This window comes from Cupriavidus sp. 01L43 (assembly GCF_056399925.1).
In genome coordinates, this window is the sequence record NZ_JBFTSH010000016.1 from 56,379 (window position 1) to 113,153 (window position 56,775).

Here is a 56,775-nt window from a genome sequence, read left to right on the forward strand (position 1 = left end):
GGGGTGAAGGACGGATGCATGGCAGCCTCTTGCAAGGGGTTGGGCCAGCGGCGGCCCGGTGCGCAGCGTCACGCGCCGGGCCGTGGCGGCTCAGGCAGCGGAGAGCGCGTTCTTGATGTCGGTCCAGATCGTGGTCACGGACGACTTGACCGTCGGACCGGCCGCGACCATGCAGAGGGCCACGAAGGCCAGCAGCAGGGCGTACTCGATGCCGGCAGCGCCGTCTTCTTCCTGGGCAAAACGCTTGATGCCATCGAACATGGTGGTCATGTCTTTCTCCTTCACTTCACGGTGGATGGGAAAAAAGCGCCCGCTGGAGATCGGGCACAAGGTTTCGGCCGAACTTCCGACCGAGGCCAAACCGAAAAGCCGACACTGACGTGGCATCTTTCCGATTCCACCTGGCTCAGGCTCGCGTCGCCCCGGCAAAACCGGTCCGGCGCCAGTCACCCGATGCATGGCGACTCCCTGCGCATGCATCCTGGTTGGGTGCCGCGGACCGGTCCGATGCTTCTCCAGGAACCCGTCCGCGCCTGACAGTGCTGCAAAACTGCTTCACGTCGCGGCGGCGGCGCTGCCGACTTACCGCCTGACCGTTCTGCCGGACCGGCCATGCAGCTGGCCGATCGCTTTTCCTCCCCGGGCGCTGACGCTGTTGTCACCGCCTTTCCCCGTCCCACTTGTTATCTCGAATCGTCCTGGCACCTGTCTTTGCGGGTGACCCGGCGTTCCGTGGTTGTGACAGCTTCAGCGACGAACGTGCCACGACGCGTAAGTCGTTGATTTGTATAGGAGTGGGGTTTGGCCACTGCGTCATTCGCGAAACGATGTAACTAAATGTTTCTGGATGGTTACGTGTCGGGTTTGATACGCCGCTACGGGTTTTTCCGGCGAATGGGCAGTATTCGATGCATACAGGCGTCGATAAATGGTGAATACGATCCATGGCCTGCCTTACACCCCACTCAATGGGAGCAGGGGGCAAAGCGGTCAAAATGGTTGCAATCATGAAGCGCCGATTACGCCATTTCGCAGGACCCTCATCCTTCCGGCTCGGGTGCGCCGGGGCTGTGCTTACCTGAAACGCGGTAGGTCGAGATCGGCGGGGATGCGTTGGGACCCCTTATGGGCATGCTGTGAAGCCGATGTGCCGGTCGGTCGTTTGGACGAGGCCGAGAGGAGAAGGATTGCGTACGGCACGCGGTCTCATCCTGGTGGTGGAGGCGAGAGCCGAAAATCGGCAAATCGGGTCGTGAGGCAGAAACGTTCCAATATTGAAACTAGGCCACGAAACGCCCCTTTCGCGTTTCGAATTTGATGCGGCGTTATCACCGCTTTTTGCGATGGTGGACCGTGCTCTGTTACAACTCGGAAACAGACATCGCCAATGTTCTGCAAGGCTGACACGGGTCAACCCGCATTGCCGCCGCGTGGTATCTTTCGCAGGTTTTGCACCACGATGGTGAAGATCATGCCAGGCGCCTCCCCGACAACCCCCTCCGATTCCCTCGCTTCCCAACCGAACCAGGCCGCCAACCCCCGCTGGCGCGTGCTCGCGGTGTTTTCGCTTGGGTTTCTGGTCTCATATATCTTCCGGGGCGTGAATCTCGGCTTCGCGCCGTTCCTGACGCGCGAGCTAGGCCTGTCGGCGGCCGATCTGGGGCTGCTCACCAGTTTCTATTTCCTCGGCTTTGCCTGCGCGCAACTGCCGGCCGGCATCCTGCTCGACCGCTACGGCCCGCGCCGTACCGAGGCCGCCTTGCTGCTGCTGGCCGTCGCCGGGTCGCTGGTGTTCGCCTTCGCCCCGGGCATGGCCGGCCTGGCCGCCGGGCGGGCGATGATCGGCGTGGGGGTGTCGGTCTGCCTCGGCGCGGCCATCCAGGCGCTGTCGATGTGGTTCCCGCTGTCACGCATGCCGTTGCTGAACGGGCTGGTGATGGCGATCGGCGGGCTGGGCGCGGTGGTGGTCGGCAGCCCGCTGTCCTGGCTGCTGGCCTGGACGGACTGGCGCACCATTAGCGTCGGGCTGGCGGCGCTGTCGTTCGCCATGGCCGTGCTGCTCTGGTTCGGCGTGCCGGACGCCCGGCGCCCGGGCAAGGAAACCTTCGCCGAGCAACTGCGCGGCACGCGGCTGATCCTGGTCAGCGAGAAGTTCTGGCGGGTGGTGCCGCTGACGCTGCTGAACCAGGGCATCTTCCTGGCCGTGCAGACGCTCTGGGTCAGCGCGTTCATGCGCGATGTGCAGGGGCTGGCGCCGTCCGAGGGCGCGCGGCTGGTGTCGGTGATCGGCTTCGCCATGATGGCCGGCTGCGTCGGCGCGGGCTGGGCCGCCCGGCACCTGGAGCGGCGCGGGGTGAGCCTCTACGCGTTCGCCGGCTTCGGGATGATCGGCTTCATCGTCGTGCAGCTACTGCTGATGGCGCGGCTGCCGTTCGTGCCGCTCGCCGTGCTGTGGGCGGCCTACGGGGTGTTCGGCTCCAGCGGGATCCTGACCTACGCACTGCTGGCGCGGCGCTTCCCCGACGCGCTGATCGGGCGGGCGACGACAGCCATGACGTTGACTGTTTTCCTCGCGACCTTTGTGTTTCAGGTGGGGATTGGGTTTGTGCTCGATTTCTGGCCGTCATCCGGGGGGCGTTATCCGGTTGTGGCGCATTGGGTGGTTTGGGGTGGGTTGGTGGGGCTGCAGGTTGTGGCGGCGGGGTGGTATTTGATGGAGAAGCGGGGAGGGAAGGTTTGAGGGGCGGTGTTGGGTTTTGAGCCCAAAAGCCAACACCCCAAACCTCAGAGCACCATCGGCCGATCGTCCAACTCATTCCGATTAAACCCATCCCCCGAAGGAAAATGCTCCATCAGCAGCGCATGGATCTCCCCCACCGCATCCAGCACTGGCCGTACCGACAGCGACTCCCGTAGCCCCACCGTCAGCCCGGCGCAAACCTTCTCCCACACCCGCGCGCTAACGCACGCGTCAATCCCCCGGTCCGCGAGGATTTCCACCGCGTGGTCAGCCAGATTGATATAGAGCAGCACGCCCGTGTGGTCCTCGGTGTTCCACACCTCCAGTGCGCCGAACAGCGCCCGGGCGCGTTCGCGTGGCGTGGTGCCGCGCCAGGCCAGTTCCCACGGCATGCTGGCCTCGATGACCACGCGGACTTCCCCGCGATGATGCTGTTCGCCGGCGTGCACGGCCACCTGCAACTGGTGCTGGGCCTCGGCGGGGAACGCCTTGCGCGCCGCCGATGATGTCGAGCCGAGGTGCCGTAGCGCCCGCTTGAGAGACTTCTCCCTGATTGCTTTCATCAGCCAGCCTCCCGATTACCAGTTACCCGAGGCGCCGCCGCCGTCGAAGCCGCCGCCGCCTCCGCCGCTGAATCCGCCGCCACCACCGCCGCCGCCGAAGCCGCCACCACCTCCACCCCAGCGGCGCCCGACCTCATACCCGCCCAGCCCGCCCAATCCACCAGCCGTGGTGGTCGGCCAGCCGCGCCGGCCGGTCACGATCTGCGGGCCGCGTCCGCGCCGCAGGATCGCTGAAAGAAAGAAAAATACGACGATGGCGAGCGGGAACAGCACGGGCAGCCAGTCGTTGAGGGCAGAGGTCGCTGCATTGCCGGCTTTCCGCTCGGGCCCAGGCAGCGCCTCCTTGTCGATGGCGGCCTGGATGGCCGAGATGCCTGCCGCGAGGCCGCCGTAGAAGTCGTTCTGGCGGAAGTGCGGGGCCATCACGTCGCGCAGGATGCGCGAGGACACCGCGTCGGTCAGCGACCCCTGCACGCCGCGCCCGGTCTCGATGCGCATCTTGCGCAAGCCGGGCGGGTTGTCTTTGGCGATCAGCAGGATCACCCCGTCGTCGATGCTCTGGCGCCCCGCCTTCCACGCGTCCGCCACGCGGATGCTGTACTGGTCGATGGTCTCGGGCTCGGTCGTCGGCACCATCAGCACGAAGATCTGGCTGCCGCGCTGTTGCTCGTACTCGGCCAGCACGTTTTCCAGCGCGGCGCGCTGTTGCGGGGCCAGCGTGCCGGTCAGGTCGGTCACGCGCTGGGTGAGCGGCGGCACCGCGACAAAGCCGTCTGCCGCCCGGGCGGGATGGGCGGCGAACATCGCCGCAAGGCATAGCCAGATGCCGAAAAAGCGGAGCAGGGCGGCGCGCATGATGGCGATGCGCCGCGTCAGAACTTGACGGCCGGCGGCGTGGAGATGGCCTTCTCGTTCTCCACCGTGAACGACGGCTTGACCGGGTAGCCGAACACCTTGGCCGTGAGATTGGTCGGGAAGCTGCGCGCCAGGACGTTGTACGACTGCACCGCCGCGATATAGCGCTGCCGCGCCACGGTGATGCGGTTCTCGGTGCCTTCGAGCTGCGATTGCAGGTCGCGGAACGCGGCGTCGGCCTTCAGTTGGGGATAGTTCTCGGAGATCGCCAGCAGGCGCGACAGCGCGCTGGTCAGCTGCCCCTGTGCCTGCTGGAAGCGGGCGAAGGCCTCGGGATCGTTGAGTGTCTCCGGCGTCACCTGAATGCTGGTGGCCTGGGCGCGGGCCTTGGTCACTGCCTCGAGCGTCTCGCGCTCATGGCTGGCGTAGCCCTTGACCGTGGCGACCAGGTTCGGGATCAGGTCCGCGCGGCGCTGGTACTGGTTGACGACTTCGCCCCATGCCGCCTTGACGGCCTCGTCCTTCGACTGGAAATCGTTGTAGCCGCAGGCGCTGAGCAGGCTGGCCAGCAGGGCCATGGCGAGCCAGCGGCCAAGGGCGGCGGGCGAGGGCAGGACGAACAGGGATGGGAGGGCAGCGCGCATCGATGACTCCTGGAATGGCCGGGATCGGCAAAATCCAAGTGTAGCGCACGGCATTGGGGCGCCGCCCTGAGTGTGAAGGAAGAGTAAGGGGAGAGCGAGGCGCGCCGGGCGCGCCTCTTGGGTCACTCGACAGCCGCTTAGCCGGCCTGGAAGGCGCGGGCGGCCGCTTCCACGGTAGTGGCGATGATCGCGTCGTCGTGCTTGGCCGAGACAAAGCCGGCTTCGAACGCCGATGGCGCCAGGTACACGCCCTCGTTAAGCATGGCGTGGAAGAAGCGGTTGAAGCGCCCGACGTCGGCCTTGGTTACCTCGGCGAAGCTGGTCGGCACCGTCTGGGTGAAATAGAGGCCGAACATGCCGCCGATGGCGTCCGCGGCGAACGGCACGTTGGCGGCACGGGCAGCGGCGGTCAGGCCATCAGTCAGCTTGCGCGTCTGCGCGGCCAGCTGGTCGTGGAAGCCCGGCGCCTGGATCAGCTTCAGCGTGGTCAGGCCGGCGGCCACGGCCAGCGGGTTGCCGGACAGCGTGCCGGCCTGATAGACACCGCCCAGCGGCGCCAGCTTGGCCATGATGTCGCGCCGGCCGCCGAACGCTGCCGCCGGCATGCCGCCGCCAATCACCTTGCCCAGGCAGGTCATGTCCGGTTTGATGCCGTAGTGGGCCTGCGCGCCGCCCAGCGCCACGCGGAAGCCGGTCATCACTTCGTCGAAGATCAGCACGGCGCCGTGCTCGCTGCACAGGTTGCGCATGGACTGGAGGAAAGCGGCCGTGGCGCGCACCAGGTTCATGTTGCCGGCTATCGGCTCCACGATCACGGCGGCGATCTCGCCCTTGTGGCGCGCGAAGGCTTCCTCGAGCTGGGTGACGTTGTTGTACTCGAGCACCATGGTGTGGCGCGTCACGTCGGCGGGCACGCCGGCCGAGGACGGCGCGTTCTGGGTGGTGTCCGCGAAGGTCAGCAGGCCCGAGCCGGCCTTGACCAGCAGGCTGTCCGCGTGGCCGTGGTAGCAGCCCTCGAACTTGATGATCAGGTCGCGCCCGGTGAAGCCGCGCGCCAGCCGCAGCGCGCTCATGGTGGCCTCCGTGCCGGACGACACCAGCCGCACCTGCTCGATCGACGGCACCAGCTTGCAGATTTCCTCGGCCATCTCGATCTCGCCCTCGGTGGGCGCGCCGAAGGAGAAGCTTCCGGCGGCGGTGTCCTGCACGGCCTTGACCACGGCCGGGTGGGCGTGGCCGAGGATCATCGGCCCCCAGGAGCCGATGTAGTCGATATAGCGCTGGCCGTCCGCATCCCACATATAGGCGCCCTCGGCGCGGGTGATGAAGCGCGGCGTGCCGCCCACGGAGCGGAAGGCGCGCACGGGCGAGTTCACGCCACCGGGAATGGTCTGCTGGGCGCGGTCGAAAAGCTGCTGGTTACGGGACATGGCAGGAGTTGTAATCCGATACAGGATGAAAATGGGCTTGCCGGGGGCCGGAGCCGGGCGGCTAGCGGTCAGATGCCGGAAAAGCAGGCAATCTGGGCGAAATACGCGCCGTTTGAACGGCATCTGCACGCTAACATGCGCAAACGCGACGATATTGGCAGGATTGCGCCGCCCCATGGGTGGCGCCGGCGGCGCGGTTTATGTACCATCTGCGCTGGAATTTTAATGGAGAGTGGCAAGAGCCTGCATATGGAATACAAGACTTGGATGTGCCTGATCTGCGGTTGGATCTACGACGAGGCCACCGGTTCGCCGGAAGACGGCATCGCGCCGGGCACCAAATGGGAAGACGTGCCGATCAACTGGACCTGTCCGGAGTGCGGCGCGCGCAAGGAAGACTTCGAGATGGTGGCGATCTGACGCCTGGCCGTCATCCACCCCGAAAACCCCGACGCGTCGCGCCAAAGCGACAGATCGGCGGGCCGCGCCGGACGAACCGGATTGACGGCCCCACCGCGAGTCGTCACACTTTGCGGCAAAACTAGCACTATCAGAGCAATAACACAGCAATACGTCGGGCGGACGCACGGGTCGCGCCGCCGGCGCCGGTCGGATTGACCGGGCTTTTTTTGATTGGGAATTTGGAAATCGGGGGCCGCCGGCGCGCCAAGCGCTGCCGTGCGGGTGTTCTCAAGTGAATACCGGCGCCTGCATTCGTGCGGGCAGCTGGTCGCGGGAACAGTATGCGGGTCGCTCAAACAGAAGAAAACACGTCCGTCGATGGGGTCAACACCGGCGACGCCGGTGCCGTCAAGGCAGCCGCGGCATTGCGCCGCAAGATCCTTGTGATCGACGATTCCAGCACCATCCGCCGGACGGCGGAGATCTTCCTGTCGCAGGCAGGCTATCAGGTCATGCTCGCCGAGGATGGCTTCGAGGCGCTCGCCAAGGTCGGCGACATGCACCCGGACGTCATCTTCTGCGACATCCTGATGCCCCGGCTGGACGGCTACCAAACCTGTTCCCTGATCAAGAAAAGCCCGAGGTTCCACGCGATCCCGGTGATCATGCTGTCGTCCCGCGACGGCGTGTTCGACCGTTCGCGCGGCAAGCTCGTCGGCGCGCACGACCATCTCGCCAAGCCCTTTTCCCGTGAAGCCCTGATGCAGGCCGTAGAGACCTGCCTTGGCGGCTGTGCGCAGGAAGAGGGTGCGGTCGTGGCGGCCTGACCCTGAACGCCGCCACGCAAAAGCATCCAGGAAACACACCAATGACCATCAGCAAAATCCTTATCGTCGACGATTCCCCCACCGAAGCGCTGTTCATGTCCGACTTGCTCGGCAAGAAGGGTTTCAAGGTCTCGGTGGCCGGCAACAGCGACCAGGCCATGGCCCGGCTCGAGGCGGAAGCCTTCGACCTGATCCTGATGGATGTGGTCATGCCCGGCCAGAACGGCTACCAGACCACCCGCGCCATCAAGCGCGACGACCGCTTCAAGGACATTCCCGTGATCATGTGCACCAGCAAGGGCCTCGACACGGACCGCATCTGGGGGATGCGCCAGGGCGCATCGGACTACATCGTCAAGCCGGTGGACAGCGACGAGCTGCTGTCGAAGATCGCCGCGCTGGCGCACTGAGCCGCACCGAACTGCCTGCCGGGCCGATGGGGCCCGGGGTTTGCCGTCACGCCGCCCGCTGCGACGCGGGCAGGGGTGACGCTGTGTCCGCCATCTGCCAGGCGGTCTCTTATCCACCGGTATGCCGACCATGAACGCGCCGCGCCAAGACATCCGTGCCCGCCAGACCCGCTTGCAGGACTATCAGGCCATGCTGGCCCGTCGCCTGCGCGACGCGCGCAACCTGCCCGCCGTGGACAGCTACCTCGGCGTGCTGGTGGGCCAGCGCCACTGGCTGCTGCCGCTGCCCGATACCGGCGAGGTGCTGGAGATGCGCCAGCCGGCCGGCGTGCCGCTGACCCAGCCGTGGTACCGCGGACTGGTCAACGCGCGGGGCAACCTGCTCGGGGTGATCGATTTCGGCCTGTTCTGCGGCGAGGGGCACACGCCCGTGCAGCCGGGCAGCAAGATCGTGGTGCTGTCGCGCCACGTGGAGCGCGCGTGCGGGATCATCGCCACGCGGGTGGTGGGGCTGCGCCATGCCGGCGACCTCTCGCTGCCGCACGGCGACGCCCCGGCGGGGCACGCGGATCTCGCCGCCGAATGGCACGGCCCGCGCTTCGCGGACCGCGACGGGCGCGACTGGCAGGTGCTGGACATTCGCCAGCTGCTGGACGCCCCGGCGTTCCTCCAGGTGGGCCGCGTGGTGGCCTGAGCCGATGGTCGAAAGCCGATAGCTGACAGTCGATAGCCGAACATCAAGACGCAGTACCAACGAATCAAAAAACAAACGGACAGAGGGTTGCTATGGGTATCAAGAAGATGAGCCTGGGACGCCGGACGGCTGCCGCGGGAGCCGCCGCCGAAGCCGTGGCGCCGCGCCGGTCGGTGTTCGCCAAGGGCAGCGCTGGCGCTGACAAGGGCGGCCTGGGCCGTACCCCGGTGGAGCAACTGTCCGGCTGGCTGTCGCGCATGCCGTTCGCGTCGCAGCAGCGTACGCTGACGGTGGGCGTGGTGGTGTCGCTGGTGGCACTGCTGGCCTCGGTGTATCTCGATAACCGCCAGGCCACCAACGGCGCGGCGCAGATCGAAATCGCCGGTAACATGCTGATGCACTCGCAGCGTCTGGGTAAGGCGGTGCCGGTGGCACTGCTGGGGAACGCACAGGCCTTCACGCAGCTGCGCCAGTCCAAGGAACAGCTCACGGCCGACCTGCTGGCGCTCCAGAACGGCAGCGACGAGAAGCACGTCAGCGCCACCACGGGCACGGCGATTCCGCTGCTCGAGACCGCCATGAACTCGTGGAAGCGCTCCGAGAAGAGCGCCGGCGACGTGCTGGCCCAGCAGCCGATTCTGACCACCATCGGCCAGACGCTCCAGATCTTCAACGCCTCGAACCCCGAACTGCTCGAGGCCGCCGAACAGGTGGCCGCGATCAAGCTCCAGGCCGGCTCCAACGCCCGCGAGGTGGCCGCCTCCGCGCAGCTCGTGATGCTGACCCAGCGCCTGGGTAAGAACCTGAACGAGTTCCTCTCCGGCGAAGGCGTCAACCCCGAAACCGCGTTCCTGCTCGGCAAGGACACCAACACCTTCCGCGAAACGCTGGACGGCCTGATGAACGGCTCGGACGCCCTGCGCCTGACCGCCTCCACCGACGCCGAGACGCGCAGCTACCTCCAGCAGCTCTCGCAGCGCTTCGAGGCCGTGCAGAAGACCACGCAGACGATTCTCCAGAACCTGCCGGGCCTGATCGCCGCCAAGCGCGCCCAGCAGCAGATCTTCAACGACAACGAGGCCCTGCGCGGCGAGCTGTCCACGCTCCAGACCGCCTACTCGGACGGCGCCCGCTACCGCCCCTGGACCCTCGGGGCGACCATCGTGTCCGCGCTGTCCACGCTGATCTTCCTGGCCGGGCTGGCCGCGCTCTACCTGCGCGACTCGCGCGTCCGGGCGCTGGAAGCCGAGGCGCGCGAACGCGAGGCCGAAGCCCGCCGCCTCGACGAAAAGCGTAACAACGACGCCACCCAGAAGGCCATTCTGCAGCTGATGAACGAGCTGCAGGACATCGCTGACGGTGACTTGACGCGTCAGGCCACCGTGACCGAGGACATCACCGGCGCCATCGCCGACTCGGTGAACTACACCGTGGAAGAACTGAAGGAACTGGTCGGCCGGGTGCAGCAGACCGCCGTGGACGTGCAGCAGGCCTCGAGCCAGGTGCAGGAAACCTCGGTGCAACTCGCCGCCACGACCGAAGAGCAATCGCGCCAGATCCGCCAGACCGGCGAGTCGGTGGTGGAGATGGCAGACCGCATCACGCAGGTGTCGCGCGGCGCGGCGGAGTCCGCCAACGTGGCCCGCGCCTCGCTGGCCGCTGCGGAGCAGGGCCAGCAGGCTGTGGAAAACGCGATTACCGGCATGAACGGCATCCGCGACCAGATTCAGGAAACGTCGAAGCGGATCAAGCGTCTGGGCGAGTCGTCGCAGGAGATTGGCGAAATCGTCGAACTGATCTCGGACATTACCGAACAGACCAACGTGCTGGCACTGAACGCCGCCATCCAGGCGGCTTCGGCCGGCGAGGCAGGCCGCGGCTTCTCGGTGGTGGCGGAAGAAGTGCAGCGTCTGGCCGAACGTTCCGGCGAGGCCACCAAGCAGATCGGCGCGCTGATCCGCACGATTCAGACCGATACCCAGGACGCCGTGCACGCCATGGAGCGCAGCACGCAGGGCGTGGTGGAAGGGGCGCGGCTGTCCGATAACGCCGGTGCCGCACTGGTCGAGATCGGCCGGGTGTCGCGCCAGCTGGCCGAGCTGATCGAACAGATCTCGCAGACCACCTCGCACGAGGCCGGGCTGGCCACCAACGTGGCGCGCCACATCGACGGCATTCTCCAGGTGACCGCCCAGACCACGTCCGGTACGCGCCAGACCGCCACCTCGGTGCGCCAGCTGACGGCACTGACCGAAGAACTGCGTAACTCGGTGTCGCGGTTCAAGATCGCCTGACTTGCATAAAACCTGCATCGAGGCCCGCGCGCGGGCGCAACGGATTGTGTCATGTCATTGAATTTTTCCGTATCGAGCGACGTGGCTGACCCGGCCGCGCCGCAACCGCCGGTGCAGGGCGAGGCCGCCACGCCGGCCGCCGTGCCGCAGCGCGACCTGTCGGTGCTGGCCTGGCTCGCGCCGAGCCTGCGTACCGCGCTGGACGATGCCGCCGCCGAGCTTGGCCACTATGTGGACGAGATCCAGCAGGCCCCCGAGGCGCTGGGCGCGCGCGACACCACGTCGCTGCGCCTGGCCGGCCAGCAGCTGCACCAGGCTGCCGGGGCGGTACACATCGTCGGCCTGCGTGGCGTGGATGCGCACTGCCAGGCCATGCGCCGCCTGCTGGAAGCCATCGACGCCGGTACCGTCGCCGCCAGCCCGGAGACGCTCGGCGTGTTCCGGCGCGGCGTGCAGGCGCTGGCCGAGTATGTCGATGACCTGATGGCCGGCGATCCCGAGGACCCGCTGCGCCTGTTCCAGCCCTACGCCGACGCCCTTGTCCTGATGAAGGAGGAGCGCGTCCATCCGGCCGACCTGTGGCTGGAGGAATTGCAGATGCTGCCCGGCATCGTGCTGCCCACGCGCTCCACGTCGTCGGTCACGCGCGCGCGCCAGCGCTTCGAGGCCGCGCTGCTCAAGGCGCTGCGCCTGCCCACGCCCTGCACGGACGGCGCGCTGCTGCGCGAAGCCTACCTGCCGCTGCAAACGGCGCTGGACGATGTTCGGAACCACGAACAGAACGCGCGCCGCACCACCGATACCCCGGACCGGGGCATCTGGCTGACGCTGTCGATGGTGTTCCGCGCGCTGGCGCACGGGCTGCTGCCGTCCGACCTGCTCGCCAAGCGCTTCGCCGCGCGCGCCCACCTGCTGCTGCGCCAGTACCTGCAAGGGCAGGTGCGCGTGCCGCAGGCGCTGCTCAACGATGCCGTGTTCCTGCTGGTCAGCACCGGCCTGACGCCCGATGGCCCTGAGGACACCACGCCGCCGGCGGTACAGGCCGCCGTGCAGGTGCTGCGCGCCGACATCGCGCGCGGCCTGCAGGCTTTCCGCGTCGATCCGGCCCACGCCGTGGCGCGTGCCGACTATCGCCGGCGCTACTACGGCTGGCTCGATCCGATCGACACGCGCAACCTCCAGAACGCCGCCGCCGCGATCGAGCGCGCGGCTGCCGACGATCAGGCCGGATGGGAACTCGCGCTGGCTTCGCTGGCCGAGGCCGCGCAGCCGCTGGCCCAGCCCGCGCTCCAGCACTGCCTGAGCGCCGCTGTTGCCCATTCCGCTGCCCATGCCGGGCAGCGCAACGTGCCCGGCGAGACCGGGGCCGCCCTGGGGCCAACCGGCGTAGCGCTGTTCCTCGCGCGCGCGCTGGCCATGCCGTGGCGCGTGCATGGCCAGTCCGGCCATGCGTCCGCCGCCGAATTCGCCGCCCGCTGCGACCAGCTCGCCGCCTGCCTGGCCGACCCCGCCGCCACCGCGCCTGACTGGCTCGCCACGATGGTCGAGACCGCCAACGCCCAGGCGCTGCGCGCCGAGGCCGTGACCCGGCTGCGCGCCCAGCTCGACAGCGGCGAGTCCTGGCTCGATACCTTCGATCGCAACGCGGCCAAGCCCGATGCCGTCAACACGCTCGGCGATGCCGCGCAGGCGTTTGGCGGGCTGCTGGCCACGCTGGAGCGTTTGATCGGTAGCGCCGCGATGCCGGAAGGCATCGACGAAGCCGCCACCGCCGCACTGGCCGCCACGCGCGCCGTGCTGGCGCGGCTGGACGTGCTGCGTGGCATCGACACCCAGCCGGCCCGCGTGGCCCAGTTGTCCGAGATTGCCGCCGAACTCGGCGCGGTGCATGCCTTTGCCGACATCCTCGAATTCGGCCGCCGTCAGGCCGATGCCACCGACGACGACGCGCTCGCGCCGCGCCGGAACGACGAGGTGCCCGCCACCGCGCTGGCTGCCGCGCGCCACGCCGCGATGGACGCCATCCGCGTAGCCGCCGGCGCCGATTCGCCCGAGATCCAGCGCCTGCGCGCCGCCTTGCAGGCTGTGAGCGACCAGGCCGCCATCGACGACGATGCCGCGCTGCGCCGCCAGGTCACCGACGCCACCACGCAGCTGCACGCGTGGCTGGCCGGCAGCGACTCCGCCGCCGAACGCATGATCGTGGCGCTGGCCGACCCGATGCCCGCCGCCGGGCTGGCCTCGTCCGCCGCGCCGTCCGCCCCGATGCCGAGCGACGCCGCCGGGGTCGACGCCGAACTGCTCGAGATCTTCCTGTCCGAAGCCGAGGAAGTGCTCGGCAACATCGCCGCCGACTTGCCCGGCGGGCTCGACGCGCTGCGCGACGCCGACGTGCTGAGCCGCACACGCCGCGCCTTCCACACGCTCAAGGGTTCCAGCCGCATGGTCGGCCTGAACCGCTACGGCGAGGCCGCGTGGGCTATCGAACAGGTGATGAACCTGTGGATTGCCGAGGCACGCGAGCCGATGCCCGCGCTGCTGGCGCTGCTGCACCACGCGCACGATCTGCTGCGCGAATGGGCCGTCGCCCTGCAGGCCGACGCCGGCACCCAGCGCGACATCGCCGCGCTTGTGGCGGAAGCCCAGGCCGTGCGCGAGCCCGGTCAGGCCGATCTGTCTGCCGATGCGCCCGCCGCGGCGCCGGAAGATGCCATCGATTCGCTCGATGCCCTGCTGGCCCACGCCCAGGCCAACGCGCCCGGGCAGGCCGCCCCGGCGCAGCCGGTCGCCCCTGAGCAGCCGGCGGCCGAGGCCGAGGACAGCAATGTGCTGCCGTTCCGCCTCTCGGGCGGGCTGGCCAGCGACGACGACCACTACAAGGTGATTGGCCCGGTGCGCATCGGGCTGGCGCTCTACAACGTCTACCTGCAGGAGGCCGACGATCTGGTGCGCCAGTTCGCCACCGACCTGTCCGAGTGGAAGCACGAGAACCATCCGTGCCCGAGCGAGCTGGCGCTGCGCGTGGCGCATACGCTGCAGGGCAGTGCCTCCACGGTGGGGCTGGAGCCGGTGCGGGACATCGCCGAGGCCCTCGAACAACTGCTGTTGCTGCTGGGCCGCCACCCCGTGGTGATGCATCCGGGCGACTTCCGCCTGCTCGAGCAGGCCGTGGAGCGGCTGCGCGCGATGCTGCACCAGTTCGCCGCCGGGGTCTGGCCCGATGCCGACCCGGCGCTGTGCCGTGACCTGAACGATTTCGGCGAACGCGCGCTGATGCGCCCGCGCGCCACCGTGACGGGCGAGCAGGCGCAGGCGGACCAGGAAGGCTCGGTCGCGCAGCTATTCGGCAATACCCAGATCCTGCAGGCCACGCCGCTGTCGCCGCTGCCGCCCGTTAGCGAGCCGGCCGCGCCGACCCCGGCACTGCCGGCCGTGACCGATGCGCCGGCCAAGCTGACGCCGATCACCTCGCTGCCGCCGGTGGCCCCGCCGACGCTAACGCCCATCAGCCCGGTCACTCCGATGCACGACGCCGTGGTCATCGCCATGCCGACGGCGCCGCGTCATGAGCAGGTGGCTGTCGCCCATGTCTCCGCGCAGTCGCCGGAGGTGCCGCAGTCGGACGAATCGCTCGACGCCTCGTCGCTGGACGCCGATCTGGTCGACATCTTCCTGGAGGAGGCGCACGGCAGCCTGCCCGAACTCGGCAAGCTGGTGCGCACCTGGGAAGCCACGCCCGAGGAGACGCAGCAGGGCGGGCTGGTGCTGCGCGCGCTGCACACGCTCAAGGGCAGCGCCCGCATGGCCGGCGCGATGGCGCTGGGGCAGGCCGCGCATGAAATGGAAACGCTGCTGGAAGCCAGCGTGCGCGGCCAGCGCGTGACGCCGGACCTGTTCGGCAAGCTCTACGCCTGGTACGACCGGATCCTCGCGCACGTGGACGCGCTCCAGAACGGCCGCCTGCTGCCGGTGGACGATGCCGATGTGGTGAACGGGCTGGTCGAGCCGGACGCAGTGCCCGCTGCCTCGGCCGATGCGCCGGCTGCCATCACGGCATCGACCGACACCCCGGGCACCGCACTGGCCACGACCGCTCCGCAACTGCCGGCCACTGCTACCAAGGCCCCGGAGGCCGACCGCCAGCGCGCGCTGGTGCGCGTGCAGGCCCGGGCGCTGGACACGCTGATCAACGACGCCGGCGAAGTCGGCGCCACGCGCGCCCGGCTGGACAGCGAGCTGGAAGCGCTGCGCGCTTACCTCGGCGAACTGAACGACAACGTGGGGCGTCTGCGCACCCAGTTGCGCGAGATCGAAATCCAGGCCGAGACGCAGATGGCGTCGCGGATTGCCGATACGCAGCAGAGCCCGGACTTCGATCCGCTCGAGTTCGACCGCTTCACGCGGTTCCAGGAACTGACGCGGATGATGGCCGAGTCCGTGAACGACGTGGCCACGGTGGAGCAGAACCTGCAGCGCGGCTTCGACCGCGCCTCGGGTGACCTCGCCGCACAGGCCCGGCTCACGCGCGGCCTGCAACGCGGGCTGATGCAGGCCCGCATGGTGCAGTTCGATGCACTGGCCGAACGGCTGTACCGCGTGGCGCGCCAGTCGGCCACCGAAACCGGCAAGGAAGTGCGCCTGCTGATCAAGGGCGGCACGGTGGAGATCGACCGCTCGGTGCTGGACCGCATGGCCGGCCCGATCGAGCACTTGATCCGCAACGCCGTGGTGCACGGCATCGAGCCGGCGGACGCGCGCCGCGCGGCGGGCAAGTCCACCACGGGTGCCCTGACGCTGGAAGTGCAGCAGGAAGGCAACGAGGTGGTGCTGACCTTCTTCGACGACGGCGGCGGGCTGGACCTCGGGCGCATCCGCGAGCGGGCCATCAGCCGTCAGTTGCTGACGCACGAGGAAGACGCCAGCGACGCGCGCCTGACCGAGATGATTTTCACGCCGGGCTTCTCGACGGCGGACGAGGTGTCCGAGCTGGCCGGGCGCGGCGTGGGCATGGACGTAGTCCGGGCCGAAACCGTGGCGCTGGGTGGGCGCATCACGCTCTCCACCGAGGCGGGCCGGGGCACCAGCTTCACGGTGCACCTGCCGCTGACCACGGCCATCACGCAGGTGCTGCTGGTCTCGCTGGGCGGCCGCCTGTATGCGATGCCGAGCGGCATGATCGACCAGGTCCACCAGCTGCGCGAAAAGCCGCTGCTGGAAGCCTACAACGCCGGCCGCTTCGGCGCGACGACGGGTCCGGGCGCCGGTGTGGAAGCGCCGTTCTACTATTTCGGCACGCTGCTCGAAGAGAGCGCGGCGATCGCCTCGGGCCGGAAGTACTCGCCCGTGGTGGTGGTGCGCTCGGGCGCGGACCGCGTGGCGGTGCACGTGGACGAGGTGATCGGCAACCGCGAAGTGGTGGTGAAGCACATCGGCCCCCACCTCGCGCGTCTGGAAGGCATTGCCGGCGCCACCACGCTCGGCGATGGCGAGATCGTGCTGATCTACAACCCGGTGGTGCTGGCGCAGCGGTTCGTGCGCGAGCGCGGCGAGGTGACGCCGACGGCGCTTCTGGCATCGACCGACAACACCGGCGCGGTGGCCGAGTTCGTCGGGGCAGGGGATGCCCGGCCGGTCTCGGGCCTGATGACGCAGCCTACCGTGATGGTGGTCGACGATTCGCTGACGGTGCGCAAGGCCAGCCAGCGGCTGCTGACGCGCGCGGGCTACCAGGTGGTGCTGGCGCGCGATGGCGTGGACGCGCTGCGGCAGTTGCAGGAGGTGATGCCGGACGCGATGCTCGTGGATATCGAGATGCCGAACATGGACGGCTTCGACCTCACGCGCAACGTCCGCGCCGATAGCCGCACCACGCACATGCCGGTGGTGATGATTACGTCACGTACGGCCGAGAAGCACCGCCGCTACGCGGCCGAGATCGGCGTGAACGTCTATCTGGGCAAGCCGTTCAATGAGGATGAACTGCTGCGTACGCTGCGCCAGTTGATCGGCGAGAAGGCCGGCAACGCTGCCGGCTCGGTGGCTCAGATGCTGGGCGACGCCTGACGCATCTGACGTAGTCAGAAAAAAAGGCCGGCGCTTCGTCAAGCGCCGGCCCTTTTTCTTTGTGTTGCCTTGATAGCGATCGGCTACCTCAGCCAGCCTTGCGATTCACCATCGTCGCCGGCACCGACAGCGTCAGCGCCGCGCCCGCCACCAGGCAGATCGCCAGCAGATACATGCCCGAGTCGGTGCTCTGGGTCAGGTCCTTGAGCCAGCCCACCGCGTAGGGGCTGATAAAGCCGGCCAGGTTGCCGAGCGAGTTGATCAGCGCGATACCAGCCGCTGCGCCCGTGCCGGCCAGGAAGGCCGTGGGCAGGCTCCAGAACAGCGGCAGCGTGGTCAGGATGCCGATGGTGGCCAGCGTCAGCGCCACCATGGCCAGCGTGGTGTCGCCATGCCACTGCACCGACAGCACCAGCCCCACCGCCCCGGCCAGCGCCGGCAGCGCGATATGCCAGCGCCGCTCGCCCCGCTTGTCGGCGCTATACGCCACCAGGATCATGCCGATCACGGCGCAGCCGTAGGGAATCGCCGTCAGCAGGCCGATGTCCAGCGCGCCCTTCACGCCGGTCTGCTTGATGATCGTCGGCAGCCAGAAACTCACGCCGTAGAGGCCCATCACGAAGCAGAAGTAGATCGCGCTCATCAGCCAGACGCGCGGGCTGGACAGCACCTTGCGGATCGGCGGGTCTTCCTTGTGCTGCTCCTCGTTGGCGATATTGCGCTCGAGCAGCGCCTTCTCGTCCTCGGTCAGCCACTTGGCGTGGCGGATGCGGTCATCGAGGTAGGCGAGCACCCACAGGCCGACCAGGATCGACGGAATGCCTTCGAGCAGGAACATCCACTGCCAGCCGGACCAGCCGTTGTGGCCATCGAACGCCTGCATGACCCAGCCGGACAGCGGCCCGCCGATCACGCCCGAGAGCGCGATAGCCGTCATGAAAAACGTGGTGGTGCGCCCGCGCCGCTCCGCCGGGTACCAGTAGGTCAGGTACAGGATGATGCCGGGGAAGAATCCCGCTTCGGCCACGCCAAGCAGGAAACGCAGCACGTAGAACATCGTCGGCGTGGTCACGAACATCATCGACGCCGAGATCAAGCCCCAGGTGATCATGATCCGGGCGATCCAGATGCGCGCGCCCACGCGATGCAGGATCACGTTGCTGGGGACCTCGAACAGGAAGTAGCCGATGAAGAAGATGCCGGCACCCAGCCCGTAGATGGTCTCGCTGAACTTGAGGTCGTTGAGCATCTGGAGCTTGGCGAAGCCCACGTTCACGCGGTCCAGGTAGGCCACCACGTAGCACAGCAACAGAAAGGGCACGAGGCGCCAGCTCACCTTGCGGTAGGTGGCGTCTTCGAAACCGGCGTCGCGCACGCCGGGGTTCACTGCGGTCGTTGTCATGAATGTCTCCTCATTGGGTTCTTATAAGACGTTGCCGCGGGTTGTGAAGGGGGCGGGCGCTACACGCAGCGCCCGCCGTCCACTTCGATACAGGTGCCGGTGATGAACGCCGCCTCGTCCGAGGCGAGGTAGAGGCAGGCATTGGCCACGTCCTGCGGGGTGGACATGCGCCCCATGGGGATCGTGGCGAGGAATTTGGCGCGGTTCTCGGGGGTGTCCGGCAGGCCCATGAACTGTTCGAGCAGGCCGGTGGCCCCGATCACCGGGTTGACGCAGTTCACGCGGATGTTGTCCGGGCCGAGTTCGGCCGCCATGGCCTTGCTGGCCGTGATGACGGCGCCCTTGCTGCCGTTGTACCAGACCAGCCCCGGGCGGGGCCGGATGCCGGCGGTGGAAGCCACGTTGACGAAGTTGCCGCCGCCGCGCTGGCGGAAGTGGGGGATGAAGTGCCGGGCCGACCAGTAGATGCTCTTGACGTTGACCGCGTAGACGCGGTCGAACTCGTCCTCGGTGATCTCCAGGATCGGCTTGTTGCGATGGGTGGTGCCGGCGTTGTTGACCACGATGTGCACGTCGCCGAAGGCGGCCAGCGTGGCGTCGCGCATGGCGGCCACGTCGTCGCCCTGGGCTACGTCGGCCCGGACGGCGCGGGCGTTGCCACCGGTCTCGCCATATTGTTCGCGGATCGCGGCGGCGACGCGCTCGGCCGCCTCCAGGTTCAGGTCGGCCACCATCACGGCGGCGCCTTCGCGCGCGAACGTATGGGCGATGCCTTCGCCGAAGCCCGAGCCACCGCCCGTGACCACGGCCACCTTGCCAGCCAGTCTTGCCATGTTGCTGTCTCCTATATCGATAGGCCCGTCGCGGTCTTGGCGCCGCTGGCGGGCATGCTGCTAGTTAACTAGTGCGAGAACGGCCCCCGTCCGCGCAGGGCGTTGGCCACCATCATCACGGCCAGCAGGAAGGGCAGGGCCACGTAGAGGCACCAGTGGACGCGGTCGCCCACGGTGTCGCCCCATTTGCGCTTGAACACCTGCAGGCGGGGCATGCCGGACGGGTTGGTGGCACGCTTGTTCCGGACATGCCAGGCCATCCAGAAAAAGAAGATGGCGAACGCGATCGACAGAAAATTGATGTTACCCATGTTGAATGGCGATGGTTTTCAGAGTGGTGAATCCGTACAGGGCCTCGAAGCCCTTCTCGCGGCCATAGCCCGACTGGCCGGTGCCGCCGAACGGCAGCTCCACGCCGCCGCCGGCGCCGTAGTTGTTGATGAAGACCTGCCCGGCGCGCAGCTTGCGGGCCAGCCGTAGCTGGCGGGCGCCGTCGCGCGTCCACAGCCCGGCCACCAGCCCGTAGGCGGTGCCGTTGGCGAGGCGCAGCGCTTCTTCCTCGCTATCGAAGGGCATCGCCGCCAGCAGCGGGCCGAAGACTTCCTCCTGGGCCAGCCGGTGCGTGGGCGGCACGTCGCGGAACAGCATCGGCACCTGGTAGTAGCCAGACTCCGGGGCCTCGCCGACGATCTGGCCCTGCGCCATCACCGCAATACCGGCGTGCTGGGCATCGGAAACGAAGTCCCAGACGCGTTGCTGCTGCTTGCGGCTGATCAGCGGGCCGCATTCGAGGTCGAGTTGGGACGGCCCCACGCGCAGCGACTCGAACACGCCCGAGAGCCGGTCCAGCAGGGTCTCGTAGACAGAGCGCTCCACCAGCAGCCGGCTGCCGGCCGAGCAGGTCTGGCCGGCGTTCTGGACGATGCCGTTGACGATGACGGGCAGCAGCACGTCCAGGTCGGCATCGGCAAACACGATCTGCGGGGACTTGCCGCCCAGTTCCAGCGTCACCGGCACATGGTTTTCGGCCGCCAGCTGGGCGACGATCTTGCCGGTCTCGGGCGAGCCCGTGAAGGAGATATGGTTGATGCCCGGATGGCGGGCCAGCGCGGCGCCGGCCTCGTGGCCATAGCCAGTGACGATATTGAGCGCGCCTTCCGGCAGGCCGGCCTCGGCAGCCAGTTCGGCCACGCGCAGCAGGGACAGGCAGGCATCCTCCGCAGGCTTGACCACGCAGGCGTTGCCGGTGGCCAGGGCCGCGCCGACGCTGCGGCCGAAGATCTGGAGCGGGTAGTTCCAGGGGATGATGTGGCCCGTCACGCCGTGCGGCTCGCGCACGGTCAGCACCGTGTAGCCGGGCTGGTAGGGGATGGTCTGGCCGTGCAGCTTGTCCGCCGCGCCGGCGTAGAACTCGAAATAGCGGGCCACGGCGCGGGCGTCCGCGCGGGCCTGGCGCAGCGGCTTGCCGGTGTCGCGGGCCTCCAGCGCGGCCAGTTCATCCTCGTGGTCCATCAGCTTGACGGCCACGCGGTTCAACAGGCGGACACGCTCTGCAGGTGCCATGGCACCCCAGGCGCCCTCGGCGGCCTGGCGGGCGGCCAGCACGGCCACGCTGATGTCCGTGCTGTTGCCACGGGCAATCTCGGCGAACGGCTCGCCGTTGGAGGGATCGAAAACCTTGATGCGCAGGCCGGAATCGGGGGCGATCAGGCGGTTGGCGACGAAGTGCTGGGCGTGCATGCTTATCTCCGTGCTCGGGTATGGAGCGACTGCTGAATCGGGAATGCCGCATTATCGCGCACCGTGCGCGCCGCGCAAGGCACTTGGTACTTCGGGCGCGGCGCGGCTGCGGCGCTTGTCAGCGTGGGGTCAGGAGCGACCCGCTATAATGCCCGCCATCCCACAACACTGGCATTCGGAGAACTCGCATGAGCTTCAACCTCGTCTCCCCGGGCAAGGACCTTCCCAACGATTTCAACGTCATCATCGAGATTTCGGCTCAGAGCGATCCGGTGAAGTACGAGGCCGACAAGGAAACCGGCCTGCTGTTCGTCGACCGTTTCATCGGCACGGGTATGCGCTACCCGGCCAACTACGGCTTCATTCCGAAAACGCTGTCCGGTGATGGCGACCCGGTGGACGTGCTGGTGCTGACGCCGTTCCCGATCCTGGCCGGCGCGGTGGTGCGCTGCCGTGCGCTCGGCATGCTGAAGATGACCGACGAGTCCGGCGTGGACGCCAAGCTGGTGGCCGTGCCCGTGGACAAGCTGAGCCCGGCTACCGCCTTCATGAAGGGCCTGTCCGACGTGCCGCAAAACACGCTCGACCAGATCAAGCACTTCTTTGAGCACTACAAGGCACTTGAGGCCGGCAAGTGGGTCAAGGTGGACGGCTGGGCCGGCATCGAGGAAGCCCACAAGGAAATCACCGACGGCGTGGCGAACTTCAAGAAGTAAGCTGGTTCGCACCAGATCGATGATCGATAAAAAACCCGCCAGTTGGCGGGTTTTTTTATTCGCCCCGGGCAAAGGGGCTGTGATCGTTCAACTCGTCGAGATAGGCGTCGATGCCCTGGCGCTCGCGGGCCAGGAAGCGCTCCACTGCATCGGCGAAGGACGGGTGCGCCAGCCAGTGCGCGGACCGCGTGGCCACCGGCAGGAAGCCGCGCGCCATCTTGTGCTCGCCCTGCGCGCCGCCTTCGAAGGTGCGCAGGCCCTCGGCGATGCAGAATTCGAGCGGCTGGTAGTACGCAGTCTCGAAGTGGAGGCACGGGTGGTGCTCCAGCGCGCCCCAGTAGCGGCCATAGAGCGTGCTGACGCGTGGATCGGTATCGAACACGACCAGCGAACTGGCGATGTCGCGGCCTTCCCGGGTGGCTATCACCAGCAGCAGGTTCTCGGGCATGGTCTCGCCGATGCGCCGGAAAAAGTCCAGATTCAGGTAGGGCGACGAATGGTGCTCGCGGTAGGTCTGGCGATAGCAGCGGTTGAAGAAGTTCCACGCCTCGTCGTCGATCTCCGCCCCGCGCAGCTGCCGGAAGGTGATGCCGGCGTCCGCCACGCGCCGGCGCTCCGCGCGGATATTCTTGCGCTTCTTCTGGGAAAGCGTGGCCAAAAAGGCGTCAAAGTCGGCGTAGCCGGGGTTGGTCCAGTGGAACTGCACGCCATGCCGCATCATCATGCCGGCTTCGTCCATCAAATCGGCCTCATGGTCGGACGGAAACAGCACGTGCAGCGAGGACATGCCCGATTCCTCGGCCAAGGCCAGCGCAAAGCGCAGCAGCAGGCGGCGGGCGATGTCGTTCTCGGCCAGCAGCCGGGCGCCGCGCACCGGCGTGAACGGGACGGCGGACAGCCACTTGGGGTAGTAGGGCACGTCGTGCTGGCGATAGGCGTCGGCCCAGGCCCAGTCGAACACATACTCGCCGTAGGAATGCGATTTCGCGTAGAGCGGCATCGCGGCGGCCAGCCGGTCGCGGCCCGTGCCGTGGCCGCCTTGCACCCCGTCTTGTACCCACAGCGTCAGGAAGCGTGGCGACCAGCCGGTGTCGTCGGTGGCGCTGCCGCTGGTGTGCATCGCGTGCAGGAAGGCGTGGCGCAGGAAGGGCGTGGCGTCGGGCTGGGCGGCCACGAGGGCGTCCCAGTCGGCGGCTGGCACCTCGGCCAGGTCCAGGACGATCTCCGTCCGGTAGTTAGCCACCGGGGTGTCCGGCTGTGCACTCACCGGCTGACACGATTCCGACTGCATTCCGCCCGATCCCACTCAAGAATTGAAGATTATTTGATCCGTCTGACGTCCGTCAGGTGCCGGACGAGTCTACCGGAAGACGTGCGGCGGCGCAGCCATGGGCCGCCAGGTGGCGTGCACGACGGTTGCGCGGTGCGCATCGTAGAATGACAGGCATCACGCCGATTGCCGCGCCGGCATGCGGGCGTCCCGAATCCGAAGGCCAGACATGACTCATCCGTTCTTCAACCTGTATTCCCACGGCTTTGCGCGCGTGGCCGTGGGCGTGCCCGAGTGCCGCGTGGCGGATCCGGCCTATAACGCCGACCAGACCCTGGAGCTGGCCCGCCAGGCCGTGCAAGGCGGCGCGGCGCTGGTCGCGTTCCCGGAACTGGGCCTGTCGGCCTACACCTGCGACGACCTGTTCCATCAGCGCGCGCTGCTGCGCGAGTGCGAACTGGCGCTCCAGCGCATCGTGGAAGCCTCGGTGTCGCTGCCGGCCGCGCTGGTGGTCGGGATGCCGCTGGTGGTGGAACATCAGCTATTCAACTGCGCCGTGGTGGTGGCCAACGGCGCCATCCAGGGCGTGGTGCCAAAGAGTTACCTGCCGAATTATTGGGAATTCTACGAGGCGCGCCAGTTCAGCGCAGCGGACTGCGCCCCCACCGAGGGCCGTATCTCGCTGCTCGGTGCCACGGTGCCGTTCGGCGCTGGGCTGCTGTTCGAGATCGAGAACATCCCGTTCTTCCGTTTCCACGTGGAAATCTGCGAGGACGTCTGGGTGCCGGTGCCGCCGTCGTCGTTCGCCGCGCTGGCCGGGGCCACGGTGCTGGTGAACCTGTCGGCGTCGAATATCGTCATCGGCAAGTCCGGCTACCGGCACCAGCTGGTGTCGCAGCAGTCGGCACGCTGCCTGGCGGCCTACCTGTACACCTCGGCGGGCAAGGGGGAGTCCTCCACCGACCTGGCCTGGGACGGCCAGGCGCTGATCTACGAGAACGGGGAACTTCTGGGCGAATCGGAGCGGTTTTCGGACCGTTCCCACCTGTTGACGGCCGATGTGGACCTGGAGCGGCTCTCGCGCGAGCGCATGCACCAGACCACCTTCGGCCATTCGGTGCGCCGTCATCGCGAGGAAGTCGAGAAATTCGAGATCGTCTCCTTCCGCGTGGACGTGCCCACGACGCAGAACCTGCCGCTCGCGCGCAAGGTAGAGCGCTTCCCCTATGTGCCGGCCGATCCGCGCCGCCGCGACGAGCGCTGCATGGAGGTCTACAACATCCAGGTGCAGGCGCTGGTGCAGCGGCTGTCGTCGAGCAAGATTTCGAAGGTGGTTATCGGCGTCTCGGGTGGGCTGGATTCCACCCATGCACTGCTGGTCTGCGCCGCCGCGATGGACCGCCTGGGCCTGCCGCGCGCCAATATCCTCGGCTACACCATGCCGGGCTTCGCCACCAGCGACCGCACGCTCGATCAGGCGCGGCAACTGATGACCTGGATTGGCTGCACGGCGCGCGAGATCGATATTCGTCCCAGTTGCATGGCGATGCTGAAAGATCTCGACCATCCCTACGCGAAAGGCGAGCCGGTCTACGACGTGACCTTCGAGAACGTGCAGGCCGGCGAGCGCACCAACCACCTGTTCCGGCTGGCCAACCACAATCACGCCATCGTGATTGGCACCGGCGACCTCAGCGAACTGGCGCTCGGCTGGTGTACCTATGGGGTGGGTGACCATATGTCCCACTACAACGTCAACGCCAGCGTGCCGAAGACGCTGATCAGCCATCTGGTGCGCTGGGTGGCCGAAACGGGCCAGGTGGCGGAGGGCGGGGAAGCGGTGCTGACGGCCGTGCTCGACACCGATATCAGCCCCGAACTGGTGCCCGGCGGCACAGCTGCGGACGGTCAGGACAAGGCGCCGGGCCAGAAGACCGAGCAGGTCATCGGGCCGTATGAATTGCAGGATTTCAACCTCTACTACACGCTGCGCTTCGGGTTTTCGCCCAGCAAGGTGGCCTTCCTGGCGCTCAGCGCCTGGGGCGACGTGGCGCGCGGCGAATGGCCGAACGGGCCGCATGTTGCGCGTAACGCCTACGAACTTGCCGAGATCAAGCGCGTTCTGGGGATTTTCGTCGACCGATTCTTCCGCACCAGCCAGTTCAAGCGGTCCTGCGTGCCGAATGCCCCGAAAGTGGGCTCGGGCGGGTCGCTTTCGCCGCGTGGCGACTGGCGCGCCCCGAGCGACGGGGAATCGGCGGTCTGGGTGCGTGATCTGGCCCGGATTCCGGACTGATCGAACCGGGGCGAAGGGGCCAAGTGTGCCCATACCCGCAATCCCGAGGCGGGTTTCGGGCTAGAATCTGTCATCTTCCGACAAACACAAATAGAGGCCAGCCATGAAGCAGATTACCGCCATCATCAAACCGTTCAAGCTCGACGAAGTGCGCGAGGCGCTGGCGGATGTGGGCGTGACCGGCCTCACCGTGACTGAGGTAAAGGGCTTCGGCCGCCAGAAGGGCCACACCGAGCTGTATCGTGGCGCCGAGTACGTGGTCGATTTCCTGCCGAAGATCAAGATCGAAGTGGTCGTGGCCGAGAACCAGCTCGACACCGTGCTCGATTCGATCGTGAAGGCTGCCCACACGGGCAAGATCGGTGACGGCAAGATCTTTGTGACCGAGATCGAGCGCGTGATCCGTATCCGCACCGGTGAGCAGGACGAAGCCGCAGTCTGATTGGGACTCATCGTCCAGACGCAAAAAAGCCGGCCCAGCGCCGGCTTTTTTCATTTCTGAGGGTTCTGCTAGCTTGGCAGTTTCCAGCCAAGCTGTACGGACAGCAGGCGCATGGCGATCGTGACCAACGCCCCGGTCAGCAGCGCCGCCTCCTGGTCGGCGCGTAGCCAAGTCAGGCCGACATAGACCCAGCAGCCCACAAACGAGCAGGTGGCGTAGGGCGAGCGGTCGCGCAGGATCATCGGCACTTCATTGCAGAGCACGTCGCGGACCACGCCGCCGAACACTGCCGAGATGATGCCCATCATCACCGCCACGGTCGGCGTCATCTGCGCCACCAGCGCCAGCGAGGTGCCCGTGACGGAGAACAGCCCCAGGCCGATGGCATCGGCGACCAGCATCGCCCGGTTCGAGGCCACCGTGCTCACCACGCGAAATACGATGGCCGCGCCGATCGACATCGCGAAGATCAGCAGCACGTAGTACTCGTGCTCGACCCAGTAGAACGGGCGCCGGTCCAGCAGGACGTCGCGCACGGTGCCGCCGCCGAACGCGGTGGCGAACGCGACGATGAACGTGCCGACGGCATCGAGCCGCTGCTTGCGCGCATCCACCACGCCCGAAATCGCAAACGCGAGCACGCCGACCACCTCCATCGCATGGAGGATCAGCGGCAGCCGCCCCATCAACAGATCGAACGGCAGGTGCATCGACATCAGGCGCGGGGCTGACGCAGCAAGACCATTAGGGCGCCGGCCCCGCCCAGCGACTCGCGGGCCTGGACGAAGGCGATGACTTCCTCCTTCTGCACCAGCCAGCTGCGCACCTTGCCCTTGAGGACCGGCAGCTTGTCCGGGGAGCCGATGCCCTTGCCGTGGATCACGCGCACGCAACGCACGCCGTTGCGCACCGAGCGGCGCAGGAATTCGGCCAGTGCCTCGCGCGCCTCGTCGCTGCGCAGGCCGTGCAGGTCCACCTTGTCTTGCGGTACCCACTCGCCACGGCGGAGCTTGCGGACCACGTCGATGCCGATACCGGGGCGCCGGAACGACATGGTTTCGTCGATATCGAGCAGATTCTCGACATCGAATTCGTCGGACAACGAGGCTTCCAGCACGGCTTTGTCGTTAAGCTGGGTCTGGATGGCGACGGGTGGGGGACGCTTGGGCGGATGCGCCACGTGGTTACGGTCACGCAGGGCGCTGACCTGGCCGACATTGCTGCGGAAGACGTTGGCTTCCTCGTCGGCGCGGCGGGCGGCGGCTTCGGCGGCCACGCGCTCGGCCTCGCGGCGTTCGGCGTCAGCCTTGAGATTGTCACGCACCGCGGCCAGATCGTGCAGGCCGAAGCGCTTGGAAGGGGATTTTGCGCCGTGCGACATGGAAAGATTCTCCGGGGGCTCGGCGTCGATTATAAGGGGATTGCGAGGGGGAGCGGCCTCCGCGCCCTCCATGGCGGAGGGGGTGGAGGCCGTGGCGCTTACTGCAGTGCCTCTACGAAGCGCTGGGCGTCCAGCGCGGCCATGCAGCCCGTGCCGGCGCTGGTGATGGCCTGGCGGTAGATGTGGTCCTGCACGTCGCCGGCGGCGAACACGCCCGGGATGTTGGTGGCCGTGGCATCGCCGGACAGGCCGCTCTTGGTCACGATGTAGCCGTTCTTCATGTCCAACTGGCCCACGAAGAGGTCGGTGTTCGGCTTGTGGCCAATCGCCACGAACACGCCGGCCAGCTTCAGGTCCTCGGTCTTGGCGGTGTCCTTGGTGCTGCGGATGCGCAGGCCGGTCACGCCCGACTCATCGCCCAGCACTTCATCGAGCGTATGGTCGTAGCGCAGTTCCACGCGGCCTTCCTTGACGCGCTGGAGCAGGCGGTCCACCAGGATCGGTTCGGCCTTGAACTTGTCGCGGCGGTGGATCAGGGTGACCTTGCTGGCGATATGCGACAGGTACAGCGCCTCTTCCACGGCCGTGTTGCCGCCGCCGACCACGGCGACTTCCTGGTTCTTGTAGAAGAAACCGTCGCAGGTGGCGCAGGCGGACACGCCGCGGCCCATGAACGACTCTTCCGACGGCAGGCCCAGGTACTGCGCCGAGGCGCCCGTGGCGATGATCAGCGCGTCGCAGGTGTACTCGCCCGAGTCCCCGATCAGGCGGATCGGCTTCTCGGTCAGCTTGGCCGTGTGGATGTGATCGAAGATGATTTCGGTGTTGAAGCGCTCGGCATGGGCCAGGAAACGCTGCATCAGGTCCGGGCCCTGCACGCCATTGGCGTCGGCGGGCCAGTTTTCCACGTCGGTGGTGGTCATCAGCTGGCCGCCCTGGGCCAGGCCGGTAATCAGCACGGGCTGGAGGTTGGCGCGGGCGGCGTAGACGGCGGCGGTGTAGCCGGCCGGACCCGACCCGAGAATCAGCACTTTTGCGTGTTTTGCGGACATGTTGCGTTCCTGTGGCCGGCGTACGCGCGTGTTGCGTTCGCGCCGGTGTAACTCGAAACCGCCATTATAAGTGGGCTGGCGTTTGCCGACTGTTGCAAATTCCAATGGGGCCGATAGCGCGCGCAAGGTTAAAATGGCCGCCATCGTCCACCCCGAGCGATCTGAAGCGATCATCCGAACCCAAGGCATGGCCCGCGCTACCACCACTACCCGGACCGACCCGTCGGCACTCCCCTCGCGAATCGCCAAGCTGCTGGGCGAGGTGCGCTGGTTCCTGCTGCTGGCCGTTACGCTCGGCTTCGTGTGCGTGCTGGCCAGCTACAGCAAGGCGGACCCCGGCTGGTCTCACGCCAGCCAGGTGGCCGATATCCACAATCTGGGCGGCCGCGTGGGCGCCTGGGTGGCGGACGTGCTGTTCTTCATCTTCGGCTTCTCCGCCTACTGGTGGAGCGTGCTGCTGATGCGCCGCTGCTGGCGCGGCTGGCGCACCCTGACCGCCGAACTCCCCGAGCGCGTGCCGGATCCGCAGCACAGCGTGGCGATCAGCTGGATCGGCTTTGGCCTGACGCTGGTATCGAGCATGGGCCTCGAGGCCATCCGCATGTACCCGCTGCGCGCCGCGCTGCCGCGCGCCCCGGGTGGCGTGCTGGGCGACCTGCTCGGCGGCTGGCTGCAACTGGCGCTGGGCTTTTCCGGCGCCACGCTGCTGTTGCTGCTGATGTTCGCCATCGGGCTGTCGCTGTTCTTCCATTTCTCCTGGCTCTCCGTGGCCGAACACGTCGGCGGCTTCGTCGAAACGCTGTTCCTCGGCTTCAAGGCCCGCCGCGAGAAGAAGCAGGACCGCATCATCGGCGCCGCGGCCAAGGTGGAACGGACCGAGACCGTGGAAGTGCAGCGCGTGCGCCAGGAGGAAGCCACCCCGGTGCAGATCGTGCGCCCGCAGGCCGTGCCCAAGCACGAACGGGTGGAGCGCGAGAAGCAGCAGCCGCTGTTCGCCGATATCCAGGACTCCGACCTGCCGCCGCTGTCGCTGCTCGACGCCGTGCCGGCCCATCAGGAGACGGTGAGCGCCGAAACGCTCGAATTCACGTCGCGGCTGATCGAGAAGAAGCTCAAGGACTTCGGCGTCGAAGTCAAGGTCGTGGCCGCCTACCCGGGGCCGGTCATCACCCGCTATGAGATCGAGCCGGCTACCGGCGTCAAGGGCAGCCAGATTGTCAATCTGGCGCGCGACCTGGCGCGTTCGCTGTCGCTGGTGTCGATCCGCGTGGTGGAAACCATCCCGGGCAAGAACTACATGGGGCTGGAGCTGCCGAACCCCAAGCGCCAGACCGTTCGCCTGACTGAAATTCTCGGTTCCCACGTCTACAACGAAAGCGCGTCCAGCCTGACCATGGCGCTGGGCAAGGACATCGCCGGCAAGCCGATGGTGGCCGACCTCGCCAAGATGCCGCACTGCATGGTGGCCGGCACGACTGGCTCGGGCAAGTCGGTGGGCATCAACGCGATGATCCTGTCGCTGCTCTACAAGGCCAAGCCCGAGGCCGTGCGCCTGATCCTGATCGACCCGAAGATGCTGGAAATGAGTGTCTACGAGGGCATTCCGCACCTGCTCTGCCCGGTGGTCACGGACATGCGCCAGGCCGGCAACGCGCTGAACTGGGCCGTGGGCGAGATGGAGCGGCGCTACAAGCTCATGAGCAAGCTGGGCGTGCGCAACCTGGCCGGCTACAACAAGAAGATCGATGAGGCGGCGGCGCGCGAGGAAAAGGTGCCGAATCCGTTCAGCCTGACGCCGGACGCCCCCGAGCCACTCGAGAAGCTGCCGACCATCGTCATCGTCATCGACGAACTGGCCGACCTGATGATGGTGGTGGGCAAGAAGGTCGAGGAACTGATCGCCCGTATTGCCCAGAAGGCCCGCGCGGCCGGCCTGCATTTGGTGCTGGCCACCCAGCGGCCGTCCGTGGATGTGATTACCGGCCTGATCAAGGCCAATGTGCCGACGCGGATCGCGTTCCAGGTCAGCAGCAAGATCGACTCGCGCACCATCCTTGACCAGCAGGGCGCCGAGGCGCTGCTGGGCATGGGCGACATGCTCTACCTCGCGCCGGGCACCGGGTTTCCGGTGCGCGTTCACGGCGCCTTCGTCTCCGATGAGGAAGTGCACCGCGTGGTGGAGCAGCTCAAGGCGTCCGGCGAGGCCAACTATATCGAGGGCATTCTCGAAGGCGGGCTGGTCGATGGCGACGGCGCGGGCGACAGCCTGGGCGGCGGCGCTGGCATTGGCGGCGGGGGCGGCGAGGCCGATCCGCTGTACGATCAGGCCGTCGAGGTGGTGGTCAAGAACCGCCGGGCGTCGATCTCGCTGGTGCAGCGCCACCTGCGCATCGGCTACAACCGCGCCGCGCGGCTGCTCGAGGATATGGAGAAGGCCGGACTGGTCTCGGCCATGTCGGGCAACGGCAACCGCGACATCCTGGTGCCGGCCGGCGCCGGGGCCGGTGCGCGCGACGACGACTGAACGCGTCCGGGGCGGCAAAGGGCGGCGAGGGGTGGCCGGCGTCAAATGTGACGCGTAACATACCGTTACCCCGGTCACAGGAATCCGGCGCCCCGCGCCCGGCTCTAACCGGGCATTCACTACTCAGGAAAGGCTGACTCCATGCGACATCGCATTCTTGCGTCCACCTGCGCCGCGCTTGTGCTGCTGACGGCTGCCGCATCGGCCGCCCAGGCCGCCGCGACAGACCAGCTGCAGAGTTTTGTGACCAGCGTGAAGACCGCGCGTGGCGAATTCACCCAGAAACAGCTCAAGGGGCAGGGCGGCGAAGGCAAGGCCGGCGGCACGTCCAGCGGAACCTTCGCGTTCTCGCGCCCCGGCAAGTTCACGTGGCGCTACACCAAGCCCTACGAGCAACTGCTCCAGGCCGATGGCCAGACGCTGTTCATCTACGATAAAGACCTGAACCAGGTGACCGAGCGCAAGCTGGACAACGCGCTGGGCTCGAGCCCGGCCGCCATCCTGTTCGGGAGCAACGACCTGAGCAAGAATTTCGATGTGAAGAACGGCGCCACGCGCGACGGCGTGGAATGGCTGGAGCTGACGCCAAAGTCGAAAGACACCCAGTTCGAGAAGATCCAGATCGGCTTCAAGGCCGGCAACCTGGAGGCGATGGAGTTGCGCGATGCCTTCGGCAATACCACGCTGCTGACCTTCTCGGCGATGCAGAAGAATCCGTCGCTGCCGGCGGACACGTTCCGCTTCACGGTGCCGAAGGGCGCCGACGTGATGAAGCAATGAGGCCCACCATGCCCGCCGATTTTTCGCCGTCCGTTCTGAAGCCCCGCCTGCTGGCCGGGGCCGCCGTCCTGCTGCTGGCCGCATGCGCCCAGGCGCCGGCCAATCGGTTCGACGTGGATGCCTTCCTGCGTGCATCGGATACGGCCATGCCCGAAGTGCTCGGCAATCCGGACTTCCTCAAGGCCACGCGCGTGCCGCACTCGCAGTGCGCCACGCTGCTCCAATCGGCGCACAGCGGGGTGCTGGAAGACCTGCCGGCCAGCAATGCGGCGCGTGGGCCGGCATGGCTGCTCCATCCGGCCGATGCGCCGGACAAGGTATGGCTGGTGGTGGGAGTGGCCGGTGGCGAGCGGACCTGCCATGGCCCGCTGCCTGCGGATGCCATGAAGACGCTGGCCGACCGGGCCAAGGGCTGAGGGCTGACGCCCGCGGCGCTACGCCTGCGCTTCGCGCGCGTAGCGCTGGCGCGGCACCGGCAGCTTCTGCAGTTTCTCGCGCCGGATCCTGATCGCTTCCTCGTCGCCGCGCTTGATCGCGGCGCGCAACTTCAACACGGCTTTCCGATATTGCTTCTTCTTGCGGATGCGGGTCGTGATGGCCATGGCAGTGGCTTCCTCCTGGCGAGCCGGCCGTCGGGCCGGCGGGGTTGGAAAAGCTGGGCAAGCCTGGGTAGACCTAGGTAAGCGTCAAGGCGAGCCCCATGGTATCAGAGGAGGAAGCGGCGGTTGTCGTTGGGCGGATACTGGCTTTCCACCTTCTTGAACCGCAGCTTGGTGCTGCTGTTGAGCTTGCGCCCTGCCATCTTGCGCTGCAACTGCCGGTGCACGGCGCGGATATGGCCGACCGAGCCCTGGGCATAGGGCTGGCCATCGGTGGCGCCGGGCAGGCCGCCGCCGGCAGCAAGTGCAGCATTGTGCGCTTCCGCCGATTTCTTGATCAGCACGTCCAGCGCCTGGCGCGCGCGCACGGCCGCGTGCAGCGGACCATCGGCCGGATTGGCCTTGGCCCGCACCGCGTCCTGCGGCAGCCGCACGTTGCCGGCCACGCGGCGCAGCGCCGCGCGCAGTTCGGCGCCATCGAACTGGCCTTCCTGGACGATCCACACCGCGTCATGGCGCAGCCAGCCTTCCACATCGGCCAGCCGGCGCAGCAGCGCGGGCATCAGCATCCGACCGCCGAAGCGGCGCGAGCGCCGGATCGCGGACAGTCCGATGCGGCGTACCTGCGGGTTCTCATGGTCGACCAGATCCTCGATCAGGCGGTCGGCCTCCTCCTGCGATCCGATCATTTCGGAAAACTGCCCTGCCAACGAGATTTCTTCCACGCCGCTGAGCTTGTTCTTGCTCGCGAGGCGGGACATCTTGAACAACAGCATGCGGTAACGCAGCATAGGGATCCTCGAACTTGTAACCGATGAATCTGCCACGCCCGGTCGGGTGATACGCGGGCCATTGGATGTTATCGGCAAGGTTGAAGGGATTCTTTAGGCCATCGGGCGATGGTCTACACTGTCACGTTCCGCGCCGCGGCCAGCCCGCGCGCGCCCAGATCCAAGAGGTAGAACCATCGTGGCGGATTCGCTGTTTTCCGACCCCCCTGAACGTTCCCGGCAGCCGCTGGCGGAACGCCTGCGCCCGCGCACCATCGACGAAGTCATCGGCCAGCAGCATCTGCTGGGGGCCGGCAAGCCGCTGCGCGTGGCGTTCGCGTCCGGCGAGCCGCATTCGATGATCCTGTGGGGTCCGCCCGGCGTGGGCAAGACCACGCTGGCGCGGCTGATGGCCAACGCGTTCGATGCCGAGTTCATTGCGCTGTCGGCCGTGCTGTCGGGCGTCAAGGACATCCGCGAGGCGGTGGAGCGCGCCGAGCAGTACCGCGCCCACGGCCGCCGCACGCTGGTGTTTGTCGATGAAGTGCACCGCTTCAACAAGAGCCAGCAGGATGCCTTTCTGCCGCACGTGGAAAGCGGCCTGTTCACGTTCATCGGCGCAACCACGGAAAACCCGTCGTTCGAGGTCAACGGCGCGCTGCTGTCCCGGGCGGCCGTCTACGTGCTCAAGAGCCTGGACGACGCCGAACTGAAGCAGCTCGTGCTGCGCGCCAGCGAGGAACTGGGCGGGCTGACCTGGGAGGACGAGGCGCTCCAGCTGATCGTCGGCTCGGCCGACGGCGACGGGCGCAAGCTGCTGAACAATATCGAGATCGTCGCGCGCGCGGCCCGCAACGCGGGGCAGGACCGCATCGACACGCCGCTGCTGGGCAGCGCGCTGGCCGAGAACCTGCGCCGCTTCGACAAGGGCGGTGATGCGTTCTACGACCAGATCAGCGCGCTCCACAAGTCCGTGCGCGGGTCCGATCCGGACGGCACGCTGTACTGGTTCTGCCGCATGCTCGATGGCGGCGCGGATCCGCGCTACCTCGCGCGGCGCATCGTGCGGATGGCCTGGGAGGACATCGGGTTGGCCGATCCACGTGCCGCTCGAATCACATTAGATGCGGCCGAGACCTACGAGCGGCTCGGCTCGCCCGAGGGCGAACTGGCGCTGGCCCAGGCGCTGCTGTACCTCGCCGTCGCCCCGAAATCGAATGCCGGCTACAACGCCTACAACGCCGCGCGGGCCTTCGTGGCCAAGGACAAGTCGCGCCAGGTGCCGGTGCACCTGCGCAACGCGCCGACCAAGCTGATGAAGGAACTCGGTTACGGCCACGCCTACCGCTACGCGCACGACGAGCCCGAGGCCTACGCCGCCGGCGAGCACTACCTGCCCGACGACCTCCGCCGCCAGGACTGGTACCAGCCCACACCACGTGGCCTGGAAGGCAAGATCAGCGACAAACTGCGCCATCTGCGCGACCTCGACGCGGCCTGGCATCGCGAACATCGGCCGGACAAGGGCGGTGAGAAAGAGTGAGACGACTCTGAAAATGCCGAACAAGGCTGGAAAAGGGCGCTGACTCCGTCGCGGCAGGGGGTGCCGGTGCAGTAAAATGGCGCCCATCGCCGGCATGTCGCCGGCACTGCACATCCATCGCTCCCGCAACATGCTCGACATCCAGCTGCTCCGCAAAGACATCGACGCCGTGGCCCAACGGCTGGCCACGCGCGGTTTTCAACTCGACGTGGCGACGTTCCAGGCCCTCGAGGCCGAACGCAAGCAACTGCAAACGCAGACCGAAGACCTGCAGGCGCGCCGCAACAGCTTGTCGAAGCAGATCGGCATGCTCAAGGGCAAGGGCGAAGACGCCTCCGGCCCGATGGCCGAGGTCGCCGGCATTGGCGACACGCTGAAGGCGTCGGCCCAGCGCCTGGCCGAGATCCAGGAACAGATCCACGACGCGATCATGTCGGTCCCGAACCTGCCGGACGCGAGCGTGCCGGTGGGCAGCGACGAGACCGGCAATGTCGAGGTACGCCGCGTCGGCACGCCGCGCACGTTCGACTTCGAGGTCAAGGACCACGTGGACGTGGGCGCGAAGCTCGGCCTCGACTTCGAGACCGCCACGCGCGTGACCGGCTCGCGCTTCTCCTTCCTGCGTGGCGGCCTGGCGCGCATGCACCGCGCGCTGGTGCAGCTGATGGTGGACACCCACACGCTCGAGCACGGCTACACCGAGATGTACGTGCCGTACATCGTCAATGCCGCGTCGATGCGTGGCACGGGCCAACTGCCCAAGTTCGAGGACGACCTGTTCAAGGTGCCGCGCAAGGTCGGCGGCGAGGATGGCCAGGACACCATCGAGAACTTCTACCTGATCCCGACCGCCGAAGTGCCGCTGACCAATATGGTCCGCGACGCCATCGTGGCCGGCGACAAGCTGCCGCTGCGCTACGTCGCCCACACGCCGTGCTTCCGCTCGGAAGCAGGCTCGTACGGCAAGGACACGCGCGGCATGATCCGCCAGCATCAGTTCGACAAGGTGGAGATGGTGCAGGTGGTGCCGCCCGAGCAGTCGATGGACGCGCTCGAGCAGATGACCGGCCATGCCGAGGCCATCCTCAAGAAGCTGGAACTGCCGTTCCGCACCGTGGTGCTCTGCACGGGCGACATGGGCTTCGGCAGCACCAAGACCTATGACATCGAGGTGTGGATTCCGGCGCAGAACACCTACCGCGAGATCAGCTCGTGCTCGAGCATGGGCGACTTCCAGGCGCGCCGCATGCAGGCCCGCTTCCGCGCGGGGCAGGGCAAGCCGGAACTCGTGCACACGCTGAACGGCTCGGGCCTGGCCGTGGGCCGCACGCTGGTGGCGATTCTCGAGAACTACCAGAATGCCGACGGTTCGCTGACCGTGCCGAAGGCGCTGCAGCCGTATATGGGCGGCATCACAACGCTGCAACCGGAGGCGTAAAAATTATTGCGGAAGCCGCTTGCAAAGGCGGGCGCAACATCGCTATAATCTTGGTTTCGCCGCAAGGTCGACCAAGTTACCGGAGAGGTGGCAGAGTGGTCGAATGTACCTGACTCGAAATCAGGCGTACCGGCGACGGTACCGTGGGTTCGAATCCCACCCTCTCCGCCAAATAAGAAGCTGCCCGGTTCGCTGGGTAAGCAACAAATAGCAGTAACACTCAGACCGACGCACTGTGCAAGCAGGCGTCGGTTTTGTTTTTCTACACGTCCCCTCCCGCGTTCCCTCTACACATCCCAATACGGCGGACTGCCGATCGCTTCGCGCAGGTGCTCCACCAGCGCACGCAGCTTGGCGGACGCGCGTCGGCCTTCCGCGTGGGCGACGTAGATCGATTCGGCTGCCGTCTGCACGCCGATGTCCACGCTCCGCAACGCGCCCGATTTCAATGCAGCGCCGGCCAGGAAGGTCGGCAATAGCGCGATGCCGAGGCCGGCCAGCGCCGCGTCCAGCATCATGTCGCCATTGTTGACCCGCAGGCGGGCGCGGGCGCGTAGCGAAGTCATTTCGCCGTCCTGCAGGAACGACCAGTCCGCGATGCCCCGATTCGTATAGAAGATGCCGTGATGGCGCTGCAAGGCCTCGGGCGAGTCTGGCGCGCCGCATTGGTCGAGGTAGGCCGGCGATGCCACGAGCAGCCGGCGGCTCGGCGCCAGGGGCCACGCCACCAGCCGCGAATCGCCGACGGCGCCGTGGCGGATCACCGCGTCGTAGCCTTCCGATGACGCATCCACGCGACGGTCGTCCAGATCTAGTGAGAGATCGATGTCGGGATGCCGGGCCAGGAAGGGGTAGAGCGCCGGCCCCAGGTGCAGGCGTCCGAACGTGACTGGCGCGGCGATCCGCAGCGGGCCGGACAGCGTGCCGCGCCGCTCGGCCATCTCCGCTGCGGCGTCCTCCACTTCCCGCAGGATCCGGGTGGCGCGTTCCAGGAACGCGGCGCCGTCTTCGGTCAGGCTCACCCGCCGCGTGGTGCGGTGAAGCAGGCGCGCGCCCAGCACTTGCTCCATCTCCGCCAGCCGCTCGCTGACTACCGATTTCGACAGGTGCAGCCGGCGCGCCGCCTCTGTGATCGACCCAGACTCGGCCACCGCCACGAAACTCGCCACCCCTTCCAGTTTGAACATTGTTCGGTTTTTCCGAAAAGCAGAATCATGATTAGCAATATACCGCTATCTAATCCCAGCGCCCATACTGGGTTCAGACGCGGCGCACCTGGGTGTGCCGAACCGAAATCGATAGATCAAATCAACGAATCAACTCAACGGAAACCGGAGCACATCATGGAACGACTGAACGGCAAGGTGGCGATCATCACGGGTGCAAGCAGCGGCATTGGCCTGGCCACGGCGGAGTTGTTTGCGAAGGAGGGCGCGAAGCTCGTGGTTGGCGCGCGGCGGCAGGCGGAACTGGACGCCCTCGTGGCCCGCATCCGCGCCGCCGGTGGCGAGGCGGTTGCACTGGCGGGCGACGTCCGGGACGAAAACTATGCCCGCGCCCTGGTGGATCTGGCGGTCGAGCAGTACGGCAAGTTGGACATCGCCTTCAACAACGCGGGCACGTTGGGTGAAGGCGGCCCGAGCACCGGGGTGTCGGAAGCTGGCTGGAACGACACGCTGGCGATCAACCTGACCGGCGCGTTCCTCGGCGCCAAGCACCAGATCGCGCAGATGGCGAAGCAGGGCGGGGGATCGGTGATCTTCACGTCGACGTTCGTCGGCTACTCGTTCGCGTTCCCGGGCGTGGCCGCCTATGCCGCGAGCAAGGCCGGCCTGATCGGCCTGACGCAGGCGCTGGCGTCCGAGTACGGGCCGCAAGGCGTGCGGGTCAACGCCATCCTGCCGGGCGCGGTGGACACCGAAATGTATCGTGACATGAACAATACGACCGAATCGCAGGCGTTCATCACCGGACTCCACGCTCTCAAGCGCGTGGCCAAGCCGGAAGAACTGGCGCGGTCGGTGCTGTACCTGGCGTCTGACGACGCGGCGTTCGTGACCGGCACGGCGTCCCTGGTGGACGGCGGCGCCTCCGTCACGCGCACGTGACTCAGACCTGAGTCAGTGGTCCCCGGCTGTCGCGGCGGTCGGCGCCACCGCGCCCGGCAGCCGCGACACCAGCAGCTGGTCGATCTTGTGATGATCGATATCCAGCACCTCGAAGCGGTAGCCCGCCACGGTGATCGACTCGGATTTCTTCGGAATCCGCTTCAGTGAGTAGATCACCAGGCCGGCCGCCGTATCGACGTAGTCCTCGCCGGGCAGCGAATCGAGTTCGAGCGCCTTCTTGAGGTCCACCAGCGGCGTCACGCCGTCCACCAGCCATGACGTCTCGTCGCGCCGCACGATCTGCTCGTCCTCGGCCGAATACAGGATGTCCCCCATTAGCGCGCCGACGATGTCGTCGAGCGTGACGATGCCCACCACGAGCCCGTACTCGTTCATCACCACCGCAAAGCTCTCGTGCATCTCGCGGAACCGCGTCAGGGACTCGGACAGCGTCAGCGTGTCCGGAATCACCAGCACGTTCTTGTCGTGATGCCGGCCGATGTTGCCGAGCACCGTGGCGCTCTCGTCGGCCAGCAGCCGTTGCAGGATGTCCTTCGAGTCGATGTAGCCCAGCACGTCGTCCAGGTCGTGACCGCAGACCGGGTATTGCGCGTGCGGCTGGCTGACCAGCTTGCGGCGCACGCTGTCGGCGGTCTCGTCCAGCGTCAGGAAGATCACGTCGTCACGCGGGGTCATGATCGCCGTGATGCCCTTCGAGTCGAGTTCGAACACGTTTTCGATCAGGTGCAGCTCGTGCTTGTGGAGCACGCCGGCCTCGGCGCCGGCATCGACCATCGCGGCGATGTCCTCGGTGGTGATCTGGTCCACCGGCTTGGTCGGGATGCCGAGCAGCTTCAGCATCGCGTCCGCCGCCGCGTTGAAGATCCACACCACCGGCTTCAGCACGCGCAGCAGCGTGAGAATCGGCTCAATGACCACCACCGCGCAGCGCTCGGGGAAGGTCATGGCGATGCGCTTCGGAATCAGGTCCGCGAACTGGATGAACAGCAGCGTCACCACCAGGAAGGAGCCGATATTGGCCACGCGCAGCGCGTGGGTGGCGCTCATATAGGGGGTCAGCGCGGCGAAGACGAGGTCGGAGACGTGTTTCTCGCCCAGGATACCGGCGAGGATGGCCACGCTGTTCACGCCGATCTGCACGATGGTGAAGAAGTTGCCGGGCTCTTCCTTGAGCCGCAGCACCTTGGTGGCGCGGCGGTCGCCGCGCTCGGCCAGGACCTGGAGCTTGGTGCGCCGGGCGGCCGTCAGCGCGATCTCCGAAATCGAGAAGAACGCGCTTATCAGGACGAGGAGAATCAGGGTCAGGACGAACATGGGGGTTTCACGCGCCTGTCGGGGCGGGTTGATGATGGTGTACGCCGCGCAGGTCTGTCAATGCGGCGTTTCTGAGGGCGGCGCGGCTCATTTCTCGGGCGCGTCGAACTGCACGCGCGGGGCTTCGAGCCGGTGGGGCAGGGTGGCCGCCAGCTCGGCGGCGGCGGCCGTGAACTGGGTGCGCATGTCGTCCACGAGGCTGGAGGCGCCCCGGTGGCTCGCGCGCAGCAGCTGGATCTCGAAAGGCAGCATCGGCTCGATATCGTGCAGCGCCACATTGGCCGGATTGGCGCTCAGGGCCGTGTACTGGTCGAGCACGGTCAGGCCGAGCCCCGCATCGACGAGTGCCAGCGCCAGCGAGTAGGTCTGCACCTCCAGCGTGGAATGCGGCTCCAGCGCGTGGCGCGCCAGCGTCTGCCGCACCAGCAGGCCCAGCGAGGTGTCGTCGTCGTAGCCGACGAAGGGGCGGTCCATCAGCTTGTGCATCGACACCGCCCCGCGCCGCCCCCCGGCCGGCAGCGGCAGCGTGCGCGGCACGGCAAGCAGCATCCGGCCGGCGGCCACCGGCTCCGAGGAGATGGCCTCGTGCCGGGGCGGCGAAAAGGCGAAACCCACGTCGATCTGGTTGGCCAGCAGCGCGTCCACGATCTCGTTGGTATGGTGCGTCAGCACCTGGACCTGCGTTTCCGGATGCCGCGCGCAGAAGCGCCGCACGGCCGGCACCAGCAGCGGGTTGGCCAGGCTCGGCGTGGCCGCTACGCGCAGCCGCCCGGCGCCCTTGTGGCGCAGGCTCTCGGACACGCGCCGCACGCGCTCGATCTCCCCATATAGCCTTTCGACATCCCCATAGAGCGCGGTCGCCTCGGGCGTGGGCTGCAGCCGGCCGCGCACGCGCTCGAACAAACGAAAGCCCAGCGAGGCTTCGGCGTGCTGCAATACCCGCGTCACCACGGGCTGGGAGACGTGGAGCAGGCGCGCGGCCTCGCTGACGGTGCCGGTCAGCATGACGGCGCGGAAGACTTCGATCTGGCGCAGGCGCATCGTTGTGGTGCTGGATATTGTCCGGAAAGGTGCGGCGGAAACCGGCCAGGACGGCCGTGCACTACGGGTAAGCCCGGGTGGCCGGCATCCATAGCCTGGGGACATATTCTGGCACGTATTGGCATTGGGCAAGCCGCGCGCGGTGGACTACGCTCTGGCCCATCGTTTCGATATGGATGGCAAGGCAGGTTCGATGCGCATAGCGATTGTGGGAGCAGGGGTGGTCGGCATGACCACCGCATGGCGGCTGGCCCAGGACGGCCACGAGGTCACCGTACTGGAGCGCCACGAGGGGCCGGGCGAGGAGACGAGCTTCGCCAACGGCGGGCAGCTGAGCTATAGCTACGTGGCGCCGCTGGCCGGGCCGGGCGTGCTGTCGAAGGTGCCGGGCTGGCTGCTGGACCGCGATTCACCGATGCGCTTCCGTCCGACCGCCGATCCCGCCCAGTGGCGCTGGCTGCTGGCCTTCGTGCAGGCGTGCAACGCCGCCACCAGCGAGGCGACCACGCGCAAGCTGCTGCGGCTGGCCTTTTATTCGCGGGACCTGATGCAGGCCTTCGTGGAAGGCCCGGAGGCACGCGGCGAGGGCGGCGGCTTCGATTTCGCGCGGCGCGGCAAGCTGGTGGTGCATCGCAACGAAGCCGCCTATGCATCGGCCTGCCGGCTGCTGGACTACCAGGCCAGCCTGGGCTGCGAGCAGCAGGCGCTGGACCGCGACGCCACGGTGGCGCTGGAGCCCGCGCTGGCCGGCATCCGGGGCGACATCGCCGGCGCCATCTACACGCCGAGCGAAGAAGTGGGCGATTGTCATCGCTTTTGCCTCTCGCTGGCCCATCTGTTGCAAGGGAAGGGCAATGTGTCGATGCGGTTTGGCACACGTGTCACAGGATTGATGACATCGGGCGTCCAGGTGGTGGGCGTGAGGACGACCGATGACGAGGTGCGCGCGGACGCGGTGATCGTCGCGGGCGGCATCGGCAGCGTGCCGCTGCTGCGTCCGCTCGGCGTACGGCCGATGCTGTGGCCGCTCAAGGGCTACAGCATCACGGTGCCGATCGCCGATGGCGCCCGGGCGCCGCATATCAGCGTGACGGACTTCGCCAACAAGATCGTCTACGCGCGCATCGGCAATACGCTGCGCGTGGCCGGCATGGCGGATCTGGTGCGCGGCGGGCCGACCATCGACCGCGAGCGCGCGCAGACACTGGTCGCCCAGACCCGCGCCGTGTTTGGCGGCGTGGCCAATGGCGCCGGCCTCGACGCCCTGCAGCCCTGGGCGGGCCTGCGCCCGGCCACGCCGGACGGCCTGCCGCTGGTCGGCCCGTCGCGCCTGCCGGGCCTGTGGCTGAACCTGGGCCATGGCGCGCTCGGGTTCACGCTGGCGATGGGCAGCGCGGGGATGCTGGCGGACCAGTTGGCCGGCCGCGCGCCGGCCATCGGCGCAGAAGATTTCAGTGCGGCGCGGGCCTGACCGGCGCACAACGGGTGTTGAAGTTTGTAGTACGGAAGTGGGATTGCCTCGAGCTGATTAAACCAAGCCCCATCAAGGAGCGAAAACCATGAAGTCACTGCGTGTCCGTCTGACCCCTACCTGCCTGTCCACCCGCCTGCTGGCCGCCGCCGTGCTGGCCTGCGCTGCCGCCGGCGCGCACGCCGCCGATGGCGATACGCTCAAGAAGATCAAGGACACCGGCGTGATCTCGCTCGGCTACCGCGAGTCGTCGATTCCGTTCTCGTACACGGACGGCAAGGAGGTCATGGGCTACTCGCACGAGATCCTGTTGCAGATCGTCGACAAGATCAAGACGACGCTGAACATGCCGAACCTGCAGGTCAAGCTGACGCCGATCACCTCGCAGAACCGCATCCCGCTGATGCAGAACGGTACGATCGACATCGAATGCGGCAGCACGACCAACAATCTCGAGCGCCAGAAGCAGGTGGCCTTCTCGAACAGCCTGTTCGTCTACGGTATCAAGATGCTGACCAAGAAGGACTCGGGCGTGACCGACTTCGCCCAGCTCAAGGGCCGCAACGTGGTCACCACGGCCGGCACCACGGGCGAGCGCCTGCTGGTCAAGATGAACGGCGAGCAGGGCATGAACATGAACCTGACCAGCGCCAAGGACCATGGCCAGGCGTTCCTGATCCTGGAGACGGGCCGTGCGGTAGCCTTCGTGATGGACGAGCCGCTGCTGTACGGCGAGCGCACCAAGGCCAAGAACGCGAGCGAATGGGTCGTGGCCGGCGAGCCGCTCCAGACCGAGAACTACGCGTGCATGTTCCGCAAGGACGACGCCTCGTTCAAGAAGCTGGCCGATGGCGTGGTGTCGGACCTGATGCTGAGCGGCCGTGCCGACAAGCTGTACACGAAGTGGTTCCAGTCGCCGATTCCGCCGCGCAACATCAATATGAACTACCCGCTGTCGCCGGACATGAAGGCGCTGTTCGCGGCGCCGAACGACAAGGCGTTCCAGTAAGCAGGGAAGGGACTGGCGGCGCCCGGTCCGCCCCGCCCGGCCCCTGGGTGGGGTGGCGGATCGGTTATATAGCCATAATGAATCGTTATTTCGCGTTTGATAGTGTTTGCGGTAGTGTGGAGCCCGTTATAGGCTCTTAGGAGCCTCCGGTTCGCCCCCAAAAGGGGCAGCCGGCCTGATCCGCCTCTCACACTGGAGAATTTATGCGCTCGATTCGTACTGGCTTGCTCAAATCCCTGTTGGCTTCCGCGCTGCTGGCTGGCGTTGCCGGTTTCACGGCCACGGCCGCCAGCGCCGCCGATCTGCTCGACACGGTCAAGCAAGCCGGCGTGCTCAAGATTGGCGTGGAAGGCACGTACCCGCCGTTCGGTTATCGCGGCGCGAAGAACGAACTCGAGGGCTTCGACGTGGACGTGGCGCGCGCCATCGCCGGCAAGCTCGGCGTGAAGCCGGAGTTCGTGACCACCGAATGGAGCGCGATCATCGCCGGCCTGCAGGCGGGCAAGTTCGACATCATCGTCAATCAGGTCGCGGTCACGCCGCAGCGCAAGCAGACCCTCGATTTCTCCACGCCCTACGTCTATTCGGCAGCCCAGTTGATCCAGCGCAAGGACGACAAGCGCGAGTTCAAGTCGCTGGACGACCTGAAGAGCCACAAGCTGGGCGTCAGCCTGGGCAGCAACTACAACGAACTGGCCAAATCGGTGGCCGGCATCGACGTGAAGACCTATCCCGGCGCGCCTGAGTACCTGCGCGACCTGGCCTCGCAGCGGATCGACGCGGCGCTCAATGACAGGCTGATGGTCAACTACCTGATCAAGAACGCCAACCTGCCGCTGCGTCCGGGCGCCGTGGTGCCCGGCGCCAATACCGAGGTCGCCATTCCGTTCCGCAAGGACAATCCGAAGTTCGCCCAGGCCATCGACAAGGCGCTGGAAGATCTGCGCAAGGACGGCACGCTGGTGAAGCTGTCGACCAAGTGGTTCGGCTCGGATGTGACCAAGGCGCCGAAGTAAGCGGACAGGGTTGCGCCCCCCGCCGGGCCAACCCGCTTCCAGCCCGTACCAGCAAGGCCGGCTCCCGAGAGTCGGCCTTTTTTTTCCGCGGCCGGATCACGTATGATCCCGGCATTCCGGATTCCTGACCTGCTCCTGCCATGTCCGCCCTCGCCCTCGTGATGGATTCGCTGCCCGTGCTGTTGCAGGGCGCCCTGCTCACGCTGAAGTTCGCCGTGCTGTCGATGGCGTTCGGCCTGGTGATTGGCATTGTGGTCGCGCTGATGGGCATTAGCCATGCGCCGATTCTCAAAATGGTGGCGCGCGTGTACGTCAGCATCATGCGCGGCACGCCGCTGCTGGTGCAGATCTTCGTGGTCTATTACGGGCTGCCGAGCGTGGGCATTGCGCTCGAGCCGACCCCGGCCGGCGTGCTGACCCTGAGCCTCAACGTGGGCGCCTATCTCTCGGAAAGCATGCGCGGCGCCATCCTCGGGATTGCGCGCGGGCAGTGGATGGCGGCCTACAGCCTGGGCCTGACGCCCATCCAGACGCTGCGCTACATCGTCGGGCCGCAGGCGCTGCGACTGGCCGTGCCGAGCCTGTCCAACAGCCTGATCAGCCTGATCAAGGACACCTCGCTGGTGTCGGTGATCACCGTGACCGAGTTGCTGCGCACCGCGCAGGAAATCATCGCCGCCACCTACCAGCCGCTGCCGCTCTACCTGGCGGTGGCGGTCATCTACTGGATCCTGAGTACCGGGCTATCGGTGTTGCAGCGCGTGCTGGAGCGCCGGCTCTCGCTGCCGGGTCGGCACTGAAGGCGAGGGGCTAGGCGGCGGAGGAGGGCGCCGGTGGCGGCTTGGGGACCTCGACCTGGAGGGGCTGCCCCGTCTCCAGCAGCGTCTTGAGTCCGGCGAGGATCATCGGCCAGCCGTTGCGGCCACCTTGCAGGATCTGCTCGTCCACCGGCTCGCGATGGGTCTCGCTCACTGTCAGCCGCACCGCCTGCCCCAGCGCATCCACCTGCCAAGTGACCACCACCTCGGGTAACTCGCGGAAGGCCTCGAGCCACTCCACGCGCCACGTCACCGAGAGCCGGTAGGGCGGCTCGGCCAGCAGCACCACGCCCTGCGAATCCACCCGGCCGTCGTCCATGCGCAGCACGAACGGGCTGCCCACCTGCCAGTCAGACTCCACGCGCCGCCCGAAGAAATACTGTTCGCTCTGCGCGGGCTCCGTCAGCGCGGACCAGACCTGCTCGGGTGTGGCGGCGATGTAGGTGACCACTACGGTCTGCGGCGATTGCATGGCAAGCCTCCTCTGGATGAGACCGGCGGGGCAGGGCGGTCATCGGAGCGATGGTGACAGTAATGTGGCACCTGCAACCGTTTCGATGCAAGTGGACGCACAAGAAAAAAGGCCGGCTCCTGGGAGCCGGCCTTCGCACGGACGCACAAAGGTGCGCGTTACTGTTCCGCGATGCGCTGGGCGATGTGCCCGAGTGCCTCTTCCACCTGATCCACCAGGATCAGGCACAGGTCGCCCGGCTTCAGGTGCCCCAGCGCGGTGTCGATCGCCAGGAACTCGCCCCGGATCTCCTCCACGTGCTGCGTGCGCTGTGCGCCTTCCAGCCCTTCGCGCAGCAGCGCCAGTACCTCGCCGTCCTCGCGGCCGCGCTGGCACTGGTCCTGATACAGCACCACCTCGTCGAACACGCCGCCCAGGATCTGGGTTTGCCGGCGGATGTCCACGTCGCGACGATCGCCCGCGCCGCTGATCACCACCACGCGGCGGTCGCCCTTCATGGATTCCACCGCATTGCACAATGCCTGGATGGCATCCGGATTGTGGCCGTAGTCGGCGATCAGGGTGGCGCCCCGGTAGTCGAACACGTTGAAGCGGCCCGGCGCCGTGGCGGCGTCGTTGACGAAGGTAGCCAGCCCGCGACGGATCACGGCCCAGTCCACGCCCAGCGCCCAGGCGGCGGCGACCGACGACATCGCATTTTCCACCTGGAAGCCGATGCTGCCGTTGCGCGTCAGCGGGATGTCCGCCAGCGCGATGCGCACCTGGGTCTCGCCCTCGCACGCCACGATCTCGTCGCCTTCGACGAACACCACGCGCTTGCCCTGTGCGCGATGCAGCGCCATCGTCGGCAGCCCGGCATCCTGCGCGAAGAACGTCACCGTGCCGGGGCAGGCGTCGGCCATGCGCGTCACCATCGGATCCGCGGCGTTCAGCACAGCCATGCCATGCGGCGCCACGTTCTGGACGATCACGCTCTTGAGCACGGCCAGGTCTTCCACGGTACTGATATAGGACAGCCCCAGGTGGTCGCCTTCGCCCACATTGGTGACCACGGCCACGTCGCAGCGGTCGAAGGCCAGACCCTCGCGCAGCAGGCCGCCGCGCGCGGTTTCGAACACGGCCGCGTCGACGTCCGGATGCAGCAGCACGTTACGCGCGCTACGCGGACCGCTGCAGTCGCCGGTGTCGATGCGCTCGCCCCGGATATACACGCCATCGGTGCCGGTCATGCCCATGCGCAGGCCGCTCGTGGCCAGCAGATGGGTGATCAGGCGCACCGTGGTGGTCTTGCCGTTGGTGCCGGACACCGCCACGACCGGAATGCGGCCATCGTCGCCATCGGCGAACATCGTCGAGACGATGGCTTCGCCCACGGCGCGGCCCTTGCCGAAGGACGGCTGCAGGTGCATGCGCAGGCCCGGCGCGGCGTTGACTTCGACGATGCCGCCGGCCTGTTCCTCGAACGGCTTGAGCATGGTCTCGCACACGGCGTCCACGCCGCAGATGTCGAGGCCCACCATCTGGGCCGCGGCCACGGCGCGTGCGGCGATGTCCGGGTGGACGTCGTCGGTCACGTCGGTGGCGCTGCCGCCCGTCGACAGGTTGGCGTTATTGCGCAGCACCACGCGCGTGCCGTTGGCCGGCACCGAGTCGGCGGTCAGGTGCTGCTTGGCCAGCGTTGCCAGCGCGATGTCGTCGAAGCGGATCTTGGTCAGCGACGTGGCATGGCCCTCGCCCCGGCGCGGGTCGCGGTTCACTTCCTCCACGAGCTGGCGCACGGTGTGCACGCCATCGCCAATCACCTGCGGCGGATCGCGGCGCGCGGCGGCCACCAGGTGCTTGCCCACCACCAGCAGGCGGAAATCGTGACCGGGGATGTAGCGTTCCACGAGCACGTCCGAGGAGATGTCGGCCGCCACTTCGTAGGCCGTCATCACTTCTTCGCGCGTGCGGATGCGCACCGCCACGCCCTTGCCCTGGTTGCCGTCGCGCGGCTTGACCACCACCGGCCCGTTGATGGCCTGCGCGGCGGCCCAGGCTTCCTCGGCGCTGCGCACCGAGCGGCCCAGCGGCACCGGCACGCCGGCGGCGTGCAGCAGGCTCTTGGTCAGGTCCTTGTCCTGCGCGATGGACTCCGCCACGGCGCTGGTCATGTCGGTCTCGGCGGCCTGGATGCGGCGCTGCTTGCTGCCCCAGCCGAACTGGACCATCGAGCCCTGCGTGAGGCGGCGATACGGAATGCCACGCGCCACGGCGGCGTAAACGATGGAGCCGGTGCTCGGCCCCAGCCGCACGTCCTCGTCCAATTCGCGCAGGCGGTGCAGCGCGTCGTCGAGGTCGAACGGCTTGTCGTCGCGGGCCGCCAGGCATAGTTGTTCGGCGAGTTCGAAGGCGAGCCGGCCGACTTCCTCMTCGCTGTACTGCACCACTACCTGATACGTGCCGGGCTCCACGGTGGGCGCGGTGTTGCTGAAGGTGACCGGGCAGCCGGCGGAGGCCTGCAGGCCGAGTGCGGCGGCTTCCAGCGCGTGGGCCATCGACGGCGTACCGGCCTCGTCGTCAGGACGGAGCGGGCCGATGGCCGGGAAGCGCGCGCGCAGGCGATCTTCGAAGCCGGGCAGGTCGGCCAGCAGGTGCGAGGTGTCCGAGCAGGCCACGATGGCCTCGATGCCAGTGTGGCGGCACCAGAGATTCGGGCCGCGCAGGGCCCGTATACGGGAGACTTCCATAGTATTTCCGTTATTTTTCTGGCCGAGCCATCAGGCGCGGCGGCCGCTACGGCCGACCCACTGGTGTACCTGCTCGACAGTGCCCTCGGGCGAGCCCTCGTCGCACTGGATGACCAGCAGGTCGCCGGCCACCAGTTGCGAGAGCGCGGTCTCGATGGCGGCGCGGCGAGCGCCTTCGTCGATGATCTTGGTCACGCGGCGGCCTTCGTACAGCCCCTTCCTGACCAGCGCGCGGGCCTCGGCATCGGGCAGGTCGCGCTTCACGCTCTGGTCCTCGCAGAGGAACACGCGGTCGAACGCGGCACCGATGATCTTGCCGTGGCTGACGAGGTCCTCGTCCCGGCGCTGCACGCCGGCGCCGAACACCAGCATGCGGCGCTCGGCGGGGAAGCGGTCGAGCGCGGCGGCCAGCGCCGTCAGCGCGGGCGCGTTGTGCGCGTCATCGACGATCACCGTGGCGCCCTGGCGCTCGAACAGCGTGAAGCGGCCCGGCACGTCGACCTGGCCAACGTCGAACGTCACCACGCCGGCGCGGATCAGGTCGTTGGAAATGCCCAGCGCCCAGCCCGTGGCCACGGCCGCCAGCACGTTCTCGATCTGGAACGCCACGCGGCCCGCGTAGGTCAGCGGAATGGCCGACACATCGGTCAGCGGCATCTCGCTCTGGCCGGTAGCCATCACGACCTTGCCTTCGCGTACGAACACCGCGCGCTTGCCCGCCGCCCGGTGCGCGGCAATCGCCGGCAGGTCGGCGGTGAGGCCGAAGAAGATCACGTCGCCATCGCACAGCTCGGCCATCTCCACCAGCCGCGCATCGCCGGCGTTGAGCACCGCCACGCCGTTGTTGAGCACCACGTCCACCTGGGTGCGCAACACGTTGTACATGCGGTCCTCGTCCTCGACGTAGTAGTCGCCGAGGTGGTCCGGCTGGGCGAAGTTGGTCACCACGCCAACCTGGCAACGGTCGTACGGCAGGCCCTGCGACAGGATCATGCCGCTGTCGTTCTCGAACACGGCCGCTTCCACGGCGCGGTTCATCAGGATGCGATGGCCGGCTTCCCAGTTGGCGCGGTCGCCGGTCTCCACCTGGCGGCGGTCCAGGAACAGGCCGTCGCTGCACGCCAGCCCGGTGTGCTTGCCCGAAAGTTGCAGCAGGCGCGCCACCAGCTTGGCCACCACGGTCTTGCCGTTGTTGCCGGTGATGCCGACCACGGGGATGCGGCCGTCATCGGCGCTGCCATCCTTCGCGTCGGGGAACAGATGGTCGATGATGGCGGGGCCCACGGGGCGCGGCGTGCCGTCGGCCGGCTTGATGTGCATCAGCAGGCCCGGGCCGGCGTTCACCTCGACGATGGCGCCGCGCTGGTCGGCCAGCGGACGCGAGATGTCCTCGGCCACGAGGTCCACCCCGGCGATGTCCAGCCCCACCACGCGCGCGGCCAGCGCGGCATGCGCGGCCACGCTCGGGTGCACGCGGTCGGTCACGTCGAAGGCGACGTTGCCGTTGCGCTGGATCAGGATGGTCTTGCCGGCGGGTGCCACGGAATCGCCATCTACCAGGCCCTGGCGCTTCAGTTCCAGCCGTGCGGCGGAATCGAGCCGCACGCGGTTCAGCGGATGGTCCTCGGTGCTGCCCCGGCGCGGATCGGAGTTGATCTGCGAATCGATCAGTTCGTCGATGGTCGAGGTGCCGTCGCCCACGACGCTGGCCGTCTCGCCCATCGCCGCCGCCACGAGCCGGCCGCCCACCACCAGCAGGCGGTGTTCGTTGCCCGGCACGAAGCGCTCGACGATCACGCCGTTGCCTTCGTCGATGGCCACCGAGTAGGCGGTTTCCACTTCCTCGCGCGTCATCAGGTTGGTGAACACGCCGCGGCCGTGGTTGCCGTCGTATGGCTTGACCACCACCGGCACGCCAATGCGCTCGGCGGCGTCCCAGGCGTCCTCGGGGCTCTCGACCATGCGGCCTTCCGGTACCGGCACGCCGCAGGATTCCAGCAGCGTCTTGGTCAGGTCCTTGTCGCGCGAGATCGATTCGCCGATGGCGCTGGTCCGGTCGGTCTCGGCGGTCCAGATGCGGCGCTGGCGCGCCCCGTAGCCAAGTTGAACCAGATTGCCGTCGGAGAGTCGGATGGAGGGGATGTCGCGGTCATCGGCAGCATCGACGATGCACGCCGTGCTCGGGCCGAGGCAGTGTTCGTCGACCAGGCGGCGCAGGTTGTCCACGGCGTCGGGTACGTCGAACGGGCGGTCCTCGATGGCGGCCATGACCAGATCACGGGCGGTGAACAGCGCGGCGCGCGTCACCTCCTCGTGCCAGGCCCGGACGATCACCTTGTAGACGCCCCGCACGGGGGTCTCGCGGGCCTTGCCGAAGCCGCCCGGCATGCCGGCCAGGTTCTGCAGCTCAAGCGTCACGTGCTCGAGGATGTGGCCGGGCCACGTCCCTTCCTTGAGCCGCTGCAGGAAGCCGCCGCGCTCGCCAATGCTGCAGCGATGCTCGATCAGCGACGGGAGCCAGGCCGACAGGCGCTCGTAGAACCCCGGGATCTTGTTGGAGGGGAAATCCTCCAGTTCGCCGATATCAACCCATGCCTCCAGCACTGGCCGATATGTCCACATATTCGGGCCGCGCAGCGACATGACATCGAAAATCTCAATGTCCTTCTTTTTCATTGATTTAGCTTGAGGCAGTGGGCGAATGCCCGAGAAATGGGAGCCTAACCTTTCAGTAACGTTTCAACGGCATCAGGGTTGACCCCTGAAGTCCGGAAGACGTTGTGCAGCGCACCAGGCGCCCCGTTTGTTTGCGTTATGTATACTTGCGGGCAAAATCGCGGGCCGCCAGCCGGCTTCCCGCCTAAATTGTTTCAAGTTATGTCCGTGTCTACCCTGTTGTGGACTCACCGCGGACGCATTTCGCGCCAATAATGACCCAATCCTCCCCGTCCGTCCCAATCCCCTCCGGCCCGCAAGGTCGTTGGGGCGCCGAGATCGGCACGAGCCTGCAGCCCGGTGAAACCGTGCTGGCTGGCCTTGACCTGGACCTGGACGCAAGGCTGCATTTTACCCAAGGGTGGCTGGTTGTGACCGACCGCCGGCTGATTGCCCGGGGGGGCGGTGAAAAAAACATCGTCGACTGGGAAATTACGCCTGCCTTGACGCTGACCCATGGCGACCACGCCGGGGTTGGCTCGCTGGAACTGGCCGACGGCCGCGCCCGGCTGGGGAGCTGGCGCTACACGCTTGGTTACAATCCCGACGCCCTGCGGCTGGCCGATCAGTTCGAAGCCCGCCGCGCGCTGCTCGCCACCGGCCAGGCCGCCGTGCCGGCCGACGACGATGTCTGCCCCACCTGCAAGGCCCCGCTGCCCCCCGGCGAGGACGTCTGCCCCCAGTGCAGCCGCGACCTCGAGACCCCGCCATCCACCTGGGCGCTGCTGCGCCTGTGGCGCTTCGCACGGCCCTACCAGTGGGAGCTGCTGGCCGGCTTCCTGCTGACCCTGCTCGGCACCGCCGCCACGCTGGTGCCGCCGTACCTGACCATGCCGCTGATGGACAAGGTGCTGATTCCGTACCAAAACGGCGTGCCGATCGACTATGAGCGCGTCAAGATGTACCTGGCCGGGCTGCTCGGCGCCGCGCTGGTGGCGTGGAGCCTGGGGTGGGCGCGGACGTATCTGCTGGCGCGTGTATCCGAGCGTATCGGCGCCGATCTGCGCACAACAACGTACGAACACCTGCTAAAACTGTCGCTCGAATATTTCGGTGGCAAGCGCACGGGCGACCTGATGGCCCGTATCGGCTCCGAAAGCGACCGCATCTGCGTCTTCCTGTCGCTCCACCTGCTCGATTTCGCGACCGATGTGCTGATGATCGTCATGACGGCCATCATCCTCATCTCGATCAATCCCTGGCTGGCGCTGGTGACGCTGGTGCCGCTGCCGTTCATCGCCTGGATGATCCACCTCGTGCGGGACCGGCTGCGTCACGGCTTTGAGAAGATCGACCGCATCTGGTCCGAGATCACCAATGTGCTGGCCGACACGATTCCCGGCATCCGCGTGGTCAAGGCCTTCGCCCAGGAAAAGCGCGAAGTCGACCGCTTTCGCGAGGCGAACAAGCACAATCTGGCCGTCAACGATCGCGTCAATGCCGTCTGGTCGCTGTTCACGCCTACGGTGACGCTGCTGACCGAAGTGGGCCTGCTGGTGGTCTGGATCTTCGGCATCTGGCAGGTCAGCCACGACGCCATCACGGTCGGCGTGCTGGTCGCCTTCCTGACCTATATCAGCCGTTTCTACACGCGGCTGGATTCGATGAGCCGGATCGTGTCGGTCACGCAGAAGGCTGCCGCCGGCGCCAAGCGGATCTTCGACATCCTGGACCATGTGTCGAGCGTGCCCGAGCCGCAGCGCCCGGTGCATCTCGATAAGGTGGAGGGCGCCATCGAACTGCGCGACCTCGGCTTCCGCTACGGCAACCGCGCGGTGATCCGCGGCCTGAACCTGTCGATCCGGCCAGGCGAGATGATCGGGCTGGTCGGCCACAGCGGCTCGGGCAAGAGCACGCTGGTTAATCTGATCTGCCGCTTCTACGATGTGTCCGAAGGCGCGATCCGCGTGGATGGCATCGACATCCGCTCGCTGCCGGTGTCGGAGTTCCGCCGCCATATCGGACTGGTACTACAAGAGCCGTTCCTGTTCTTCGGCACGATTGCCGACAACATCGCCTACGGCAAGCCCGACGCCACGCGCGAAGAAATCGTCGCCGCAGCGCGGGCCGCGCATGCGCACGAGTTCATCCTGCGCCTGCCGCACGGCTATGACTCGCTGGTAGGGGAGCGCGGGCAAGCGCTGTCCGGCGGGGAGCGCCAGCGCATCTCCATCGCACGCGCGCTGCTGATCAATCCGCGCATCCTGATCATGGACGAGGCCACGTCGTCGGTGGACACCACCACGGAGAAGGAGATCCAGAAGGCGCTGGATAACCTCGTGCAGGGACGTACGACCATTGCGATCGCGCACCGGTTGTCCACGTTGCGGAAGGCCGATCGCCTCGTGGTGATGGATCGCGGACAGATTGTCGAAGTCGGCAATCACGACGAACTGCTCGCGCGCGAAGGCGCCTACTACAAGCTCTACCAGGCGCAGGCGCGCAATGTCGATGCCGATGCAGACCTGCCCAGCGCGGGCGAACGCCTCGATACGGAGGCCGTCAATGCGCAGTGATTCTTCAGGTGATTCGATTTCTCGGCAAACCGCTATGCAGACGCCCGATTACACGTTGTCCCGCAACCCGTTCGGCAAGCTCGTTCTGACGACGGCCGACGGCACGGCGCACGAGGGCGTGGTGCCTGTGCGCGCCTTCCCGATTGCCGCGCCCGACGACGGTGTCGGCATGATCAGCACCGATGGCCGCGAATTGGCGTGGATTCCGCGCCTCGATACCCTGCCGGCGCCGATGCGTGCCCTGATCGAGTCCGAACTGGCCGCGCGCGAGTTCATGCCGGAAATTCGTAGCATTGTGGGTGTGTCCACCTATGCCACGCCGAGCGTCTGGACGGTGCGGACGGATCGTGGCCAGACCGACCTCGTGCTGCGCGGCGAAGAGGACATTCGTCGACTGACCGGCAGCACGCTGCTGATCTCCGACAACCACGGCATTCATTACCTGATTCGCGACCTGTCCGCGCTCGACAAACCGAGCCGCAAAATACTCGATCGCTTTCTTTGATTTATAGTCTTGTTCGCGCAAGCAAAAACGGCACGCCCTCGGGCGTGCCGTTTCAATTTCCGATGTTGGATTTAGTGCAGCATGGACGGCATATCGTCGTCTTCGTCATCCCAGTCTTCATGCATGATGGGAGACTCCGGCGCCATATCCCACACCATGGAATGGAAACGCGGCGTGAACCATTCGCGGAACATGGCCAGGGACATATTCTCGGGCCACATGGAATCATCAAACCATTCGCCCAACATGAATTCGAAGAACGCCTGCCAGCGCTTTTCCACCCAGCGCATAGCAGTCTCCGGGGAATCCGCCACTTCCGACGGCAACAGGAAGACGCTGGCGTCGTCGCGGACGTCCTCGAGCGACAGGCCCGGCACGGGCTCCGGGTCGACGGCCTTGATCCAGTCCAGGAACGGCTGCTCGGGCAGCAGCATGACCATGGAGCGGTTGAGGGTGAAGCGGGGGTGGTCGGTCATGGAGTTGGGCAGGAAGAGGCGGGCGTCCATTGTAGCCCCGTGCGGCCAAGGGACCCATGCGTTATCTCGTGTCCTGGAGGAAGGCTTCAGGAAAATGGCAAATCTGCCGATATCCATGGGATCTGGCATTGGAGATTGGCAATGAGCCTCACATTCCAAGCGCCCGGTGAGGCGGTCGCCCAGACGGCGACGGAGCGCTTTGCCGAGGCGGAGAAGCACGAAGACCGGCAAGTGCGCTGGGCTGCGCAGGCGGCCATCGCGCTGGATTCCGGCGATATGTACCTGGTAGGCCTGGTGCTGTTCAAGGCCATCCAGGAGTACGGCATGGAAGCGTTTGCCGACCTCAGCGGGCAGGCCCCGGGCCGCCTGCAGCGGCTGTGGATGCCGGGCGTGTTGGTATCAGTGAACGAGGCCTCCCAACTGTTCGGCCTGCTTGGCGTGCACGTAGCGCTGGACCGCTTCTATGCCGCGCGCCTGGCAGCGAGCCAGCCGGCGGAATCCGTGCACTGAGCGGCTTTGTCGCCGTGAGCCTGACGAAGAGCATGTACCAGAAAAATACCTGCACCCAGGTAGATAACAGCGTTGCGTACATATCCTGGAAAAACTGCATGACCAGTGGGAACAGGGTCGCCGAATAAATAAAAACCCACGGCCCGCCGCGGTTGCGCATCAGGCGGAACAAGGTGAAGTGCAGTGCCGCCGAGGCCACCGCGAATCCCACCACGCCCGCCGCCCCAAAATCGCGAAAATACGGATCCATGACCGTGAATACGTTTACGCGATCCGGCACGTGCACATAATCACGTATCAGCGGCAGTGATTCGAATTCGATCCCTGCCAGCTTGGTAAGCAAAAGCTGGAAAAATCGCAGCGAATAACCGCCCAGCGCCAGCGGTTCCGTGTTGCCGTCAGCCACCACGGCCATCGCCATCGTTGGTGACAGCACGTAGACTTTCAGCATCTTCAGGATGCTCTCCGCGTTAGCCGTCAGCGTGGCATGGTGGTCCAATCCCTTGCGCGTGAGCAGCGCCACGACAATGAACGAAGCGAGCAACATGACGCTCAGGATGACGGCGCCGCGTAGCTTGAGCTTGCCCGTGGAGATCAGCGGGAAAGCCAGGAAGCAGAACATCATCAGAAAGAACGTCCTGCCCGTGCAGAGGAATGCCATGGCAACCGCGGAGCCGACGCTGACGATCAAGTCCAACACGCCCTTTCGCGTTGCCACAAACTGCACCAGACGAATCGACGCCACGACGAAAGCCAGCGGGACGAAATAGGCCAGCAGACCGTATCCGCCGGCTCCCTCCTCGATCAAGGCGGTGCGTAGCGCGATATAGCCAGTTCTGGATAAGATGCTGCCTCCGGCCAGTTGCGTTGCTTTCAGATAGAGCAGGGGCACCACTGCCAGGACCGCCCACTGCGCCCATGCCAGGCAGTAAATGCGGTAGTCCATTTCCACGCTCGCGGGGGCGCAGCGCTTGCCCCGTGTTGCGGCGACCGCGAACGCGAGATACACGCAAAGCATGCTCGCCAACAACTGCCAGATGTATGGGGATGTGGGAGAGAAGGTCCCGCGTGTTGCCATCAGCCCGACTGTGATGCACAGCCACAAGCTGAAGAAAATGCTGAATGGATTACCTGGCCCGAGCTTGCCGGCAACCGAAATGGCAAGACCGATCAACGCGAGCAAGGCACAAATGGCGAGCATGTCGTTGTTGTGGACGCTGGTTGGCGGGCAGATTCAAAGATAGTGCACGCTGCGTGGCCATGCATGCGGCGCCTGACAAGCGAGCGAATGGCTCCGCCAGCTTCGCTCGTTGCCGAAGCGTCTGAAGGCCATTCCATGGGGACATTTTCGGCTGATATAGCCGGATGGGGTATAGGTCGCGGTCCTACAGCGACGCGTCGTTGCGGCAACAAAAAACCCGCGAAGCAGAGTGCTGTCGCGGGTTTTTCGCCTTCCGAATACAACGACGGACTAGATACTGGTGGAGCCGGCGGGAATCGAACCCGCGTCCGCAAGCCCTCCACAGAGAGTTCTACATACTTAGTTCTGTCATTTGTTTTAACCGCCGCATCGCGGACGAACACGCTCTACGACGGCGAGTCACTAGGTTTTCGTCCTCGGGCCCGTGACACTCCCGAAGCTTATCTGACGTAAATGACCTCGCCAGTTCTTGCGAACCCTAGCCCGTCAGCGAGCCAGTGCGAGGACGGCTAGCCCTTAGGCAGCCAGTGCGTAACGTTCGTCGTTAGCAGTTATTACATTCCCATTGATTAACGAGGTGACGGGTCCTCGGTATGCCCTCCACTGCTTCGCAACCCACGTCGAAACCAGGTCGGCCCCAGTGTGAAGATGTAGGAGACGGATTGTACTCGCTTTGGCTGCCTGCCGGGGGCTTCAGTTCCCGAACAGCGCCAGCAGCTCGGCCGGGTGACGGATCAGGTAGTCCGCGCCCCAGGCTTCGGGCGGCTCGCCGTCGCCACAGTAGCCGTACGCGGCGGTCACCGTGGCCATGCCGGCCGCTTTGCCGGCCTGGATGTCGCGCAGGTCGTCACCCACATACAGGCAGCGTGCCGGTGCCACGCCGCTGACCTCGGCTGCATGCAGCAGCGGGGCGGGGTGGGGTTTGGCATGCGCGGTGGTGTCGCCGCTGACCACAGCCGAGGCGCGCGGCGCAAGGCCGATCGCGGCCACCAGCGGCACCGTGAAGCGGGCGATCTTGTTGGTCACGATGCCCCAGCGGATGCCGGCGGCTTCCAGCCGGGCCAGCACCTCGTCCATGCCGTCGAACAGGCGGGTGTGCACCGCGATGTCGGCCTCGTAGTAGTCGAGGAAGGTATCGCGCAGGG

The 56,775-nt window shown here is 66.8% G+C and carries 47 protein-coding genes, 1 tRNA gene, 1 other RNA gene and 1 pseudogene (2 of these 50 running past the window's edge); 24 read left to right on the plus strand and 26 right to left on the minus strand.

Annotation, left to right across the window (positions count from 1 at the left end; all coding sequences use genetic code 11):
• Together AC1DP9_RS22225 and AC1DP9_RS22230 are read right to left on the minus strand one after the other, a co-directional pair.
• Positions 1–20, minus strand: the beginning of a protein-coding gene (locus AC1DP9_RS22225; RefSeq protein ID WP_477108519.1) for an A24 family peptidase. It extends 547 nt beyond the left edge of the window; 20 of the gene's 567 nt are visible here — the first part of the coding sequence; the start codon lies at positions 18–20; the stop codon falls past the left edge of the window.
• 70 nt (positions 21–90) lie between these two features.
• A complete protein-coding gene (locus AC1DP9_RS22230) occupies positions 91–270 on the minus strand; it encodes a Flp family type IVb pilin (protein WP_477108520.1) in 180 nt (59 codons plus the stop codon).
• 1,201 nt (positions 271–1,471) lie between these two features.
• Between AC1DP9_RS22230 and AC1DP9_RS22235 the strand changes: the two genes are divergently transcribed.
• Positions 1,472–2,740 (plus strand): MFS transporter, encoded by a 1,269-nt coding sequence (locus tag AC1DP9_RS22235; protein WP_092298460.1) that lies wholly within the window; start codon positions 1,472–1,474, stop codon positions 2,738–2,740.
• A 44-nt stretch (positions 2,741–2,784) separates the two neighbouring features.
• Here the strand turns inward: AC1DP9_RS22235 and AC1DP9_RS22240 are convergent, their stop codons facing one another.
• The 4 genes from AC1DP9_RS22240 to hemL form a co-directional block, all read right to left on the minus strand.
• Entirely contained in the window at positions 2,785–3,303 is a 519-nt protein-coding gene (locus AC1DP9_RS22240; protein ID WP_441591864.1) for a TPM domain-containing protein, read from the minus strand.
• 15 nt (positions 3,304–3,318) lie between these two features.
• The gene (locus tag AC1DP9_RS22245; protein ID WP_477108521.1) at positions 3,319–4,158 is read right to left on the minus strand and encodes a TPM domain-containing protein; all 840 of its coding nucleotides are present in this window, start codon (positions 4,156–4,158) and stop codon (positions 3,319–3,321) included.
• 17 nt (positions 4,159–4,175) lie between these two features.
• Positions 4,176–4,802 (minus strand): LemA family protein, encoded by a 627-nt coding sequence (locus AC1DP9_RS22250; RefSeq protein ID WP_092298288.1) that lies wholly within the window; start codon positions 4,800–4,802, stop codon positions 4,176–4,178.
• 137 nt (positions 4,803–4,939) lie between these two features.
• On the minus strand, positions 4,940–6,232 hold the full coding sequence (gene hemL, locus AC1DP9_RS22255) for a glutamate-1-semialdehyde 2,1-aminomutase (protein ID WP_092298291.1): 1,293 nt from the start codon (positions 6,230–6,232) through the stop codon (positions 4,940–4,942).
• Positions 6,233–6,481: 249 nt separating this feature from the next.
• Here hemL and AC1DP9_RS22260 point away from each other — a divergent pair, with 249 nt between their 5' ends.
• The 6 genes from AC1DP9_RS22260 (at position 6,482) to AC1DP9_RS22285 (ending at position 16,922) form a co-directional block, all read left to right on the plus strand.
• Positions 6,482–6,652: a rubredoxin gene (locus AC1DP9_RS22260; RefSeq protein ID WP_092298462.1), complete on the plus strand. Its 171-nt coding sequence runs from the start codon at positions 6,482–6,484 to the stop codon at positions 6,650–6,652.
• A gap of 323 nt (positions 6,653–6,975) precedes the next feature.
• Positions 6,976–7,461: a response regulator gene (locus AC1DP9_RS22265; RefSeq protein ID WP_092298294.1), complete on the plus strand. Its 486-nt coding sequence runs from the start codon at positions 6,976–6,978 to the stop codon at positions 7,459–7,461.
• A 41-nt stretch (positions 7,462–7,502) separates the two neighbouring features.
• Positions 7,503–7,871, plus strand: coding sequence for a response regulator (locus AC1DP9_RS22270; protein ID WP_092298297.1), 369 nt, complete (start codon positions 7,503–7,505; stop codon positions 7,869–7,871).
• A gap of 130 nt (positions 7,872–8,001) precedes the next feature.
• Positions 8,002–8,565 carry a chemotaxis protein CheW gene (locus tag AC1DP9_RS22275; protein WP_092298465.1) on the plus strand — a complete coding sequence of 188 codons (564 nt, stop codon included), beginning with the start codon at positions 8,002–8,004 and terminating at the stop codon, positions 8,563–8,565.
• Positions 8,566–8,657: 92 nt separating this feature from the next.
• Entirely contained in the window at positions 8,658–10,859 is a 2,202-nt protein-coding gene (locus AC1DP9_RS22280; protein WP_477108522.1) for a methyl-accepting chemotaxis protein, read from the plus strand.
• Between the two features lie 51 nt (positions 10,860–10,910).
• Positions 10,911–16,922: a hybrid sensor histidine kinase/response regulator gene (locus AC1DP9_RS22285; RefSeq protein WP_477108523.1), complete on the plus strand. Its 6,012-nt coding sequence runs from the start codon at positions 10,911–10,913 to the stop codon at positions 16,920–16,922.
• 88 nt (positions 16,923–17,010) lie between these two features.
• Here the strand turns inward: AC1DP9_RS22285 and AC1DP9_RS22290 are convergent, their stop codons facing one another.
• The 4 genes from AC1DP9_RS22290 to AC1DP9_RS22305 all read right to left on the minus strand — a co-directional run bounded on the left by AC1DP9_RS22290 (position 17,011) and on the right by AC1DP9_RS22305 (position 20,897).
• Positions 17,011–18,324, minus strand: coding sequence for an MFS transporter (locus tag AC1DP9_RS22290; RefSeq protein ID WP_477108524.1), 1,314 nt, complete (start codon positions 18,322–18,324; stop codon positions 17,011–17,013).
• Positions 18,325–18,383: 59 nt separating this feature from the next.
• Entirely contained in the window at positions 18,384–19,157 is a 774-nt protein-coding gene (locus AC1DP9_RS22295; RefSeq protein WP_477108525.1) for an SDR family oxidoreductase, read from the minus strand.
• Between the two features lie 68 nt (positions 19,158–19,225).
• Complete coding sequence (locus AC1DP9_RS22300) at positions 19,226–19,468, minus strand: hypothetical protein (RefSeq protein WP_092298312.1); 243 nt, start codon at positions 19,466–19,468, stop codon at positions 19,226–19,228.
• Positions 19,461–20,897, minus strand: coding sequence for an aldehyde dehydrogenase family protein (locus tag AC1DP9_RS22305; RefSeq protein WP_092298315.1), 1,437 nt, complete (start codon positions 20,895–20,897; stop codon positions 19,461–19,463). Before AC1DP9_RS22305 ends, AC1DP9_RS22300 begins: the two co-directional genes overlap by 8 nt.
• Positions 20,898–21,085: 188 nt before the next feature.
• Between AC1DP9_RS22305 and ppa the strand changes: the two genes are divergently transcribed.
• On the plus strand, positions 21,086–21,613 hold the full coding sequence (gene ppa, locus AC1DP9_RS22310) for an inorganic diphosphatase (RefSeq protein WP_092298318.1): 528 nt from the start codon (positions 21,086–21,088) through the stop codon (positions 21,611–21,613).
• A gap of 55 nt (positions 21,614–21,668) precedes the next feature.
• On the opposite strand, the gene AC1DP9_RS22315 is transcribed toward ppa, so the two are convergent.
• Positions 21,669–22,904 (minus strand): GNAT family N-acetyltransferase, encoded by a 1,236-nt coding sequence (locus tag AC1DP9_RS22315; protein WP_477108526.1) that lies wholly within the window; start codon positions 22,902–22,904, stop codon positions 21,669–21,671.
• Between the two features lie 208 nt (positions 22,905–23,112).
• Here AC1DP9_RS22315 and AC1DP9_RS22320 point away from each other — a divergent pair, with 208 nt between their 5' ends.
• Together AC1DP9_RS22320 and glnK are read left to right on the plus strand one after the other, a co-directional pair.
• Complete coding sequence (locus AC1DP9_RS22320) at positions 23,113–25,179, plus strand: NAD(+) synthase (RefSeq protein ID WP_454756865.1); 2,067 nt, start codon at positions 23,113–23,115, stop codon at positions 25,177–25,179.
• 103 nt (positions 25,180–25,282) lie between these two features.
• Entirely contained in the window at positions 25,283–25,621 is a 339-nt protein-coding gene (gene glnK, locus AC1DP9_RS22325; protein ID WP_061957551.1) for a P-II family nitrogen regulator, read from the plus strand.
• 68 nt (positions 25,622–25,689) lie between these two features.
• Here glnK and AC1DP9_RS22330 read toward each other — a convergent pair whose 3' ends face one another.
• From AC1DP9_RS22330 to trxB, 3 genes are all read right to left on the minus strand, one after another.
• Positions 25,690–26,331 carry a trimeric intracellular cation channel family protein gene (locus AC1DP9_RS22330; RefSeq protein WP_177219978.1) on the minus strand — a complete coding sequence of 214 codons (642 nt, stop codon included), beginning with the start codon at positions 26,329–26,331 and terminating at the stop codon, positions 25,690–25,692.
• Positions 26,332–26,336: 5 nt separating this feature from the next.
• The gene (locus tag AC1DP9_RS22335) at positions 26,337–27,002 is read right to left on the minus strand and encodes a Smr/MutS family protein (RefSeq protein ID WP_092298331.1); all 666 of its coding nucleotides are present in this window, start codon (positions 27,000–27,002) and stop codon (positions 26,337–26,339) included.
• Positions 27,003–27,100: 98 nt separating this feature from the next.
• Positions 27,101–28,054, minus strand: a complete 954-nt coding sequence (gene trxB, locus AC1DP9_RS22340) for a thioredoxin-disulfide reductase (RefSeq protein ID WP_092298334.1) — start codon at positions 28,052–28,054, stop codon at positions 27,101–27,103.
• Positions 28,055–28,241: 187 nt separating this feature from the next.
• Between trxB and AC1DP9_RS22345 the strand changes: the two genes are divergently transcribed.
• From AC1DP9_RS22345 to AC1DP9_RS22355, 3 genes are all read left to right on the plus strand, one after another.
• The gene (locus tag AC1DP9_RS22345) at positions 28,242–30,578 is read left to right on the plus strand and encodes a DNA translocase FtsK (RefSeq protein ID WP_092298468.1); all 2,337 of its coding nucleotides are present in this window, start codon (positions 28,242–28,244) and stop codon (positions 30,576–30,578) included.
• 141 nt (positions 30,579–30,719) lie between these two features.
• Positions 30,720–31,358, plus strand: coding sequence for an outer membrane lipoprotein chaperone LolA (gene lolA, locus AC1DP9_RS22350; protein ID WP_092298337.1), 639 nt, complete (start codon positions 30,720–30,722; stop codon positions 31,356–31,358).
• Positions 31,359–31,366: 8 nt separating this feature from the next.
• Positions 31,367–31,774 (plus strand): hypothetical protein, encoded by a 408-nt coding sequence (locus AC1DP9_RS22355; protein ID WP_441644527.1) that lies wholly within the window; start codon positions 31,367–31,369, stop codon positions 31,772–31,774.
• Between the two features lie 18 nt (positions 31,775–31,792).
• Here the strand turns inward: AC1DP9_RS22355 and AC1DP9_RS22360 are convergent, their stop codons facing one another.
• The gene (locus tag AC1DP9_RS22360; protein WP_176860900.1) at positions 31,793–31,960 is read right to left on the minus strand and encodes a hypothetical protein; all 168 of its coding nucleotides are present in this window, start codon (positions 31,958–31,960) and stop codon (positions 31,793–31,795) included.
• A gap of 104 nt (positions 31,961–32,064) precedes the next feature.
• A complete protein-coding gene (locus AC1DP9_RS22365) occupies positions 32,065–32,748 on the minus strand; it encodes a hypothetical protein (RefSeq protein WP_092298340.1) in 684 nt (227 codons plus the stop codon).
• 178 nt (positions 32,749–32,926) lie between these two features.
• Here AC1DP9_RS22365 and AC1DP9_RS22370 point away from each other — a divergent pair, with 178 nt between their 5' ends.
• The 3 genes from AC1DP9_RS22370 to AC1DP9_RS22380 all read left to right on the plus strand — a co-directional run bounded on the left by AC1DP9_RS22370 (position 32,927) and on the right by AC1DP9_RS22380 (position 35,879).
• Positions 32,927–34,270 (plus strand): replication-associated recombination protein A, encoded by a 1,344-nt coding sequence (locus tag AC1DP9_RS22370; RefSeq protein ID WP_477108527.1) that lies wholly within the window; start codon positions 32,927–32,929, stop codon positions 34,268–34,270.
• A gap of 130 nt (positions 34,271–34,400) precedes the next feature.
• Positions 34,401–35,708, plus strand: coding sequence for a serine--tRNA ligase (gene serS, locus AC1DP9_RS22375; RefSeq protein ID WP_092298474.1), 1,308 nt, complete (start codon positions 34,401–34,403; stop codon positions 35,706–35,708).
• Positions 35,709–35,789: 81 nt separating this feature from the next.
• A tRNA-Ser gene (locus tag AC1DP9_RS22380) sits at positions 35,790–35,879 on the plus strand.
• A gap of 116 nt (positions 35,880–35,995) precedes the next feature.
• Here the strand turns inward: AC1DP9_RS22380 and AC1DP9_RS22385 are convergent.
• On the minus strand, positions 35,996–36,895 hold the full coding sequence (locus AC1DP9_RS22385) for a LysR family transcriptional regulator (RefSeq protein ID WP_477108528.1): 900 nt from the start codon (positions 36,893–36,895) through the stop codon (positions 35,996–35,998).
• Positions 36,896–37,051: 156 nt separating this feature from the next.
• Here AC1DP9_RS22385 and AC1DP9_RS22390 point away from each other — a divergent pair, with 156 nt between their 5' ends.
• Positions 37,052–37,816: an SDR family oxidoreductase gene (locus AC1DP9_RS22390; protein ID WP_477108529.1), complete on the plus strand. Its 765-nt coding sequence runs from the start codon at positions 37,052–37,054 to the stop codon at positions 37,814–37,816.
• Between the two features lie 12 nt (positions 37,817–37,828).
• Here the strand turns inward: AC1DP9_RS22390 and paeA are convergent, their stop codons facing one another.
• Both paeA and AC1DP9_RS22400 read right to left on the minus strand, forming a co-directional pair.
• Complete coding sequence (paeA, locus tag AC1DP9_RS22395) at positions 37,829–39,151, minus strand: polyamine export protein PaeA (RefSeq protein ID WP_477108530.1); 1,323 nt, start codon at positions 39,149–39,151, stop codon at positions 37,829–37,831.
• An 87-nt stretch (positions 39,152–39,238) separates the two neighbouring features.
• A complete protein-coding gene (locus tag AC1DP9_RS22400) occupies positions 39,239–40,192 on the minus strand; it encodes a LysR family transcriptional regulator (RefSeq protein WP_441591883.1) in 954 nt (317 codons plus the stop codon).
• Between the two features lie 193 nt (positions 40,193–40,385).
• Between AC1DP9_RS22400 and AC1DP9_RS22405 the strand changes: the two genes are divergently transcribed.
• The 4 genes from AC1DP9_RS22405 (at position 40,386) to AC1DP9_RS22420 (ending at position 44,488) form a co-directional block, all read left to right on the plus strand.
• Positions 40,386–41,663, plus strand: a complete 1,278-nt coding sequence (locus AC1DP9_RS22405) for a D-amino acid dehydrogenase (protein ID WP_441591885.1) — start codon at positions 40,386–40,388, stop codon at positions 41,661–41,663.
• A gap of 88 nt (positions 41,664–41,751) precedes the next feature.
• Positions 41,752–42,672, plus strand: coding sequence for a glutamate/aspartate ABC transporter substrate-binding protein (locus tag AC1DP9_RS22410; protein ID WP_092298359.1), 921 nt, complete (start codon positions 41,752–41,754; stop codon positions 42,670–42,672).
• 203 nt (positions 42,673–42,875) lie between these two features.
• Positions 42,876–43,688 (plus strand): transporter substrate-binding domain-containing protein, encoded by an 813-nt coding sequence (locus AC1DP9_RS22415; protein WP_092298362.1) that lies wholly within the window; start codon positions 42,876–42,878, stop codon positions 43,686–43,688.
• A 140-nt stretch (positions 43,689–43,828) separates the two neighbouring features.
• Positions 43,829–44,488: an amino acid ABC transporter permease gene (locus tag AC1DP9_RS22420; protein WP_092298365.1), complete on the plus strand. Its 660-nt coding sequence runs from the start codon at positions 43,829–43,831 to the stop codon at positions 44,486–44,488.
• A 10-nt stretch (positions 44,489–44,498) separates the two neighbouring features.
• On the opposite strand, the gene AC1DP9_RS22425 is transcribed toward AC1DP9_RS22420, so the two are convergent.
• The 3 genes from AC1DP9_RS22425 to cphA (AC1DP9_RS22435) form a co-directional block, all read right to left on the minus strand.
• On the minus strand, positions 44,499–44,978 hold the full coding sequence (locus AC1DP9_RS22425; protein ID WP_092298368.1) for an SRPBCC family protein: 480 nt from the start codon (positions 44,976–44,978) through the stop codon (positions 44,499–44,501).
• Between the two features lie 158 nt (positions 44,979–45,136).
• On the minus strand, positions 45,137–47,707 hold the full coding sequence (cphA, locus tag AC1DP9_RS22430; protein WP_477108531.1) for a cyanophycin synthetase: 2,571 nt from the start codon (positions 47,705–47,707) through the stop codon (positions 45,137–45,139).
• Between the two features lie 30 nt (positions 47,708–47,737).
• The gene (cphA, locus tag AC1DP9_RS22435) at positions 47,738–50,383 is read right to left on the minus strand and encodes a cyanophycin synthetase (RefSeq protein ID WP_477108532.1); all 2,646 of its coding nucleotides are present in this window, start codon (positions 50,381–50,383) and stop codon (positions 47,738–47,740) included.
• Between the two features lie 254 nt (positions 50,384–50,637).
• Between cphA (AC1DP9_RS22435) and AC1DP9_RS22440 the strand changes: the two genes are divergently transcribed.
• Both AC1DP9_RS22440 and AC1DP9_RS22445 read left to right on the plus strand, forming a co-directional pair.
• Positions 50,638–52,938, plus strand: coding sequence for a cyanophycin metabolism-associated ABC transporter (locus tag AC1DP9_RS22440; protein ID WP_092298377.1), 2,301 nt, complete (start codon positions 50,638–50,640; stop codon positions 52,936–52,938).
• Between the two features lie 34 nt (positions 52,939–52,972).
• Positions 52,973–53,443 carry a cyanophycin metabolism-associated DUF1854 family protein gene (locus tag AC1DP9_RS22445; RefSeq protein ID WP_441591903.1) on the plus strand — a complete coding sequence of 157 codons (471 nt, stop codon included), beginning with the start codon at positions 52,973–52,975 and terminating at the stop codon, positions 53,441–53,443.
• A gap of 71 nt (positions 53,444–53,514) precedes the next feature.
• Here the strand turns inward: AC1DP9_RS22445 and AC1DP9_RS22450 are convergent, their stop codons facing one another.
• The gene (locus AC1DP9_RS22450; RefSeq protein WP_092298480.1) at positions 53,515–53,919 is read right to left on the minus strand and encodes a hypothetical protein; all 405 of its coding nucleotides are present in this window, start codon (positions 53,917–53,919) and stop codon (positions 53,515–53,517) included.
• A 141-nt stretch (positions 53,920–54,060) separates the two neighbouring features.
• Here AC1DP9_RS22450 and AC1DP9_RS22455 point away from each other — a divergent pair, with 141 nt between their 5' ends.
• On the plus strand, positions 54,061–54,429 hold the full coding sequence (locus tag AC1DP9_RS22455) for a hypothetical protein (RefSeq protein ID WP_092298383.1): 369 nt from the start codon (positions 54,061–54,063) through the stop codon (positions 54,427–54,429).
• Positions 54,430–54,469: 40 nt separating this feature from the next.
• On the opposite strand, the pseudogene AC1DP9_RS22460 reads toward AC1DP9_RS22455, so the two are convergent.
• The 3 genes and pseudogenes from AC1DP9_RS22460 to gph all read right to left on the minus strand — a co-directional run.
• Positions 54,470–55,630 (minus strand): annotated as a pseudogene (locus tag AC1DP9_RS22460) (O-antigen polymerase); the annotation flags it as partial.
• 278 nt (positions 55,631–55,908) lie between these two features.
• Positions 55,909–56,269: a transfer-messenger RNA gene (gene ssrA, locus AC1DP9_RS22465) on the minus strand.
• A 54-nt stretch (positions 56,270–56,323) separates the two neighbouring features.
• Positions 56,324–56,775, minus strand: the 3' portion of a protein-coding gene (gene gph, locus AC1DP9_RS22470; protein WP_092298386.1) for a phosphoglycolate phosphatase. The gene runs 208 nt beyond the window's last position; 452 of the gene's 660 nt are visible here — the last part of the coding sequence; the start codon falls outside the window, past its right edge; the stop codon is at positions 56,324–56,326.

Excerpts from the sequence above, each read along its gene's own strand:
- AC1DP9_RS22230 (WP_477108520.1), bottom strand. The coding sequence starts at position 270 with ATGACCACCATGTTCGATGGCATCAAGCGTTTTGCCCAGGAAGAAGAC.
- AC1DP9_RS22235 (WP_092298460.1), top strand. The coding sequence starts at position 1,472 with ATGCCAGGCGCCTCCCCGACAACCCCCTCCGATTCCCTCGCTTCCCAA.
- AC1DP9_RS22240 (WP_441591864.1), bottom strand. The coding sequence starts at position 3,303 with ATGAAAGCAATCAGGGAGAAGTCTCTCAAGCGGGCGCTACGGCACCTC.
- AC1DP9_RS22245 (WP_477108521.1), bottom strand. The coding sequence starts at position 4,158 with ATGCGCGCCGCCCTGCTCCGCTTTTTCGGCATCTGGCTATGCCTTGCG.
- AC1DP9_RS22250 (WP_092298288.1), bottom strand. The coding sequence starts at position 4,802 with ATGCGCGCTGCCCTCCCATCCCTGTTCGTCCTGCCCTCGCCCGCCGCC.
- hemL (WP_092298291.1), bottom strand. The coding sequence starts at position 6,232 with ATGTCCCGTAACCAGCAGCTTTTCGACCGCGCCCAGCAGACCATTCCC.
- AC1DP9_RS22260 (WP_092298462.1), top strand. The coding sequence starts at position 6,482 with ATGGAATACAAGACTTGGATGTGCCTGATCTGCGGTTGGATCTACGAC.
- AC1DP9_RS22265 (WP_092298294.1), top strand. The coding sequence starts at position 6,976 with ATGCGGGTCGCTCAAACAGAAGAAAACACGTCCGTCGATGGGGTCAAC.
- AC1DP9_RS22270 (WP_092298297.1), top strand. The coding sequence starts at position 7,503 with ATGACCATCAGCAAAATCCTTATCGTCGACGATTCCCCCACCGAAGCG.
- AC1DP9_RS22275 (WP_092298465.1), top strand. The coding sequence starts at position 8,002 with ATGAACGCGCCGCGCCAAGACATCCGTGCCCGCCAGACCCGCTTGCAG.
- AC1DP9_RS22280 (WP_477108522.1), top strand. The coding sequence starts at position 8,658 with ATGGGTATCAAGAAGATGAGCCTGGGACGCCGGACGGCTGCCGCGGGA.
- AC1DP9_RS22285 (WP_477108523.1), top strand. The coding sequence starts at position 10,911 with ATGTCATTGAATTTTTCCGTATCGAGCGACGTGGCTGACCCGGCCGCG.
- AC1DP9_RS22290 (WP_477108524.1), bottom strand. The coding sequence starts at position 18,324 with ATGACAACGACCGCAGTGAACCCCGGCGTGCGCGACGCCGGTTTCGAA.
- AC1DP9_RS22295 (WP_477108525.1), bottom strand. The coding sequence starts at position 19,157 with ATGGCAAGACTGGCTGGCAAGGTGGCCGTGGTCACGGGCGGTGGCTCG.
- AC1DP9_RS22300 (WP_092298312.1), bottom strand. The coding sequence starts at position 19,468 with ATGGGTAACATCAATTTTCTGTCGATCGCGTTCGCCATCTTCTTTTTC.
- AC1DP9_RS22305 (WP_092298315.1), bottom strand. The coding sequence starts at position 20,897 with ATGCACGCCCAGCACTTCGTCGCCAACCGCCTGATCGCCCCCGATTCC.
- ppa (WP_092298318.1), top strand. The coding sequence starts at position 21,086 with ATGAGCTTCAACCTCGTCTCCCCGGGCAAGGACCTTCCCAACGATTTC.
- AC1DP9_RS22315 (WP_477108526.1), bottom strand. The coding sequence starts at position 22,904 with ATGCAGTCGGAATCGTGTCAGCCGGTGAGTGCACAGCCGGACACCCCG.
- AC1DP9_RS22320 (WP_454756865.1), top strand. The coding sequence starts at position 23,113 with ATGACTCATCCGTTCTTCAACCTGTATTCCCACGGCTTTGCGCGCGTG.
- glnK (WP_061957551.1), top strand. The coding sequence starts at position 25,283 with ATGAAGCAGATTACCGCCATCATCAAACCGTTCAAGCTCGACGAAGTG.
- AC1DP9_RS22330 (WP_177219978.1), bottom strand. The coding sequence starts at position 26,331 with ATGCACCTGCCGTTCGATCTGTTGATGGGGCGGCTGCCGCTGATCCTC.
- AC1DP9_RS22335 (WP_092298331.1), bottom strand. The coding sequence starts at position 27,002 with ATGTCGCACGGCGCAAAATCCCCTTCCAAGCGCTTCGGCCTGCACGAT.
- trxB (WP_092298334.1), bottom strand. The coding sequence starts at position 28,054 with ATGTCCGCAAAACACGCAAAAGTGCTGATTCTCGGGTCGGGTCCGGCC.
- AC1DP9_RS22345 (WP_092298468.1), top strand. The coding sequence starts at position 28,242 with ATGGCCCGCGCTACCACCACTACCCGGACCGACCCGTCGGCACTCCCC.
- lolA (WP_092298337.1), top strand. The coding sequence starts at position 30,720 with ATGCGACATCGCATTCTTGCGTCCACCTGCGCCGCGCTTGTGCTGCTG.
- AC1DP9_RS22355 (WP_441644527.1), top strand. The coding sequence starts at position 31,367 with ATGCCCGCCGATTTTTCGCCGTCCGTTCTGAAGCCCCGCCTGCTGGCC.
- AC1DP9_RS22360 (WP_176860900.1), bottom strand. The coding sequence starts at position 31,960 with ATGGCCATCACGACCCGCATCCGCAAGAAGAAGCAATATCGGAAAGCC.
- AC1DP9_RS22365 (WP_092298340.1), bottom strand. The coding sequence starts at position 32,748 with ATGCTGCGTTACCGCATGCTGTTGTTCAAGATGTCCCGCCTCGCGAGC.
- serS (WP_092298474.1), top strand. The coding sequence starts at position 34,401 with ATGCTCGACATCCAGCTGCTCCGCAAAGACATCGACGCCGTGGCCCAA.
- AC1DP9_RS22385 (WP_477108528.1), bottom strand. The coding sequence starts at position 36,895 with ATGTTCAAACTGGAAGGGGTGGCGAGTTTCGTGGCGGTGGCCGAGTCT.
- AC1DP9_RS22390 (WP_477108529.1), top strand. The coding sequence starts at position 37,052 with ATGGAACGACTGAACGGCAAGGTGGCGATCATCACGGGTGCAAGCAGC.
- paeA (WP_477108530.1), bottom strand. The coding sequence starts at position 39,151 with ATGTTCGTCCTGACCCTGATTCTCCTCGTCCTGATAAGCGCGTTCTTC.
- AC1DP9_RS22400 (WP_441591883.1), bottom strand. The coding sequence starts at position 40,192 with ATGCGCCTGCGCCAGATCGAAGTCTTCCGCGCCGTCATGCTGACCGGC.
- AC1DP9_RS22405 (WP_441591885.1), top strand. The coding sequence starts at position 40,386 with ATGCGCATAGCGATTGTGGGAGCAGGGGTGGTCGGCATGACCACCGCA.
- AC1DP9_RS22410 (WP_092298359.1), top strand. The coding sequence starts at position 41,752 with ATGAAGTCACTGCGTGTCCGTCTGACCCCTACCTGCCTGTCCACCCGC.
- AC1DP9_RS22415 (WP_092298362.1), top strand. The coding sequence starts at position 42,876 with ATGCGCTCGATTCGTACTGGCTTGCTCAAATCCCTGTTGGCTTCCGCG.
- AC1DP9_RS22420 (WP_092298365.1), top strand. The coding sequence starts at position 43,829 with ATGTCCGCCCTCGCCCTCGTGATGGATTCGCTGCCCGTGCTGTTGCAG.
- AC1DP9_RS22425 (WP_092298368.1), bottom strand. The coding sequence starts at position 44,978 with ATGCAATCGCCGCAGACCGTAGTGGTCACCTACATCGCCGCCACACCC.
- cphA (WP_477108532.1), bottom strand. The coding sequence starts at position 50,383 with ATGAAAAAGAAGGACATTGAGATTTTCGATGTCATGTCGCTGCGCGGC.
- AC1DP9_RS22440 (WP_092298377.1), top strand. The coding sequence starts at position 50,638 with ATGACCCAATCCTCCCCGTCCGTCCCAATCCCCTCCGGCCCGCAAGGT.
- AC1DP9_RS22445 (WP_441591903.1), top strand. The coding sequence starts at position 52,973 with ATGCAGACGCCCGATTACACGTTGTCCCGCAACCCGTTCGGCAAGCTC.
- AC1DP9_RS22450 (WP_092298480.1), bottom strand. The coding sequence starts at position 53,919 with ATGACCGACCACCCCCGCTTCACCCTCAACCGCTCCATGGTCATGCTG.
- AC1DP9_RS22455 (WP_092298383.1), top strand. The coding sequence starts at position 54,061 with ATGAGCCTCACATTCCAAGCGCCCGGTGAGGCGGTCGCCCAGACGGCG.